Source organism: Mesorhizobium sp. WSM4810, assembly GCF_055811235.1.
Map to the genome: position 1 here is coordinate 314,943 of NZ_JBVVQV010000001.1, position 56,192 is coordinate 371,134.

Annotated in this window: 54 protein-coding genes (2 of these 54 cut by a window edge); 26 read left to right on the forward strand and 28 right to left on the reverse strand. The window is 62.7% G+C overall.

Annotated features, from left to right (window positions below):
• Positions 1–107: the 3' portion of a DUF6494 family protein gene (locus AC0L3O_RS01485; protein WP_031254328.1), read on the forward strand. The gene continues 100 nt to the left of window position 1, outside the view; the window shows 107 of its 207 coding nt (coding positions 101–207); its start codon lies off the left edge, out of view; it ends in the stop codon at positions 105–107.
• A gap of 42 nt (positions 108–149) precedes the next feature.
• Here AC0L3O_RS01485 and AC0L3O_RS01490 read toward each other — a convergent pair whose 3' ends face one another.
• Positions 150–1,025: a substrate-binding domain-containing protein gene (locus AC0L3O_RS01490; RefSeq protein WP_473614577.1), complete on the reverse strand. Its 876-nt coding sequence runs from the start codon at positions 1,023–1,025 to the stop codon at positions 150–152.
• 100 nt (positions 1,026–1,125) lie between these two features.
• Between AC0L3O_RS01490 and AC0L3O_RS01495 the strand changes: the two genes are divergently transcribed.
• From AC0L3O_RS01495 to AC0L3O_RS01515, 5 genes are read left to right on the forward strand one after another with little or no spacing between them, the layout of a single operon-like run.
• Entirely contained in the window at positions 1,126–1,818 is a 693-nt protein-coding gene (locus AC0L3O_RS01495) for an ABC transporter permease (protein WP_128173391.1), read from the forward strand.
• Positions 1,819–1,820: 2 nt separating this feature from the next.
• Positions 1,821–2,543 (forward strand): ATP-binding cassette domain-containing protein, encoded by a 723-nt coding sequence (locus AC0L3O_RS01500; RefSeq protein WP_128166679.1) that lies wholly within the window; start codon positions 1,821–1,823, stop codon positions 2,541–2,543.
• An 8-nt stretch (positions 2,544–2,551) separates the two neighbouring features.
• Complete coding sequence (locus AC0L3O_RS01505) at positions 2,552–3,403, forward strand: ABC transporter substrate-binding protein (RefSeq protein ID WP_473614728.1); 852 nt, start codon at positions 2,552–2,554, stop codon at positions 3,401–3,403.
• 41 nt (positions 3,404–3,444) lie between these two features.
• Positions 3,445–4,575 (forward strand): molybdopterin-binding protein, encoded by a 1,131-nt coding sequence (locus AC0L3O_RS01510; protein ID WP_473614579.1) that lies wholly within the window; start codon positions 3,445–3,447, stop codon positions 4,573–4,575.
• 7 nt (positions 4,576–4,582) lie between these two features.
• Positions 4,583–6,544, forward strand: coding sequence for a molybdopterin biosynthesis protein (locus AC0L3O_RS01515; protein WP_473614580.1), 1,962 nt, complete (start codon positions 4,583–4,585; stop codon positions 6,542–6,544).
• 10 nt (positions 6,545–6,554) lie between these two features.
• Here the strand turns inward: AC0L3O_RS01515 and mobA are convergent, their stop codons facing one another.
• Together mobA and fdhD are read right to left on the reverse strand one after the other, a co-directional pair.
• Positions 6,555–7,187, reverse strand: coding sequence for a molybdenum cofactor guanylyltransferase MobA (mobA, locus tag AC0L3O_RS01520; RefSeq protein ID WP_473614581.1), 633 nt, complete (start codon positions 7,185–7,187; stop codon positions 6,555–6,557).
• On the reverse strand, positions 7,177–8,067 hold the full coding sequence (gene fdhD, locus AC0L3O_RS01525; protein ID WP_473614583.1) for a formate dehydrogenase accessory sulfurtransferase FdhD: 891 nt from the start codon (positions 8,065–8,067) through the stop codon (positions 7,177–7,179). Before fdhD ends, mobA begins: the two co-directional genes overlap by 11 nt.
• Before the next feature lie 181 nt (positions 8,068–8,248).
• On the opposite strand from fdhD, the gene AC0L3O_RS01530 reads away from it, so the two are divergent.
• The 4 genes from AC0L3O_RS01530 to fdhF all read left to right on the forward strand — a co-directional run bounded on the left by AC0L3O_RS01530 (position 8,249) and on the right by fdhF (position 14,546).
• Positions 8,249–9,505 (forward strand): molybdopterin molybdotransferase MoeA, encoded by a 1,257-nt coding sequence (locus tag AC0L3O_RS01530; protein WP_023797618.1) that lies wholly within the window; start codon positions 8,249–8,251, stop codon positions 9,503–9,505.
• Positions 9,506–9,634: 129 nt separating this feature from the next.
• Positions 9,635–9,874 carry a sulfurtransferase TusA family protein gene (locus AC0L3O_RS01535; protein ID WP_031254334.1) on the forward strand — a complete coding sequence of 80 codons (240 nt, stop codon included), beginning with the start codon at positions 9,635–9,637 and terminating at the stop codon, positions 9,872–9,874.
• A gap of 207 nt (positions 9,875–10,081) precedes the next feature.
• On the forward strand, positions 10,082–11,755 hold the full coding sequence (locus AC0L3O_RS01540; RefSeq protein WP_473614584.1) for an NADH-ubiquinone oxidoreductase-F iron-sulfur binding region domain-containing protein: 1,674 nt from the start codon (positions 10,082–10,084) through the stop codon (positions 11,753–11,755).
• A gap of 1 nt (position 11,756) precedes the next feature.
• On the forward strand, positions 11,757–14,546 hold the full coding sequence (gene fdhF, locus AC0L3O_RS01545; RefSeq protein WP_473614586.1) for a formate dehydrogenase subunit alpha: 2,790 nt from the start codon (positions 11,757–11,759) through the stop codon (positions 14,544–14,546).
• Positions 14,547–14,610: 64 nt separating this feature from the next.
• On the opposite strand, the gene AC0L3O_RS01550 is transcribed toward fdhF, so the two are convergent.
• The 6 genes from AC0L3O_RS01550 to AC0L3O_RS01575 all read right to left on the reverse strand — a co-directional run bounded on the left by AC0L3O_RS01550 (position 14,611) and on the right by AC0L3O_RS01575 (position 21,110).
• Positions 14,611–15,360, reverse strand: a complete 750-nt coding sequence (locus AC0L3O_RS01550) for a ribonuclease activity regulator RraA (protein ID WP_023797622.1) — start codon at positions 15,358–15,360, stop codon at positions 14,611–14,613.
• A gap of 23 nt (positions 15,361–15,383) precedes the next feature.
• Positions 15,384–16,547: a mandelate racemase/muconate lactonizing enzyme family protein gene (locus tag AC0L3O_RS01555; protein ID WP_473614587.1), complete on the reverse strand. Its 1,164-nt coding sequence runs from the start codon at positions 16,545–16,547 to the stop codon at positions 15,384–15,386.
• Positions 16,548–16,613: 66 nt separating this feature from the next.
• Positions 16,614–17,711 carry an ABC transporter ATP-binding protein gene (locus AC0L3O_RS01560; RefSeq protein ID WP_473614589.1) on the reverse strand — a complete coding sequence of 366 codons (1,098 nt, stop codon included), beginning with the start codon at positions 17,709–17,711 and terminating at the stop codon, positions 16,614–16,616.
• 10 nt (positions 17,712–17,721) lie between these two features.
• Positions 17,722–18,612 (reverse strand): carbohydrate ABC transporter permease, encoded by an 891-nt coding sequence (locus tag AC0L3O_RS01565; RefSeq protein WP_023797625.1) that lies wholly within the window; start codon positions 18,610–18,612, stop codon positions 17,722–17,724.
• Positions 18,609–19,568 (reverse strand): carbohydrate ABC transporter permease, encoded by a 960-nt coding sequence (locus AC0L3O_RS01570; RefSeq protein WP_473614590.1) that lies wholly within the window; start codon positions 19,566–19,568, stop codon positions 18,609–18,611. Before AC0L3O_RS01570 ends, AC0L3O_RS01565 begins: the two co-directional genes overlap by 4 nt.
• Positions 19,569–19,634: 66 nt before the next feature.
• Positions 19,635–21,110 carry an ABC transporter substrate-binding protein gene (locus AC0L3O_RS01575; RefSeq protein ID WP_473614591.1) on the reverse strand — a complete coding sequence of 492 codons (1,476 nt, stop codon included), beginning with the start codon at positions 21,108–21,110 and terminating at the stop codon, positions 19,635–19,637.
• A 211-nt stretch (positions 21,111–21,321) separates the two neighbouring features.
• On the opposite strand from AC0L3O_RS01575, the gene AC0L3O_RS01580 reads away from it, so the two are divergent.
• The 5 genes from AC0L3O_RS01580 to AC0L3O_RS01600 all read left to right on the forward strand — a co-directional run bounded on the left by AC0L3O_RS01580 (position 21,322) and on the right by AC0L3O_RS01600 (position 26,780).
• Complete coding sequence (locus AC0L3O_RS01580) at positions 21,322–22,029, forward strand: GntR family transcriptional regulator (protein WP_027151244.1); 708 nt, start codon at positions 21,322–21,324, stop codon at positions 22,027–22,029.
• Between the two features lie 59 nt (positions 22,030–22,088).
• Positions 22,089–23,255 (forward strand): mandelate racemase/muconate lactonizing enzyme family protein, encoded by a 1,167-nt coding sequence (locus AC0L3O_RS01585; protein WP_473614593.1) that lies wholly within the window; start codon positions 22,089–22,091, stop codon positions 23,253–23,255.
• 63 nt (positions 23,256–23,318) lie between these two features.
• On the forward strand, positions 23,319–24,668 hold the full coding sequence (locus AC0L3O_RS01590) for a mandelate racemase/muconate lactonizing enzyme family protein (RefSeq protein WP_473614594.1): 1,350 nt from the start codon (positions 23,319–23,321) through the stop codon (positions 24,666–24,668).
• 17 nt (positions 24,669–24,685) lie between these two features.
• A complete protein-coding gene (locus AC0L3O_RS01595; RefSeq protein WP_473614595.1) occupies positions 24,686–25,885 on the forward strand; it encodes a mandelate racemase/muconate lactonizing enzyme family protein in 1,200 nt (399 codons plus the stop codon).
• Entirely contained in the window at positions 25,866–26,780 is a 915-nt protein-coding gene (locus AC0L3O_RS01600) for a 5'-3' exonuclease (RefSeq protein WP_473614597.1), read from the forward strand. Before AC0L3O_RS01595 ends, AC0L3O_RS01600 begins: the two co-directional genes overlap by 20 nt.
• Positions 26,781–26,913: 133 nt before the next feature.
• Here AC0L3O_RS01600 and AC0L3O_RS01605 read toward each other — a convergent pair whose 3' ends face one another.
• Positions 26,914–27,123: a hypothetical protein gene (locus AC0L3O_RS01605; RefSeq protein ID WP_473614598.1), complete on the reverse strand. Its 210-nt coding sequence runs from the start codon at positions 27,121–27,123 to the stop codon at positions 26,914–26,916.
• 133 nt (positions 27,124–27,256) lie between these two features.
• Between AC0L3O_RS01605 and AC0L3O_RS01610 the strand changes: the two genes are divergently transcribed.
• Complete coding sequence (locus AC0L3O_RS01610; RefSeq protein WP_473614599.1) at positions 27,257–28,762, forward strand: Ig-like domain-containing protein; 1,506 nt, start codon at positions 27,257–27,259, stop codon at positions 28,760–28,762.
• Between the two features lie 247 nt (positions 28,763–29,009).
• Here AC0L3O_RS01610 and AC0L3O_RS01615 read toward each other — a convergent pair whose 3' ends face one another.
• Together AC0L3O_RS01615 and AC0L3O_RS01620 are read right to left on the reverse strand one after the other, a co-directional pair.
• On the reverse strand, positions 29,010–29,261 hold the full coding sequence (locus tag AC0L3O_RS01615) for a DUF6074 family protein (RefSeq protein ID WP_287053027.1): 252 nt from the start codon (positions 29,259–29,261) through the stop codon (positions 29,010–29,012).
• A 260-nt stretch (positions 29,262–29,521) separates the two neighbouring features.
• Positions 29,522–30,505, reverse strand: a complete 984-nt coding sequence (locus AC0L3O_RS01620; RefSeq protein ID WP_473614601.1) for a LysR family transcriptional regulator — start codon at positions 30,503–30,505, stop codon at positions 29,522–29,524.
• 121 nt (positions 30,506–30,626) lie between these two features.
• On the opposite strand from AC0L3O_RS01620, the gene AC0L3O_RS01625 reads away from it, so the two are divergent.
• Positions 30,627–30,782: a YjiS-like domain-containing protein gene (locus AC0L3O_RS01625; RefSeq protein ID WP_084833633.1), complete on the forward strand. Its 156-nt coding sequence runs from the start codon at positions 30,627–30,629 to the stop codon at positions 30,780–30,782.
• Between the two features lie 49 nt (positions 30,783–30,831).
• Here AC0L3O_RS01625 and AC0L3O_RS01630 read toward each other — a convergent pair whose 3' ends face one another.
• From AC0L3O_RS01630 to bglB, 7 genes are all read right to left on the reverse strand, one after another.
• Entirely contained in the window at positions 30,832–31,914 is a 1,083-nt protein-coding gene (locus AC0L3O_RS01630) for an ABC transporter ATP-binding protein (RefSeq protein WP_473614602.1), read from the reverse strand.
• Positions 31,915–31,922: 8 nt separating this feature from the next.
• Positions 31,923–32,975 carry a carbohydrate ABC transporter permease gene (locus AC0L3O_RS01635; protein WP_473614604.1) on the reverse strand — a complete coding sequence of 351 codons (1,053 nt, stop codon included), beginning with the start codon at positions 32,973–32,975 and terminating at the stop codon, positions 31,923–31,925.
• Positions 32,972–33,997, reverse strand: coding sequence for a carbohydrate ABC transporter permease (locus tag AC0L3O_RS01640; RefSeq protein ID WP_473614605.1), 1,026 nt, complete (start codon positions 33,995–33,997; stop codon positions 32,972–32,974). The genes AC0L3O_RS01635 and AC0L3O_RS01640 overlap by 4 nt, the downstream gene beginning before the upstream one ends.
• Positions 33,998–34,012: 15 nt before the next feature.
• Entirely contained in the window at positions 34,013–35,275 is a 1,263-nt protein-coding gene (locus AC0L3O_RS01645; RefSeq protein WP_473614606.1) for an ABC transporter substrate-binding protein, read from the reverse strand.
• Between the two features lie 82 nt (positions 35,276–35,357).
• Positions 35,358–37,883 (reverse strand): hypothetical protein, encoded by a 2,526-nt coding sequence (locus AC0L3O_RS01650; RefSeq protein WP_473614608.1) that lies wholly within the window; start codon positions 37,881–37,883, stop codon positions 35,358–35,360.
• Positions 37,880–38,716 (reverse strand): 5-dehydro-4-deoxy-D-glucuronate isomerase, encoded by an 837-nt coding sequence (kduI, locus tag AC0L3O_RS01655; protein ID WP_027151263.1) that lies wholly within the window; start codon positions 38,714–38,716, stop codon positions 37,880–37,882. The genes AC0L3O_RS01650 and kduI overlap by 4 nt, the downstream gene beginning before the upstream one ends.
• Positions 38,713–39,801: a beta-galactosidase BglB gene (bglB, locus tag AC0L3O_RS01660; protein ID WP_473614610.1), complete on the reverse strand. Its 1,089-nt coding sequence runs from the start codon at positions 39,799–39,801 to the stop codon at positions 38,713–38,715. The genes kduI and bglB overlap by 4 nt, the downstream gene beginning before the upstream one ends.
• Before the next feature lie 119 nt (positions 39,802–39,920).
• Between bglB and AC0L3O_RS01665 the strand changes: the two genes are divergently transcribed.
• Positions 39,921–40,964, forward strand: coding sequence for a LacI family DNA-binding transcriptional regulator (locus AC0L3O_RS01665; protein WP_473614611.1), 1,044 nt, complete (start codon positions 39,921–39,923; stop codon positions 40,962–40,964).
• 38 nt (positions 40,965–41,002) lie between these two features.
• Here the strand turns inward: AC0L3O_RS01665 and AC0L3O_RS01670 are convergent, their stop codons facing one another.
• Positions 41,003–41,548: a flavin reductase family protein gene (locus tag AC0L3O_RS01670; protein WP_023797645.1), complete on the reverse strand. Its 546-nt coding sequence runs from the start codon at positions 41,546–41,548 to the stop codon at positions 41,003–41,005.
• Positions 41,549–41,615: 67 nt separating this feature from the next.
• Positions 41,616–42,773, reverse strand: coding sequence for an LLM class flavin-dependent oxidoreductase (locus tag AC0L3O_RS01675; protein ID WP_473614613.1), 1,158 nt, complete (start codon positions 42,771–42,773; stop codon positions 41,616–41,618).
• Between the two features lie 130 nt (positions 42,774–42,903).
• Here AC0L3O_RS01675 and AC0L3O_RS01680 point away from each other — a divergent pair, with 130 nt between their 5' ends.
• On the forward strand, positions 42,904–43,581 hold the full coding sequence (locus AC0L3O_RS01680) for a GntR family transcriptional regulator (protein ID WP_473614730.1): 678 nt from the start codon (positions 42,904–42,906) through the stop codon (positions 43,579–43,581).
• A 9-nt stretch (positions 43,582–43,590) separates the two neighbouring features.
• Positions 43,591–44,721, forward strand: a complete 1,131-nt coding sequence (locus AC0L3O_RS01685; protein ID WP_473614614.1) for a Gfo/Idh/MocA family protein — start codon at positions 43,591–43,593, stop codon at positions 44,719–44,721.
• Positions 44,722–44,910: 189 nt separating this feature from the next.
• Here the strand turns inward: AC0L3O_RS01685 and AC0L3O_RS01690 are convergent, their stop codons facing one another.
• The 7 genes from AC0L3O_RS01690 to AC0L3O_RS01720 all read right to left on the reverse strand — a co-directional run bounded on the left by AC0L3O_RS01690 (position 44,911) and on the right by AC0L3O_RS01720 (position 51,205).
• A complete protein-coding gene (locus AC0L3O_RS01690) occupies positions 44,911–45,969 on the reverse strand; it encodes a 3-carboxy-cis,cis-muconate cycloisomerase (protein ID WP_473614616.1) in 1,059 nt (352 codons plus the stop codon).
• On the reverse strand, positions 45,966–46,580 hold the full coding sequence (gene pcaG, locus AC0L3O_RS01695; RefSeq protein WP_128166355.1) for a protocatechuate 3,4-dioxygenase subunit alpha: 615 nt from the start codon (positions 46,578–46,580) through the stop codon (positions 45,966–45,968). Before pcaG ends, AC0L3O_RS01690 begins: the two co-directional genes overlap by 4 nt.
• Positions 46,580–47,338 (reverse strand): protocatechuate 3,4-dioxygenase subunit beta, encoded by a 759-nt coding sequence (gene pcaH / locus AC0L3O_RS01700; protein ID WP_473614617.1) that lies wholly within the window; start codon positions 47,336–47,338, stop codon positions 46,580–46,582. The genes pcaG and pcaH overlap by 1 nt, the downstream gene beginning before the upstream one ends.
• Before the next feature lie 2 nt (positions 47,339–47,340).
• Positions 47,341–47,739, reverse strand: coding sequence for a 4-carboxymuconolactone decarboxylase (gene pcaC / locus AC0L3O_RS01705; RefSeq protein WP_473614618.1), 399 nt, complete (start codon positions 47,737–47,739; stop codon positions 47,341–47,343).
• Positions 47,736–48,536 (reverse strand): 3-oxoadipate enol-lactonase, encoded by an 801-nt coding sequence (gene pcaD / locus AC0L3O_RS01710; protein ID WP_473614731.1) that lies wholly within the window; start codon positions 48,534–48,536, stop codon positions 47,736–47,738. The genes pcaC and pcaD overlap by 4 nt, the downstream gene beginning before the upstream one ends.
• A 5-nt stretch (positions 48,537–48,541) precedes the next feature.
• Entirely contained in the window at positions 48,542–50,434 is a 1,893-nt protein-coding gene (locus AC0L3O_RS01715) for a bifunctional sugar phosphate isomerase/epimerase/4-hydroxyphenylpyruvate dioxygenase family protein (RefSeq protein ID WP_473614620.1), read from the reverse strand.
• Positions 50,435–50,518: 84 nt separating this feature from the next.
• Positions 50,519–51,205 (reverse strand): TetR/AcrR family transcriptional regulator, encoded by a 687-nt coding sequence (locus tag AC0L3O_RS01720; protein WP_473614621.1) that lies wholly within the window; start codon positions 51,203–51,205, stop codon positions 50,519–50,521.
• Between the two features lie 176 nt (positions 51,206–51,381).
• On the opposite strand from AC0L3O_RS01720, the gene AC0L3O_RS01725 reads away from it, so the two are divergent.
• From AC0L3O_RS01725 to AC0L3O_RS01750, 6 genes are all read left to right on the forward strand, one after another.
• Positions 51,382–52,290: a shikimate dehydrogenase gene (locus AC0L3O_RS01725; RefSeq protein WP_473614622.1), complete on the forward strand. Its 909-nt coding sequence runs from the start codon at positions 51,382–51,384 to the stop codon at positions 52,288–52,290.
• A 48-nt stretch (positions 52,291–52,338) separates the two neighbouring features.
• Complete coding sequence (gene dctP, locus AC0L3O_RS01730) at positions 52,339–53,325, forward strand: TRAP transporter substrate-binding protein DctP (protein ID WP_287259083.1); 987 nt, start codon at positions 52,339–52,341, stop codon at positions 53,323–53,325.
• Positions 53,326–53,398: 73 nt separating this feature from the next.
• Complete coding sequence (locus AC0L3O_RS01735; RefSeq protein WP_091595709.1) at positions 53,399–53,917, forward strand: TRAP transporter small permease; 519 nt, start codon at positions 53,399–53,401, stop codon at positions 53,915–53,917.
• On the forward strand, positions 53,914–55,215 hold the full coding sequence (locus AC0L3O_RS01740; RefSeq protein WP_128166371.1) for a TRAP transporter large permease: 1,302 nt from the start codon (positions 53,914–53,916) through the stop codon (positions 55,213–55,215). The genes AC0L3O_RS01735 and AC0L3O_RS01740 overlap by 4 nt, the downstream gene beginning before the upstream one ends.
• Positions 55,216–55,219: 4 nt before the next feature.
• Positions 55,220–55,654: a type II 3-dehydroquinate dehydratase gene (locus AC0L3O_RS01745; RefSeq protein WP_128246274.1), complete on the forward strand. Its 435-nt coding sequence runs from the start codon at positions 55,220–55,222 to the stop codon at positions 55,652–55,654.
• Positions 55,655–55,663: 9 nt separating this feature from the next.
• Positions 55,664–56,192 carry the 5' portion of a 3-oxoadipate:acetyl-CoA acetyltransferase gene (locus tag AC0L3O_RS01750; protein ID WP_473614624.1) on the forward strand. The gene runs 308 nt beyond the window's last position, so 529 of the gene's 837 nt are visible here — the first part of the coding sequence; it begins with the start codon at positions 55,664–55,666; the stop codon falls past the right edge of the window.

A 56,192-nucleotide genomic window follows, 5' to 3' on the forward strand; every position in this document is an offset into this window, starting at 1 on the left:
CGGATGCGGGACTGAAAGGGCAGGGGCGCCTGACCGTGAGGGCCGTGATCACGGCCGAACGCGCCGGTCTGCACCACGTCGTCGAAGGCGACATCGACCTTGGCTGAACAGGTTCGGCGGTGCGCCCGGCGCCCCATCGACACCCCACATCAATGGAAGAACCGGACCTGCCCGGCCGGGCTCGTGTCATAGCCCGTGAGTTCTGCGGCGCGCTGAGCGAAGCTGTCCTGCGCCATGAAGCGGATCAGCGCCTGGATCGAAGGCTGGAAATAGGTGCGCTGCCGCATCAGCAGATCGAAATTCTCCCACGCCAATGACACGAATTCGAGGCCGGCGGCGCGCGCGGCGGCGCGTGTGGCGATGCCGCAATCGGCCCTGCCGGTCCGGATCGCGGCAGCGAGTTCCGGCCCTGTCAGGCATGGCGGCTCGAGCCGGTTCAACCGCCTCTGGCTGGCGCCGGCGCGGGCGACCAGGACATCCAGCAGCATTTGGGCTCCGGCCCCGACCTGGCGCATCGCGATCTTGGCGCCGCTTTCTAGGACATCGGTCAGGCTGTTGAGCGATCGGGGGTTGCCCGGCGGCAGCAGCAGCCCTTGTTCGCGCCGCGTGAAACCGATCAGCACCGCATCGTGCAGCCGCGGCATGGCGCGCGCGGCCTCCACATTGGGGTCGGCGGCATCACCGTGGAAATGGATCGCCGCAGCGGCAATCTCGCCACGCAAAAGACGCGCAACGCCGCCTGCCGTCCCCTCGGTCAGCGAGGCGAGGCCAGAGCCCGCCTGACGAAGGCTCCATTCAAGCAGGTCGTCCTGGCTGCCGCCGACTATGGGCGGCGGCTCGGGCGCAATCATTCCGTCGGGACGCGCCAATCCCGACATAACCCACCGGTCGAGCTCGTTACGCGGAAACAGCCATTTGCCCGTCACTTTGCTGCACGGGATGCTGTTTTTGGCGACCAGCTCGTAAAGCTTGCGTTCGCCAAGGCGCAAATAGTCTGCGGCTTCTGCAGTCGTCAGCAAATCCATCCTGCAATCTTATGCATATTCCTGCGCCAGTTCAATTGTTTGACGAATGCGGAGTAAATGCAGCAGAAATAGCAGGACGACCCAGCGCAGGTGAAAGGGTATGTCAGAAGGCCTAAATGCATGGCAGCTTATCGCGAGTGGCGACGCGACGCTGATCTCGATAGTGCGGCTTTCGCTGACCATTACCCTGGCCGCCGTTGCAGTTGCGGCCGTCGTGGGACTGCCGCTCGGGGCGTTGCTGGCACTGACCCGTTTTCCGGGACGTTCCGCGCTCGTCGTGCTTGTCAACGGCTTCATGGGCCTGCCGCCCGTAGTCGTCGGCCTGACCGTTTACCTGCTGTTGTCGCGATCAGGGCCGCTCGGCGCGTTCGGCCTGCTGTTCACACCGGCCGCCATGGTCATCGCGCAGGCGCTTCTCGTCCTGCCGATTATCGCGGCTCTGACGCGCCAGACCATCGAGGATTTGTGGCGCGAATATCGCGACGAACTGACGGCGATGGGCGTCGGCCCGACAGGCCGGGTGGCGACGCTCTTGTGGGACAGCCGTTTCAGCCTGATCACCGCAATGCTCGCCGGCTTCGGCCGGGCGGCCGCCGAAGTCGGCACGGTCATGATCGTCGGCGGCAATATCGAGGGCTTTACCCGAACCATGACCACCACGATCGCGCTCGAAACATCAAAGGGAGACCTGCCGCTCGCGATCGGGCTCGGCGTCATCCTGATCGGCCTTATTCTTGCCATCAATGCCGCTGCCTGGGGCCTGCGATTGTGGTCGGAGCAACGGGTGGCTTGATGATGCGGGCCGCGCTGACCGACCTTCCTCTCGTTCTGGACCGGGTCTCGCTCAGCGCCGGCGCCACGACCATGCTCGACCGCCTGAACCTGGCGATTGCTCCCGGTGCGCCGACACTGGTGCTCGGTCCCAATGGCGCGGGCAAGACGTCACTGCTTCGGGTTTGCATGGGACTTGCCGCGCCTTCCGCAGGAACTGTGAGCTGGGGTGGGCGCACCGATCGCGGCCTCGGCCGCCGGGCAATGCTGCTCCAGAAACCGGTGATGCTGCGCCGCTCCGTCGCCGCCAACGTGGCTTACGGACTGGCGCAAGCTGGCTGTCCGCGCCATCGTCGCGCGACACGCACCGAGGAACTTCTCGATCGTGTGGGCCTTCTGGGCCTGGCGGCGCGACCTGCGCGGCGCTTGTCCGGCGGCGAGCAACAGCGCGTGGCACTTGCCCGCGCACTGGCGCGCGAACCCGAGGTCCTGCTGCTCGATGAGCCCACCGCCAGCCTTGATCCCGCTGCAACCCGCCATGTCGAGGAGATCATCCTCATGGCCTCCCAATCGGGCACCAAGATCGTCATGGCTTCGCACGATCTCGGTCAGGTGCGACGGCTCGCGGGAGATGTCGTCTTCCTCGTTCGCGGCCGACTGTGCGAGCACGCCAGCGCCGGTGATTTTTTCGATCGCCCCGCATCCGCAGAAGCTGCAGCCTTTATCCATGGGGAACTCGTTCTTTGACTGCGGAAATGGAGCTTCCAGTGCTGAACCGTCGGCAGTTTACCGCAATTGCGGTCATTTTGACCTTCCTCGCCTCCAGCGGCGCATCGGCCAGCGCACAGGAACAGTCGATCGTGGTGGCCTCGACGACGTCGACGCGGGATGCCGGCCTTTTCGACCACATACTGCCGTTGTTCACCACAAGGACCGGTATCGAGGTGAGGGTGGTCGCGCAGGGAACCGGCCAGGCGCTCGACGCCGGCCGCCGGGGAGACGCAGACGTGGTCTTCGTCCATGCCAGGGCGCAGGAGGAGAAATTCGTCCAGCAAGGTTTTGGCGTGAGACGCTTCGATGTGATGTACAATGATTTCGTCCTGATTGGGCCCAGAAGCGACCCGGCCGGCATCAAGGGTTCGCCGGATATCGCAGTCGCCTTGACATCGATCCAGAGCAAAAAAGCTGTTTTTGTTTCCCGCGGCGACAAATCCGGAACCCACTTTGCTGAACTCGGACTCTGGAAGGCGGCAGGTGTCGATATCGCGGCGGTGGGGGACCCCTGGTACAACGAGATAGGGCAGGGCATGGGCGCTGCGCTCAACACAGCCAGCGCCATGGATGCCTATGTGCTTTCCGATCGCGCCACATGGCTGGCGTTCAAGAACCGCGGCGAACTGGAGATCGTGGCCGAAGGCGACAAAAGGCTGTTCAACCAGTACGGCGTCATCCTGGTGAACCCCGCGAGGCATCCGAACGTCAAGGCCGAACCCGGCCAACGCTTCATAGATTGGCTGATCTCGCCGGAAGGACAGCAGGCGATCGGCGAGTACACCATTGACGGCCAGCAACTCTTCTTCCCGAACGCTGAGCAGCAGCGCTCCTGAAGTCGGTTGCAAAGCGGTTCGCATCTGCCCCATCATCGGACATGATGAGAATGCAGCCTTCCATCGGCGCGCTTACCGGTCTCGAAGCGGCTCTCGCCGCACTCCTCGACGGAGTGGAGCCGGTCGCGCCCACTCTTTTGCCGCTTGACCAGACGCCTGGGAAGATCGGCGCCGCCATGCCGCCCCTGGCACGCACGCAGCCGGTCCGCGACACGGCAAAGACGGATGGCTGGGCGTGCCGCGCGCTTGATCTTGCCGGTGCGTCGGCCTATTCGCCGCTGCCGCTGATGGCATTTCCGGTCTGGATAGAAGCAGGCGGCGCCATGCCGGAGGGATGCGATTGCGTTCTCGAGGCAGATCTCATCGATTGCAGCGGCCCGATGCCCCAGGCGCTCGATGAAGCAGTTCCGGGCCAGGGCGTGCGACGCGCTGGCGAGGACATGGCGGCGGGCCGACCGCTGATCATTGCTGGGCACAGGCTGTCGGCCGCGGACCTCCTGACCGTGCGAAGTGCAGGGATTGGTGAAATTGCGGTGCGGATGCCGCAGGTGCGCCTGATCGATGTCGCCGCCCCAACGAGCGATACTTTCACGGGCCATCTTGTCGCCGACCTCGCAAGAGCTTCTGGCGCGACGGTGTTCGATATCGAAACGGTTTCGCGCGACGCCAAATCCGTCGCCCAGGCGCTTGGCAATGCAGCCGGCGATCTGATCATCCTGATTGGAGGCACTGGTGCGGGGCGCGCCGACGCTACAGCCGACGCGCTTGCCGCGCGTGGGGCGCTCATCGCCCACAACATAGCGCTACAGCCCGGCCGAACCGCGGCGATCGGACGGCTCGATGCGGTCCCGATCATTGCTCTGCCCGGCGCGCCCGATCAGGCTCTTGCCGCCTTTCTGGCGCTGGTTCAGCCGGCTATTGATCGCCTGACGGACAGGAGCGCCCGGCGACAGACGGTCCTGGCGCTGGAGCGGAAAATCTCGTCCACGGTCGGACTGGCCGAGATCGTCCTGCTGAACCAGCAACAAGACAGATGGCGGCCGCTTGCGATAGGAGATTTTTCGCTGGAGGCGATCCGCCTGGCGGATGCATGGCTTGCCATTCCAGGGGGCAGTGAGGGTTGGGCCGCGGGAACAGCTGTCGGCGCCTTTGTGTTCGACGATCCCAGATGAGTCGGTGATGACCAGATCCACCCGCCCAGATACCGGCCAGGAGCATACCGGCCAGGAGCAGTTCCTGACGGTCCTGTCGCGCGACGAGGCGCTCGCCCGTTTCGAGGCGGTGCTATTTCCCAGGACGACCCCGACCGAAGAACTGATGCTGGCGGATGCGCTTGGGCTGCCGCTTGCCGATGATGTCAGGGCTCCGATCGACGTGCCGCCCTTCGACCGTTCGAACGTCGATGGTTTTGCCGTGCGCGCCGCCGACATCGCCACCGCGTCGGAGGCGCTTCCTGCCAGGCTCCTGCTCAACCGCGAAACCATCGCCTGCGGTGTCGCCCCGCAAATCCCTGTGCTGGCAGGCACCGCCACCTCGATCGCGACGGGCGGGCCGGTGCCGCGCGGCGCCGATGCCATCGTCATGGTGGAGCATACACACCCAGCCGAAGGCGATGCCATCGAGGTCAGGCGCGGAGCCTCGCCCGGCCAGTTCATCTCGCATGCCGGATCCGACATTGCCCGCGGTGAGGTTCTGCTGCGCGCCGGAACGGTGATCGGCTCGCGTGAAATCGGCATGCTTGCCGCCTGTGGAATTGCGCTGGTGACGGTGGCGCGCAAGCTGCGGGTGGCGGTTTTGTCGACCGGCGACGAACTTGTCCAACCAGGCGACACCCTGCGACCCGCCGGCATTTACGACGCCAATGGCGCAATCGTCAGCGCCGCGATAACCGAAAATGGCGGCCAGGCGAGCTTTCTCGGCGCCTATCCGGATGACGAAGCCACACTCGAAGCCGCCATGCGCGAGGCGCTGGCGGCGCATGACGTGCTGATAGTGTCGGGTGGGACGTCCAAGGGCGCGGGTGATGTCAGCCACCGCATCGTGAACCGTCTCGGCGCGCCCGGCATCGTTGCCCATGGCGTGGCGCTGAAGCCGGGAAAGCCGCTTTGCCTCGCCGTCTGCGACGGCAAGCCGGTCGTCGTGCTGCCGGGCTTCCCGACTTCGGCCATGTTCACCTTCCACGACATGATCGTACCCGTGCTGCGCCGCATGGCGGGCCTGCCGCCCAGGACCGAAGCGAAGGTCGCGGCAAAGGTTCCACTGCGCATTCAGTCCGAACTCGGCCGCACGGAGTTCGTGATGGTGTCGCTGGTCGAGGGTGAGCAGGGGCTGGTCGCCTACCCCACCGGCAAGGGCTCGGGGGCGATAACGTCCTTTGCCCAGGCCGACGGCTTCATCAGCATCGAAGCTCTAGCCGACAATATGCCTGCCGGAAGCGAGGCATCGGTGACGCTGTTCACGCCGCACGTGCGTGTTCCCGATCTCGTGGTGATCGGCAGCAACTGCACCGGGCTGGATCTTGTCGTGGGCATTCTGTTTCGCGCCGGCCTGACGGTGCGGTCCATCGCGGTCGGCAGCCTGGGCGGCCTTGCCGCGGCCAGGCGGGGCGAGTGCGATATCGCGCCCATCCATCTCTTCGACACCAGGACGCAAAGCTACAATGCGCCGTTCCTGAGCGAAGGCCTCGAACTCGTGCCGGGATGGCGACGCATGCAGGGCATCGTCTACCGACCGGGCGACCTGCGCTTCCACGGGACCGACCCGGAGGAGGCGGTGCGAGCCGCACTCGCCGATCCCAATTGCATGATGGTCAACCGCAACCAGGGCTCGGGTACGCGCATCCTGATCGACCAACTGCTTGGTGCGGCGCGTCCCGACGGATATTGGAATCAGCCCCGCTCGCACAATGCCGTCGCGGCGGCCGTCGCACATAACCGAGCCGACTGGGGCGTCACCATTGCGCCGGTGGCGCACTCAGCCGGGCTCGATTTCATTGCTTTGAAGGAAGAGCATTATGATTTCGCGCTGGTCTCTGCCCGCAAACAGCGACCCGCGGTGCAGGCCTTCCTAACCGCGCTCGCTTCGCCTGAATTCAACGAGGCGGTCGAGCGCATGGGTTTTACCCGACCTGGCCAAGTGTGAGATATCCGGGTTAAGGGTCGGCAAGGTGCCCAACCAGCCGTTCGGCCTCGGCAAAATCTTCGACCGTGTTGACATTGAAGAAGGGATCCACCGGCTTGTCCGGCCAGGACTGGGTTGCAGCCTTGTAGCGAGCCGTCCACAGGTCGATCTTGCGAACGCCCTCTTCGACCAGTGCATGGCGTAGCGCATCTCGCATCGCCACTTGCCACAGCCCGATGACAGGATGCGTCCGACCCGCTGACATCGCCACCGCCAGATCCGCAGCTTTCGCCATGCGCGCCCGATGCAGCCGTTCGACGAGGTCGCGCGGCAAGAAAGGACAGTCCGCTGCGACGCTGACGATCCATTCGACATCGGGCCTGTTCGCCGCGGTCCAGTCGAGGCCCGCAAGCACGCCGGCAAGCGGGCCCGGATAATTCTCGACCGGGTCGGCGACGACTGGTAGGCGAAAGCGGTCGAAGCGGGCAGGGTCGCCATTGGCGTTCAGCAACAGCCCGTCGCATTGCGGGCTGAGGCGCTCGAGGACACGCTCGAGGATGGTGAGTCCGTCGATCCGACGCATCGATTTGTCGCCACCGCCCATGCGCCGGGCGAGCCCGCCGGCGAGAACGACGCCCAGGGTCGGCACCTTCTCATTCGCCATCGTCGGCTCCCTTGCGTCTGTGACGCGGTGCTTCCTCGTCGACGGAAGCGAGGTCCTGGTCGAAGACGATGCGGTCCGCGCCCGATAGCACGGCGAACCGCTTGCCGCGCGCCCGACCGACCAGCGTCAGGCCGGCCTGACGGGCCAGATCTACTCCCCAGGCGGTGAAACCCGAGCGCGAGACGAGGATCGGAATGCCCATTCGAACCGTCTTGATCGTCATCTCCGACGTCAGCCTGCCCGTCGTGTAAAGGATCTTGTCAGCGGCATCGATGCCGTGGCGATACATCCAGCCGGCGATCTTGTCGACGGCGTTGTGGCGCCCGACGTCCTCCATGTAGCAGATCGGCGTGCCTTCCTTGCAAAGCACGCAGCCATGAATCGCGCCCGCTTCAAGATAGAGCGACGGCGTCGTGTTGATCGTGCGGGTCATTTGGTAAAGCCAGGAGGTGTGCAGCGCGGCTGGCGGCAGAGTGACATCGAGCGCCTCGAGAAGATCGCCGAAAGCGGTCCCCTGCGCGCAGCCTGAAGTCTGCGTCCGTTTTCTAAGCTTCTGCTCGTAATTTGTGTTGCGCTCGGTACGGACGACCACGACCTGCACGTCGTCGTCATATTCGACCTCGGTTACGACGTCGTCAGATTTGAGCATGTTCTGATTGAGCAGGTAGCCCAGCGCCAGATATTCGGGATAGTCGCCGATCGTCATCATCGTGACGATCTCCTGGGCATTCAGATAGAGCGTCAGCGGGCGTTCAACGGGGACGCGGATTTGAATAGCGGCGCCCGTATGATCGATGCCGCTGACCTGTTCGGTCAATCGGATGTCATCCGGGCTCGGCATGATGATGGCGGGGTCTGGTCGGGTTTTCATCTGTTGCATGGCGCTCTCTTGAAATTACAATCCCGCTCGCCGGAGTGGACGCGTTACCTCCGGCTTGACCTGCACTATATAGCCTGTTCAAACCGATGCCGGTCCACAAAAGCGCGCACAGGCGCAGACTGGGCTTGCCGGATGGCGCCGAGCTGCCGGCTCGGCCAGATCCATAGAGGCTGAAGGCTCGATGGCGCAACTTTCAGATGACTGCTTCGCTTTCGGCGGCCCGATGCGATCGCTCGATGATACAGCCGCACTGATTGCTTCACGGCTGACCGTTGTCGACGAGACCGAAACCGTCCAGCTGGCGATTGCCGATGGCCGCGTCCTGGCGAGTGATCTGGTGGCGCCGCTGCCCCTGCCGCCTTTCACCAACTCAGCAGTCGACGGCTATGCACTGCGCGGCGACGACCTGCCGGGAACCGTTGAAAAAGCCTTGCCGGTGAGCGGCAGGATCCAGGCTGGGATGGCGCCGGATCGGCACGCCGCGCCCGGACAAGCCATACGCATCTTCACCGGCGCTCCGCTGCCGGAGGGGGCAGACACGGTCTACATGCAGGAAGATGTTCGTGTCGACGATACCGGCAGGGTCATTCTTCCGCCCGGCCTGAAAAGAGGAGCCAACGTGCGGCCGGCGGGCGAGGACGTCGCAGCAGGCAAGGTGGTCCTGCAGGCCGGCCAGCGCATGCGCCCGCAGGATGTTGCGCTCGCCGCGGCGCTCGGCATGACGCAGATCGATGTGCGGCGCAAAGTTCGCGTCGCGATCTTCTCGACCGGCAACGAGATCGTCGCGCCGGGAAAGGTCCGGGGACCGGCCCAGCTTTTCGATTCGAACCGCTTCATGCTGATGGCCATGCTGGCAAGATTGGGCTGCGAGACCACCGATTTGGGCATTCTGATCGACGACAGCAGGCTGATCGCGGATGTGCTGAGCAAGGCTGCGCCAGGACAGGACCTGATCCTGGCGTCCGGCGGGGTCTCGACCGGGGAGGCCGACTGCGTCAAGGCCGCCGTCGAGAGTGTGGGCACCCTGGTCTTCTGGCGGGTGGCCATAAAACCCGGCCGCCCAGTCGCCATGGGGGTGATCCGGGGAACAGCCTTCATTGGGCTGCCCGGCAATCCGGTGGCGAGCTTCGTCACATTCGCCCATATTGCGCGCGCCGCGATCTTTGCACTGGCCGGCGCACGGCAGCAGCCACCAATTTCGCGGCCGGTGCGGGCCGCCTTCTCCTACCGCAAAAAGCCGGGGCGACGCGAATATGTGCGGGTAAGCCTGCGTGGGACGCAGGATGGCACATATGAAGCCGTCAAATTCCCGCGCGAGGGCGCTGGCATGCTGTCTTCTTTGGTTCAAACGCACGGCCTTGTCGAACTCGGCGAGGAAATAGCCGAGGTCGAGCCGGGCCAGACCGTTCAGTTCCTTGCCTATTCGGACCTGTATTGACGAACGCCGTCGAGCCGGTGGGCATGCAGTATGCCAAATGCGGTGCGACGCCTGGCCGCTCTCAACTGCAGTATACCCTGGGTCGGCGACCGTTGACGACCGGTAAGCGGTCCGCCATGGTGCGCCACCATGACGACGAGACAGCTCGATCTGACGGGATTGAAATGTCCCTTGCCGGCGCTGAAAACCCGCAAGGCGCTCAGCGGCATAAGCCCAGGCGAGCGCCTTGAGGTCCGTTGCACCGATCCGCTGGCAGCCATAGACATTCCCAATCTGATCAACGAAATGGGCGACCGCCTGGAGGCGATGCAACGGCAGGGAGACCACATCGTTTTCTTGATCGAGAAGGCGCAAGCTGCCCCGGTATAGGCCGTGCGACAAATCAGGGCGCAGATCAGTTCTGTCGCGGCGCCCCGGCCATGCTAAAATTGTCAAACCGGCATTTGGTTCAACTTGTCTGCCAAGTCGATTTGTGTGCCAAGTCCTTGATCCAAGGTGCGCCGGGCTGAGGGAGCTCACAACCACATTGGTGGCGGGAGCCGCCTTCCTCAGACGAAGGGTCCGGGAGGAGAGAGGATGACAATGCAGCAACGGCGATCTCCCGATCGCGGACCCAAAGGGCGGGCGCTGGATGATGTTGCCCTGGCCGAGGTCCGGGAACTTCTTGGCCATCGCGAACGGCGCCGGGATCTGTTGATCGAATTCCTGCATCTGATCCAGGACCGCTACGGTTGTCTGTCGGCCGCGCATCTGCGAGCGCTTGCCGAAGACATGCGCCTGTCCCAGGTGGAGGTTTACGAGGTCGCGACCTTCTACGACCATTTCGATATCGTCAGGGAAGGCGAGGCGAGACCCGCGCCGCTGACAATCCGGGTGTGCGAATCGATAAGCTGCATGCTGGCGGGCGCCGAACACCTGATTGGCGAACTGGCCGCCAAGGCCGACCCGAAGACGGTCCGCGTCATGCGTGCGCCCTGCATGGGCCGCTGCGCCACAGCGCCCGCGGCGCGCATTGGCGACCGTGAGGTCGACCAAGCCAGCAGCCATATCCTCATCGATCTGGCTCGCTCGGGCGATACGAAGGTTGTCGTGCCCGATTATGTTGGCCTTGATGCCTATCGGGCCGCTGGCGGCTATCAGCTTTTCCGGAAGGTGAAGGCGGGCGAGATCGGCATTGACGCTATCATCGACACCATGGAGCACGCCGGTCTGCGCGGTCTCGGCGGCGCCGGCTTTCCGGCCGGCAAGAAATGGAGCTTCGTGCGTGGCTATCCAGGGCCGCGGCTGATGTCGATCAATGGCGACGAAGGCGAACCTGGCACTTTCAAGGACCGCATCTATCTTGAAAAGGATCCGCACCGCACTTTCGAAGGCGCGCTGATCGCCGCCCACGCGGTCGAGGCCGAGCGCATCTATTTCTACATGCGCGACGAATATCCGGCCGTGCTCGCCATTTTGCGCGCCGAGATCGCGGCGCTCGAGGCAGCCGGCATCGTCAAGCCCGGTTTCATCGACCTGCGGCGCGGCGCCGGCGCCTATATTTGCGGCGAGGAAAGCGCGATGCTGGAAAGCATCGAGGGCAAGCGCGGCATGCCCCGTCACCGGCCTCCCTATATTGCCGAAGTCGGACTTTTCGGACGCCCGACACTCAACCACAATGTCGAGACGCTGTGGTGGATTCGCGACATCGTCGAGAAGGGACCCGATTGGTTCGCCGCGCAGGGCAAGCCCGGCCATCAGGGAATTCGCTCCTGGTCGGTTTCCGGACATGTGAAGGAGCCGGGCGTCAAGCTGGCCCCGGCCGGCGTCACCGTGCGCGAACTGATCGAGGATTATTGCGGCGGCATGGCAGACGGGCATGAATTCAAGGCCTATCTGCCAGGTGGAGCCTCGGGCGGCATCCTTCCGGCGTCGATGGGCGACATTGAACTCGATTTCGGCGGCGAACTCGCCAAACAGGGCGCCTTTGTCGGCTCACATGCGGTGGTCGTGCTTTCGCAAGCCGACAACATCAGGGATGTGACCCTCAATCTCATGAATTTCTTCAAACATGAGAGTTGCGGGAAATGCACGCCGTGCCGGGAAGGAACCGAAAAGCTGGTAACGCTCTTGAAAGAGAAGGGCGTGCCGAATGAGACGGCGATGCGCGACCTTGAAACAGTGATGCGCGATTCCTCCATCTGCGGTCTCGGCCAGGCGGCGCCAAATCCGGTCAATCACCTTTTGACGCATTTTAGGGATGATCTTTGAAATGGCAGATGGCGTCATATTCACCCTCGACGGCAAAACGGTCACAGCCGCTGACGACGAGACGATCTGGGACGTTGCAAAGCGCGAAGGCACCAGGATCCCGCATCTGTGCCATGTCGACATGCCCGGCTATCGGCCAGACGGCAATTGCCGCGCCTGCATGGTCGATGTCGAGGGCGAACGGGTGCTTGCCGCCTCCTGCATCCGCAAGCCTTCCGCCGGAATGGTGGTGAAGACGAATACCGAACGGGCTACGAAATCGCGCCAGATGGTGTTCGAGCTGCTCGCCAGCAACATGCGGCCGGCGGCCGACGGTCCGGATCAGCAGTCGATGTTCTGGCAGTGGGCTGGTTCGATGGGCATTTCCGGCGCTCGCTACAGCTCTAAATTCGCCACCGATGATGTCCGGCCAGAATTCGACATCACCAATCCCGCCATTGCCGTCAATCTCGACGCCTGCATCACTTGCGGTGCCTGTGTCCGGGCCTGCCGCGAAGTCCAGGTCAACGATGTGCTTGGCATGGCCGAGCGCGGCAATCACTCGCTTCCCGTCTTCGACATGCACGATCCGATGGGCCTGTCGACCTGTGTCACCTGCGGTGAATGCGTGCAGGCCTGCCCGACCGGCGCGCTCTACGAAAAGTCGCTGATGGATAACGCAGGCAAGACCCGGGTCATCCAGGAATTCGACAAGGTCGTCGACACGCTGTGCCCGTTCTGCGGCGTCGGTTGCCAGACCAGCGTTGCGGTCAAGGACAACAGAATAGTCCAGGTCGATGGCCGCAATGGCTATGCCAACGAGAACCGGCTCTGCGTCAAGGGTCGTTTCGGCTTCGATTATGCGATGTCGCCTGAACGGCTGACCAAGCCGCTGATCCGCCGCGACGATGCGCCGAAGTCGGGCGATGCCGATATGCGCGGCGTCGATCCGCTGACCGTGTTTCGCGAGGCTAGCTGGGAAGAGGCGCTCGCGCGCGCCGCCGGCGGGCTGAAGACGATCCTCAGGGATCATGGCGGGCAGGCGCTGGCCGGTTTCGGCTCGGCGAAAGGCTCGAACGAAGAGGCCTATCTGTTCCAAAAACTGGTGCGCCAGGGTTTTGGCACCAACAATGTCGACCATTGCACGCGGCTTTGCCACGCATCCTCGGTGGCGGCGCTGATGGAAGGCGTCGGTTCGGGTGCGGTTTCGGCGCCCTTCAACGACGCGCTGAAGGCCGAATGCATCATCGTCATCGGCGCACGGCCGACCACCAACCATCCGGTCGCCGCGACCTATTTCAAGCAGGCGGCCAAGCGCGGCGCCAAGCTGATCGTCATGGACCCACGCGGCCAGGACCTGATGCGCCATGCCTCGCATTCGCTGCGGTTCAAGGCTGGCAGCGACGTCGCCATGCTGAACGCGCTGATCCACGTCATCGTCGAGGAAAAGCTCTATGACGAGCAGTATATCCAGGCCAACGCTTCCGGATTCGAGGCCCTGAAGGCCAAGGTGAAGGATTTTTCGCCCGAGGCGATGGCCGAGGTCTGCGGCGTCGAGGCCAGCGTGCTGCGCGACGTCGCCCGCACCTACGCGACCGCCGAGCGGTCGATCATCTTTTGGGGCATGGGCATTTCCCAGCACACACACGGAACCGATAATGCGCGCTGCCTTATCGCTCTGGCGCTGATCACCGGACATGTCGGCCGGCCAGGCACAGGCCTGCACCCGCTGCGCGGCCAGAACAACGTGCAGGGCGCATCCGATGCCGGGCTCATCCCGATGTATTTTCCGGACTACAGATCAGTCGAGAATGTCGACATTCGCGGCCAGTACGAGAATTTCTGGGGCCAGACGCTCGACCCGAAACGCGGCCTGACGGTCGTCGAAATCATCGACGCCATCCATGACGGCGAAATCAAGGGCATGTACATACTGGGCGAGAACCCGGCCATGTCCGATCCGGACCAAACCCATGCCCGGCAAGCACTGGCCATGCTCGACCATCTCGTGGTGCAGGACATCTTCCTGACCGAGACAGCCTGGCACGCAGATGTGGTGCTGCCAGCCTCGGCGCATGCCGAAAAGCTCGGCACATACACCAACACCAACCGGCAGGTGCAGATCGGCCGGCCGGCGCTCGACATGCCGGGCGAAGCGCGCCAGGATTGGGAACTGATTGTCGAACTGGCGAGGCGCATCGGTCTGGACTGGAATTACGGCCATGTCTCCGAGGTCTATGCGGAAATGGCTGATGTGATGCCGTCCTTGAAACATATCTCCTGGGACCGCATCGAGCGCGAAGGTTCGGTGATCTATCCGGCCGACGGACCCGACAAGCCCGGCAATGAGATCATCTTCTCGTCCGGATTCCCGACCGCGGACGGACGCGGCCGCATCGTGCCGGCCGATTTGCTGCCGCCTGACGAAGTGCCCGATGAAGAGTTTCCACTGGTGCTCACCACCGGCCGCCTGCTCGAGCATTGGCACACCGGCTCGATGACCCGCCGGGCGGGCGTGCTGGACGCGATCGAACCACAAGGCATCGCTGCGATGAACCCTTATGAGATCAAGCGGCACGGCCTGCGCCGAGGAGAGATGATTGCGGTCGAGACCCGGCGCGGGACGGTAGACGCCATCCTCCGCGCCGACCGGGAGGTCGCCGACGGCATGGTGTTCATGCCGTTCTGCTTCAACGAAAGTCCGGCCAACATGCTCACCAATCCGATGCTGGACCCCTACGGCAAGATCCCGGAGTTCAAATACTGCGCCGCGCGAATTGCGCCGGCGGCGAAGGCCCAAGCTGCCGAATAAACCAGTACCGCGCGCCATCTGTGAACGGTTGCCAGCTGCCGCCCGCCACGGGGTAATCCATGCGCTAACCGGGGTTCTCCAAGCGGTTTGTTTTGCGCCACTCCTCGTACTCCCCGCGGGCATCGTCATGCAGCGGATAGTAGCGTTGCAACGGCCCGCCCTCCATCAGCTTCACTCGCGAGAACTCCTCCCAATCGTGATGCTTCTGTGATTCTTCGATTACCGCCGGGGCCATTGCGACGGGAAGCACCACCACCCCGTCGTCGTCGGCGACGATGATGTCACCGGGGATCACCGTGACACCGCCGCAGGCAATCGGAACGTTGACGGCATTGGGATAAATGCTGGTCTGCACATGATAGTTCGGCGTCCAGCCGCGCAGCCATAGAGGCAGATCGAGCTTTTCAACATTGGGCCGGTCACGCATGCATCCATCGATGACGATGCCGGCGCCGCCCCTGCCTTTGAAATACGTCGACATCATATCGCCGAAGACGCCCGAGCTCATGTCGCCGCGCGCGTCGACCACGACCACATCGCCCGCCTGTGCGTGATAAAGCACGTGCCGATGCAGCTGCGTCTCCGGATCGGCATATTCTCCCTCGGTGAACAGGTCCGGCCGCTGTGGCATGAACTGCAGCGTCAGCGCCGGCCCGACGATCGACTTGCCGTGGTTCTGCGCCACCGGTCCGACCATGTGCGGATTGCGAAAACCCATGTGGCCAAGCGTGCCGGCAACCGTCGCGGCGCCGATCCCCCTCAGCGCGTCGATCAGGTCTTTTGGCGGCCGCGTGATGTCGGGAGCATGTGTCATGGTGGACTCCGGTTGAAAGGCAACTACCAGTTCGTAACAGAACCGTCGCGGCGCTTAAGGTGAGGCGCTTCCCAAAAACGAAAGCTCGCCGCCTGGATCGCCTCCTCGTTGACCTCGACGCCGAGCCCCGGCAGATCGCCGACCGGATAGTCGGTCCCGTCAAGCCGTGGTTGCACGGGGAAGAAGTCGGAATTGTCGAAGCCCAGCTTTGTTTCGGGTTCCCTGGTCTCGAGCCACGCGAAGTTGGGTACCGCGGCAGCGAGATGCACGGTCGCGGCCGTGCATACCGGACCAAGGGGATTGTGCGGCATCAGGTCCACATAGTGCGCCTCGCTCCAGCCAGCGACTTTCATCGCCTCGGTAAGCCCGCCGACATTGCAAACATCGAGCCGGTTGAACTGATGAATGCCGCGCTCGATGTAGGGCAGGAACTGCCACTTGCTGGAAAACTCCTCGCCGATGGCAAAGGGGATGTCGGTCATCGTACGCAGCGATTCGTAGGCACCCGGTGTCTCGTCCCGTATCGGCTCCTCGAGGAAATCAAGCACGCCGCGGCCGAGCTTGTTGCAGAAGCTCGCCGCCTCGGCCACCGACAGCCGATGATGATAGTCGATGCCGAGGACGACGTCATCGCCCAGCGCCTCGCGCGCCCTGTTGAGGATACTGGCGGTAGCGCCGATCGACTCGCGCGGCTCGAAGATGTCCCTGCTGTTTTGCCCGGCGGGGAAGAAGCGGATCGCCTGCCACCCCTGTGCGCGCAGCTCGCGGGCTCGTTCGATGGCAGCGTCACCTTCGGCCTCGTCTCCGGTCGAGGCGAAGGTGGGGATGCGGTGGCGCTGCTTGCCGCCTAGCAGCTCGTAGACCGGCACTCCCAGCGCCTTGCCCTTGATGTCGTGAAGGGCGATGTCGATGGCGGAAATCGCCGCCTGCAGAACACGTCCGCCTTCGAAGTACTGGCTGCGATAAAGCTCCTGCCAGATCCGGCCGATCTGCATTGGGTCGCGGCCGATGAGAAACTCGCGATAGTGCTCGACCGCGCCGGCCACCGCCTTCTCGCGACCACTCAAGCCGCTCTCGCCCCAGCCGGAGATGCCCTGGTCGGTCTCGACCTTGACGAGCATCTGGTTGCGCGTTCCTACCCACACTGGATAGGGCTTGATCGCGGTGATCTTAAGCTTCTCAGTCATCCACGCCCACGTTCCAAACGCATCCCCCTGTTTCAGTTGGCGCCCTGTTTCAGTTGGCGCCCTGTCTCAGTCGGCCTTGAGGGCCATTTCGGTTTCGCCGTCGAACAGATGCATCCGCTCCTGGTCGAACTCGAGCCAGATCTGTTCATCGGGGGCGACGGCAATGTTCGGCGGCACGCTGACGTTGACGATGGCGCCGGACAGGAACGCCTGCACGAAGGTGACGTCCCCGGTCGGCTCCACCGTGTAAGCCTTGGCCGGAATGGCACCGGGGACCGCGCTGTTGCGCAGCTTGATCGTCGAGTGACGTGCGCCGAGCACGACTTTCCTGGTCGTTGCCCTTGCGACCTTCCGGGCGTTGCGCGGCGAGAGCTCGAAGCTCCAGCCCTCCGCGCTGGTCAACACAGAGTTGCCGTTTGCCGTCGATGCCTGCAGCGGAATAAGGCTCATCGCCGGACTGCCTATGAAGCTGGCGACGAACATGTTGACCGGATGGGCAAAGACCTGCGCCGGTGAATCATATTGCTGCAGGTAGCCGCCGTTCATCACCGCCATCTTGTCGGCCATGGTCACGGCTTCGAGCTGGTCGTGCGTCACATAGATGATCGTCGCCTTGAGGTCCTGGTGGAAGCGCTTGATCTCAGACCGCATCTGCACGCGCAGTTTGGCGTCGAGGTTAGAGAGCGGCTCGTCCATCAGGAACACGGCAGGGTCGCGGACAAGCGCACGGCCCAGGGCCACCCGCTGCTGCTGCCCGCCCGAAAGTTCGCGCGGCTTGCGCTCGAGCAGGTGCGTCATGTCGAGCACTCGCGCCGCTTCCTTGACCTTCTTGTCGATCTCGTCCCTGGGCAGTTTGCGCATCTGCAGCGGGAACGCCAGGTTCTTGTAAACCGATTTCTGCGGATAGAGCGCGTAGTTCTGGAACACCATGGCGATGTCCCGGTCCTTGGGGTCGAGGTCGTTGACCACCCGGTCGCCGATGACGATGTCGCCCGATGTCATCGGGATCAGCCCCGCGACGAGATTGAGCGTGGTTGTCTTGCCGCAGCCTGAAGGGCCGACGAGCGCAACGAACTCGCCGTCATTGACCGTCAGCGACACGTCGTTGACAGCCTTGAAGCTGCCATAGGACTTGACGAGATCTTTGAGGACCACGTGGGCCATCGGCAACTCCCTAGTGCTTGACCGCGCCTTCTGTAAGGGCGCGTACGAAGTATCGTTGCAGGACGAGGAACAGCACGACGACGGGCACGCTCATCATGAAACTGGCCGCCATCAGGCCCGGAAAGTCCGTCGTATTTTCCGAGAAGAAGCGCTGGATGCCGACGGGCAGTGTCAACTGGTCGTTCTTGGTGAGGAAGGTGTAGGCGTAGATGTACTCGTTCCACGCGCCGATGAACGAATAGATCGCGGTGGCGATGATCCCCGGCGTCGAGAGCGGCATCACAATCAAGATGAAGGCCTGGAACCGCGTTGCTCCATCGATGCGCGCCGCCTGCTCGAGCTGCACCGGAATGTTGTCGTAAAAGCCCTTGAGCAACCAGATCGCCAGCGGCAGGCCGAAGGTGAGATAGGTGAGAATCAGCGAGCCATGCGTATTCATCAACCCGAGCAGGCGCATCAGGATGAACAGCGGCACGAGAAAGATCACCGCCGGGAACATGTTGCGCAGCAGCACGGCAAAGAACAGGAAGTTCCGGCCGGGGAAACTGAAGCGCGAAAACGCGTAGGCCGCAGGGACGGCGACGATCACCGAGAGGATTGTCGTGACGGTCGACACGAAAAGGCTGTTCCAGAAGAAGCGGAGGAAGTCCTGGCCGACGCTGTTCTGGGGATCGAGCAGCTTCTCGTAGCTGGCGAGGGTAGGTTCGTCCGGCCACCATTGCGGCGGGAATTGCAACGCCGCGAACCCGGACTTGATCGAGGTGATCAGCATCCAGATCATCGGCACCGCGGTGTAAAGCAGCATGAACGCGAGGAAGATGCGCCCGGTCCACCGCCATCCGTCGACGCGCATCCGGCGACGGCTCAGGGCTCGCGGGGCGGTCTCGGCAGTCGTGCTCATGCGTTCCCCTCTTGCCGCTCGTTGCCGCTTAGCGCACGGACGTAGAAGTAGCCGAGCGTCATCAGGGTGAGGAACAGGAGCACCGAATAGGCAGATGCCACGCCCCAGCGCTGCCGGCCGAAGGCGAGCTCATAAATGTGGGTGATCCAGATATGCGATGCGTTGGACGGCCCGCCGCCGGTCATGATCCAGGGGATGATGAAGGAATTGAAGTTGGCCACCGCGAGCAGCAGGATCGTCACCGTCGAGACGTTGCGCAAGTGCGGGAAGGTAACGTGCCAGAAGCGCTGCCAGGCGCTGGCACCGTCGACCTGCGCGGCGCGCAGCAACTGCTCGGGCACGGTCTGCAGGCCGGCCATCATCATGATCATGGCAAACGGAAACTCGCGCCAGATATTGACGACGATCAGGGAAGGCAGAACCGTGTTGACGCTGTCGATGAAATTCGGCGGTCGCTCGGCCAATCCGAGGCCGACCAGCACCGCACCGATGATCCCGAAGTCCGAATGATAGATCCACTTCCAGATATAGGAGGCGGCGACCGCGCTGATGACCCAGGGAATGATCAGGATTGCGCGCAGAACACCGCGACCGACAAACTCGCGATGGAGCGCCAGCGCGGTGGCAAACCCCAGGACAAAGGCAATCAAAGTCGAGCCCAGCGTCCAGATCAGAGTGTTCCAGGTGACTCTCCAGAACACCTCGCTGGTGAGGATGGTCGTGTAGTTGTCGACGCCGATGAAGGTCTTGTCGCGAAGCTGCAGGCCAGGCGGCGTCTTGAAGAACGACAGCTCGATTGTGTAGTAGATCGGATAGGCGATGACGATCAGCATCACGACGATCGCAGGCAGCACGTACGCGTAGTCGGCGCGATGCTCCCAGATCTGGCGTAACGCGCCGGACCTGCCGGATTGCAATCTTCGGCGAGCCTCGGCCTTGCCGGTCACGATCGTCACTTTGGCGCGCCCTTATTTCTTCTGAACGAACCGGCTGCACTATCGGTGCAGCCGGTCAGGCCTGGACTAGAGCCCGCCCATCAGGTCTCTTACCCTCTTGGCCGCGTCGTCGGCTGCCTCGTCGACGGTCATCGCTCCGGTCAGGGCATTCTGCAGCATGTCCGGGACGATGATGTTCATGATCTCCGGGGCCTGCGGCAGCGCTGGGAACGGGATGCCGTATGGCAGCATCGAGGTCGTCACATCGAGGAACTTGATGTTGTCCAGACGTTCCTTCATCCATTTGGTCTTGAAGCCGTTAAGGTTGCCCGGGTTCGAGCCGGCATAGGCCATCTTCAGCGACCATTCAGGGCTCGTCCACATGCAGATGATAGCCTTTGCGGCCGGCTCGTCGACCTTGCCGCCCTCGACATATTCGGGCTTCAGGATGTGAATGTTCGAGCCGCCGAACACGACTGCGCGCTTGCCGTCGGGGCCAGTGGGAATCAGGCCGTAGCGCATGTTGTCGATGACGGTCTGCGCCTTGTCCTTGTCGGCGCCCGTCGCCTTCTTCTGCAGGTCGAGCATGACGTCGTAGTCGGACGGATGCGAGATCATCATGCCGAGCTGGCCGGCGAGGAACAGGGGCTGGTTATCGGCCTGCTGGTTGGTGAGTGCGGAGACCGGAACCGACTTGTCGCGAACATACATGTCATACGAGGCTTGCAGGGCGGCCTTGCTCTGCGGGCTATCGAGCTGGACATCCTCATAGGTCGGGTTCGCGGTGGCTTCGTCGAAGACGCCGCCGCCATGAGCCCACAGCTGCGGCATGAAGCGATACGGCGTATTGCCGGCATTCTTGCGAGCCACGAGGCCGTAACCGGCAATGCCGAGCTTGTCGTGGATCTGCTTGGAATATTTGACGACGTCGTCCCAGGTTGCCGGAGCCTTGTCCGGATCGAGGCCCGCACGCTTGAAGATGTCGGCGTTCCAGATGAACGCCATCGTCTCGTTGTTGGTTGGAATGCCGTAGGTCACTCCCTCCCAGGTCACAGCCTTCATGGCGCCGGGCCAGAAGTCCTCGGTGGAATACCCGACATCCTCGGGTTTGAGCGGCTCCAGATAGCCTTTTGAGGCGAACTCGGTACCACCCAGGATTTGCAGGCGGACCGCCATCGGCGCGGCGTTGCCGAGGAGCGCCGTGCGGAACTTGTCCAGAAGGTCGTTATAGGTGAGGGCTTGTTCCTCGAGCTGGATGTTCGGATAGGTCTTGCGGAAGGTCTCGAAGAAATCCTTGTAGTACTGGCGCAAAAGGTCGGGGTCGCCCTCGAACACGCCCTGATACCAGAAAGTCAGTCGCCCCTTGTAGTCGAGCGGGGTGACCTTGGCGCAATCGGCCGCGGTGTCAAAATCCTCTGTGCCCGCAATGGAGCGCACATATTCCGGCGACCACTTGCTGAGGTCGACGGGCGCTCCGAGCGCCGATGTCGACATCAGCGATGCCATCAAAGCAGTGGCGACAGTGCCGCGCAGGACCGCACTGCCGAGCGTAATCCTCGTCATAGGTATCCTCCCTGGTTCTCCATGCCGCCGTGCGCCGAGGCAAAGCGGTCTAGCTCGTTCGACCGCGGGACGCTTTCTGTTCTGTGTATCCCTTCGATCATTTTGTACGTTTTCAGATCGTGGATTGCCTGTCAACGCGCTGGATCGTACATTGTTTGTGAAAACCGTGTGTGATATCGGGCAGGGTATGTGTTGATCAGGGGAGCCGGTCTTGGCCGAAATAGATGACTTTAAAGCCATGCCGCCGGTGGAGACTGACCCCATGGCCTCCAGCGAGGGCGCCTCGCTTTATGAACTGATCAGGGAAGACATCATCGAGGGACGGCTCGCCGCCAACGAACGGCTTGTGGTCACCGATCTCGCCCGGCGTCACGGCACCTCGACCAACCCGGTGCGCGAGGCCCTGCAGCTCTTGCGCGGGGAGGGCTTTGTCACCTTTCTCCCCAACCGCGGGGCGCGCGTGCGACCCATAGATCAGGATTTTGTCCGGGATATCTATGAAATCGGTGTTCTGATCGAGCCGGCCCTGACGCGATGGTTTGTGAACATGGCGACCGGCGAGGACATCGCCGAACTCGAACGTCTCCAGGGGCTGATTGAAGAGAACAACTTTGCCGACACATTCAGGCACAGCGAACTGGATACCGCTTTCCACACCGTGATGTACCAGCGGCACTACAACCGCCATGCCGCTGAACTTTGGTGGAAGCATCGCGAAGTGCTGCGAGCCGTGAGCCGGCGTTTCAATTTCACGCTGGCGCGTCGTGCCGCGATCATTCGCGAGCACCGCGAACTCATCGCGCACGTGAAAGCGGGAGAAGCCGACAAGGCGGCCGAACTCGTTTCCCGCCATGTCGAGGGTTCCGGCCGGCATATCCTCGAACAGATGCGTGCGCGCAACGCCGCTCGGGCCGGATAGGAACGAAGGTCCAGTCTCGAACACCGTTAGCCCTAAGCATTTCAGATAAAGGGATTGAGATGAAAATCACGAGCATTCGGCCGTGGCTGATCAAGTCCGATGCTTCTTATTGGGGAGAGTTCCTGTTCGTCGAAGTGACGACCGACGAGGGGGTGAGTGGCTGGGGAGAGATCACCACCACGACAAGGCTCGCCAACCGCGCTCTCTGCACGATCCTGCGGCAGATCGGAGTCGCCGTGACAGGCGAGGATCCAGCGCGTATCGAGCATCTCTGGCACAAGATTTTTCGCAGCTTCACCTATATGGGCAGCCGCGGCGCCGCCGTCGAATGCGTGAGCGCCATCGATATAGCCCTCTGGGACATCCGCGGCAAAGTCCTCGGCAAGCCGGTTTACGAGCTGCTGGGCGGACCGGTACGCGATGAAATCGCGCTCTACACCCATCCCAACCAGGCCAAATTCACCAGCAAGGAGGCGGTGGTCCGCGAAATTCTGGACATCGTCGAGTCCGGACACACTGCGCTCAAGTTCGATCCTTTCCCCCACCAGGGCCACAGCGCCGATGGCCTGCCCCGCGAACAGCGGGACGGCTACCTCGATGGCAGCATGACCCGCAAGGACGAGCGCGAAGCCGCCGAACTCACGGCTCTGATCCGCGAAACGGCGGGGCCTGACGTCGACGTTCTCATCGATGCGCATGGCCGCTTCGACGTTCCCACCGCCATTCGCCTCTGTCGGAGCCTTGAGGATGCCGGCCAGATCGACTGGTTCGAGGAGCCTTGCCCGCCCGAGAGCCTGAACGCCCTCAAGCAGGTGCGTGAGAAGGTCAGTGCTGCCATCTCGTGGGGCGAGCGCGGCCACACGAAGTGGGATTTCGTGCCGGTACTCGAGAACAGGCTCGCTGACTACATCATGCCTGATATCACCTGGACTGGCGGCATTACCGAGCTCAAGAAGATTTCTGCCCTATGCGAAGCCTACTACATCCCGGTCTCGCCACATGACGCCGCGGGACCGATCAACGTGGTTGCGGGAGCACAGGTGATGATGACCGTTCCTAACTTCTACAGGCTCGAAACGTCGGAGTGGAACCTGGGCAAATACGATCATCTCATCGACAGACCGCTCGACGTCTCGAACGGCAGCCTCAAGCTGACGTCGAAGCCTGGTCTCGGTATCGAGATGGACCGTGACTATCTGCAGGCCCACGAGATCGAGCTGGGCTAGCAACGCTCCAAGCCGGCCCGGCGTGCGGGCGGCAAGCCCCATCCACCAGAACGAGGACAAGTCATGGCAAAGACGGCCGCCGAGGCGCTCAATCGGGTGAACGCAAACTCCAAGCCGTCCGAGCTTCGCATCACCGACATGCGGGTAGCTGAAATCGTCGGCGCGCCGTTCACCTCGACCCTGCTCAAGATTTACACCAACCAGGGCATCGTCGGACTTGGCGAGGTGCGCGACGGCGCCAGCGCCACCTACGCGCTGATGCTGAAGAGCCGGCTGCTTGGCGAGAACCCTTGCAACATCGACCGCCTGTTTCGCCGGATCAAACAGTTCGGCGGACACGGCCGGCAAGGCGGCGGCGTCTCGGCGGTCGAAATCGCGTTGTGGGATCTCGCCGGCAAGGCCTATGGCGTGCCCATCTACCAGATGCTCGGCGGCCGGTTTCGCGAGAAGGTGCGCCTCTATTGCGATACCGACGCCACTGTGCCGGCCGAGACCGGCAAGCGCCTCAAGCAGCGCATGGCGCTCGGCTTCACGTTCCTCAAGATGGATCTGGGGCTGATGCAGATCGCCGATGTCCCCGGTGCGGTCGTGTCTCCTGCCGGCTCACTTGATGGGTATCGCGTCCAGCCCGGCCGCGGCCAGGTCAAGTCCCTTGAAGAGCGGCGCGCCCGCAACGCCGCCTACGATTTGCACAACGTCCCCCACCCATTTACCGGCCTCCACTTTTCCGACAAGGGCCTCGACTTGCTTGAGCAGTACATTGCCGAGGTTCGCGAAATTATCGGCATGGATATTCCGCTCGCCATCGACCACGTCGGCCACATCTCGCTGCAGAACGGTATTCGCCTCGCCAGGCGGATTGAAAAATATGTGCCGGCCTGGCTCGAGGATGTGATCCCATGGCAGTACACCGAGCACTACCGACAACTGCAGGACGCCACCACGGTGCCGATCTGCACCGGCGAGGACATCTACCTCAAGGAGGGCTTCGAGCCTCTGCTCAAGAGCGGCGGCCTCTCCATTATCCACCCGGACCTGCTCACCAGCGGGGGCGTCCTCGAGACCAAGAAGATTGGCGACATGGCGCAGGACCACGGCGTCGCAATGGCCATCCATATGGCGGAAAGTCCAATCGCAGCAATGGCCGCGGCACATGTCGCGACCGCGACCGAAAACTTCATGGCACTCGAATACCACTCTGCCGATGTCGACTGGTGGGACGATATCGTCACCGGCGTTGCCAGACCGCTCGTGAAGGACGGCTTTATCACTGTTCCCGACAAGCCGGGCCTGGGGATTGACGACGTCGTCGACGAGGTGATCTCGCAGCATCTGCAGCCGGGTGTCACCGGCATCTGGCAGCCCACGGATCACTGGGACGACGAATATTCCTGGGATCGCACCTGGAGCTGAGGCGGAAAGAACCCGAGATGAAGATCACCGACCTCCGCTGTGCCGTTATCGGCAAGCACCCCATCGTTCGCGTCGTTACCGACGAGGGCCTCCATGGCCTGGGTGAGGTCGAGTACACCAAGCCCTACCTCAAGCCCTGGGTCCTGCATTTTCGCGAGGCGCTGATCGGCGAGGACCCGACCGACGTCGAGCGGGTGATGCTGAAGATCCGCCAACGCGGCTCTTTCAAGCCCTATGGCGCAGCGGTAAGCGCTATCGAGCATGCGCTGTGGGACATTGCCGGCAAGGCCGCAGGCGTGCCGGCCTACAAACTGCTCGGCGGCAAGGTGCGCGACCAGGTGCGCGTCTACAACGGCTCGATCCGCAGGAAACGCACGGGCGACCGGCCGGAGGATTACGCCGCTGACGTCAAATGGATGATGGAGCAGCCGCAGAACTTCTTCATGATCAAGCAGGGAATCTCGTTCCACTCCAACATGAAGGACACCATCGACGGCTTCCATTACGGCGTGACGCAGAAGCAGGCCGGCTATCACGGTGCCATGGATCAGGGTGTGATCAGCGAGCGTGGTTTCAATCACATGCTCGACTGCGTGATCGCGATGAAGGAAGTGCTGGGCGACAAGGTAAGCCTGGCGCTCGACTGCGGCCCGGGCTGGATGCTGCCCGATGCGATCAAGTTCGCTCGCGCGGTCGAAAAATACAATTTGATGTGGCTGGAGGACATGCTTACTGGCGACTATGTGCCGTGGGTCAATCCGCAGGCCTATCGGGAGCTGACCACCTCCACCTCGACGCCAATCCATACCGGCGAGCAGATTTACCTCAGGCACAATTTCAAGGAGCTGATCGAGACGCAGGCGGTGCGCGTCATCGGCCCCGATCCTGCCGATATTGGCGGCATTGCCGAGCTCAAATGGGTCGCCGAGCACGCCCATATGCATTCGATCCTGATGGCGCCGCACGGCACGGCGAACGGCCTGCTTGGCCTCGGCGCGTTGATCAATGTCTGCGCCACCTTGCCCGCCAACTACATCGCCTTCGAATATCCGAGCGCCTCCGACCCCTGGTGGGAGGATCTCGTAATCGGCCTGCCGTCGCAGATCGTGACGGACAGCATGGTGGATCTGCTGGAAGCGCCGGGGCTGGGCCTCGATATCGACGCCGAAGCAGCCAAGAAGTATCTCAGGCAAGAGGATGCGGGCTTCTTCGACTGAACCATCCCTGGATGCCAGCATCGGTCAGGCTTTGCAGACCCGGCCGGATGCTGTTTCCCTAAGGATTGCGATGATCGTTCATTTGATAGACGGCACATACGAACTGTTTCGCCACTTCTATGGCCAACGCCGGTTCAACAATGGCCAGGACAAGCCGTTTGGCGCCGTCGTCGGCGTGCTGAATACAGTGCTGGAGATGATCGAGAACGGCGCCACACATGTTGGGGTGGCCACCGATCATGTAATCGAATCGTTCAGAAATCAGCTCTGGCCCGGCTACAAGACCGGGGATGGCATCGAGCCGGCATTGCTCGCCCAGTTCCACCCCCTCGAGGACGCCCTGGCGGCGATGGGAGTGGCGGTCTGGCCGATGATCGAGCTGGAAGCCGACGACGCGCTGGCATCCGCGGCACACAGCGCGGCCGCCGATGAGGGCGTGCAGAAGGTGTGCATCTGGACGCCGGACAAGGATCTCGCGCAGTGTGTGCGCGGCGAGCATGTCGTCCAGGTAGACCGCAGGACCCAGAAAATTCGCGATGCCGCCGGCGTACGCGAGAAGTTCGGAGTTGAGCCGGCCCTGATTCCAGATTTCCTCGCGCTCGTGGGTGATGCCGCCGATGGCTATCCGGGTCTCGAAGGCATCGGCCTGGTCTCGGCCGCCCGGCTGCTTGGCCGCTACGGCCCGCTTGAAAGCTTTCCGCCTGAAGCCCTCGGCAAGCGGAGAGAGCTCGCGCTTTTGTTCAAAAATCTCGCGACGCTGCGCACCGACGCTCGGCTGTTCGATAATATCGAGGAACTTCGCTGGCACGGCCCGACCAAAGCGTTCGAGAGGTGCGTGATCCAGCTGAATGACGCCCGGCTCCTCACCCGTGCGCTCAAGGCTTGGCGTTGCTGACCGCGGGAGGCGAGGTCTGGAAGCGGCCTTTGAAGGCCAGCCTCGAGTCCCCAATCGAACAGGGGCACTGTGCTCGCGGCAAGAGTCCGGATGAAGAACTAAGCGTTGTTCAGCGCGAAACCAACGCTTTGCCCTACAAGAACGGGCGCATGAGATGCCGCCGCCAGGACCGGTCGCCGCGTCCGACGAGCGGATCGAGATAGGCCGTCCGGTTCGCAAGCGGAAGATCGGGCCGAACGGGCGAGACGAGTTGCGCCAGGCGCGCGATGCGCTCGGCTGTGCTCGGATGGGTCGGGAACCAGAGCGTCGGCCCATTGCCGAATCCAATCAGACAGTTCGGCATGATCACCGAATTAACCACATTCGAAGAAGGCGAGGGTCGGTTGGGTTCGTCACCGATCCGTCTCGCGTAACATGTTACCGTTGGAATTGGGGCATCCGCAGCACGTCCAGCGCAAAGGCAAGGAAGAGACAGGATGCCGACCTTAAGCAATGGCAGTGAACTCATCGTATGGAACGAACCAGAGAATCCCAATCCGAGTCCTGACTCGGTCCTTTTCAGCATTACGGAAACAGACGGCGACGTAATCGGACCGATAGGCGCAAAGCCGGATTTTCCTTTCGGTGGGGTCGAACTGGCTTCGGTCGATGTCTTCGATGGCTTCTTCACCATCACCAGCTTCACCCACGAGGGCAGGACCGAAACCTGGACGACGGTGGAAACGCAGGTCTTCGACAACGAAGGCAATTTTCTCCGCACCGTGTCCGACCAGGCGGCCTTCCAGTCGGTCCGGATCGTCTCGATCAGCGCCGACAGCCCCGACGACCTCACGGTGACATGGATCGGGGCGAACGAATATTTCGGCGGCGAAAACACCCAATACGGTCAGCACCAGATCATCTTGAAAGGGGGCGTGCTTCAGTCCGACACCTTCGTTAATCATTCGCCCACCGTTGCCGACCTGGACTTGTCGATTTCGCAGGCGCAATCTCTCGACGACGTCAAGTTCAGCGCGACAGATGCCGACTACGATCTCTTGAACTTTATCGTCTTGGACGGGCCGGACAGCGGCACCCTGGAGCAGGAGACGCGTTTCGACGGTAACTACTACCCGTTTCACCAGGGTCATTATGGCACTAGCCTGCACTATCATGCGGATTTTCTGAGCGGAAACCTGTTCGACTACACTCCGCAGGCCGGCTTCATCGGCACCGACAGCTTTACGGTTTACGCTACGGACGGCCAAGGCAACAGCAATGTGGCGACGGTTACGATCACCGTCACTCCGCCGGCCGAATCCATTACCCTGACCGACGCCAAAAACATCGCGAGCTACGCAAGCCATGATCATGCCGTGCTCGTCGCCGCGCTGGGCGGGGACGACCGCATCAGCGGCACCGCGTTCAACGATACGCTCGACGGCGGTGCCGGCCATGACCAGCTGTTCGGCGGCGCGGGCGCGGACGACATCGTTGGAGGCGCGGGCACCGATTGGCTGAAGGGCGGCGCTGGCGATGACGAGATCAGCGGTGGTGAGGGCGCAGACGGCGTCCGCGGTGACACCGGCGACGACGTCCTCGACGGCGGCGCCGGCTCCGACGACATGCGCGGTGGTGCTGGCGACGACATCCTCAATGGCGGCGCCGGCCGCGACCGGCTGGCCGGCGAGGGGGGCAGGGATGTCTTCGTGTTCGACGCACTTGGGCCGGCGAACTACGACAGGATAGAAGACTTCAATGCGCTCGACGATGTGTTCTGCCTGGACAGCTCCGCATTCGTCGGGCTGTCGGCCGGCTCGCTTTCCGCTGCGGTTTTCGTCGTCGGAAAGCACGCCATCGATGACAACGACCACATCATTTACGACAAGGAGACCGGCGATCTGCTGTTCGATGTGGACGGAGCAGGAGGCGCGGCGACTGTCAAGTTTGCCGCCGTGGACCCGAGCACATTCCTCACAGTGGACGACTTCTTCGTGTTATAGGCGCGCATGGTGGGCGCAGCCACATAGACCGGGCGTGATCGCGCCCATATGCAGGATTTCCTCCCCGATTGCGCAGTAAGGGGCGTCAGGGCTCATCCGAGCCCTTGATGACCCGACTGGCTGGTGTCTGCAACGGTGAGGCATGATTTCGACGAACGCGGCTATCTTTTCATCCGCATTGAAAAACCTTGCATTTGACGGATGCAGTGGTGCCACGCGGCAATCCATCGTCGTGAGCCAGCCGATGCTATTGTGCTAGTTTCGCCGCACTGCGGGTGGCTATATCATCCAGGACAGCATGAAGAAGCGTTCCGACTTCCTGTTCGGCCAGCCCGGGTGCAATTCCTGATTCGGCTAATTGAACGAGAATTGCCTTGGCGGTGTTGCGCCAGAAGGCGTTCGCGTCCTCCCCGTTCTTGGACTCCAGGACCAGGGCGATCCCTTCGACCAATTTCCGCCGCCGATGCAGCGGAAATGCGCTTATGTTTGAATCGCACATCGATCACCTCACCTCTTCAGTCGCGCGAATAAGCATTGGCGGGTTAGAAAATTTGGTTAACAGCGCTCTTTTTGACGGTGGTCAGCCATGGAACAAAGCGTCCGCTGGGCTCGATGGTCGGTGCCGCGAATAGCGGCTGGACGCAGCGGCATGGCGAGTTGGAGTCCCTGTTGAAGTATTACGGCCTAGGCCTGACGGCGCAGGAGTCCGGCATGAGTGCCAGCATGCGGCTCAGCTGGCGGCCGATCGACGCCTGAGGCTTAGCGGATCGGCGTCTCGCCGCGAAACAGCGGCTGGTGCGCCCGCATCAAGGCGGTAATCCGGTCGGCGACTTTTCGGACCGGCGGCGCGTGACGTTCCTCGTGATGGGTGACAATCCATTGGTCGGTTTCGAGTTCGGGGATAGGCTGAGCGACGCGAACCAGCCGCGGATCGCTGTCACCGACGAAGCACGGGAAGATCGAAAGGCCGGCGCCGGCAGCCACCAGTTCGCGCACCGAATGGGTGTTGTTGCCGCGCACGGCGATGCGGTCGCCGTGATGGGCTTGCAGCCAGCGCGCCGAGGCAATGTTTGCCGCTTCGCCGGTGACGCCGACGAACAACCCGGCGGCGATGCCGTTGATCATGCGGCGTCCGGAATAAATGGCGTAGGCGACCTTGCCGCTCTGACGGCCGGCCAGCCACTGCTCGGTCGGTCGCTCGCCGCGGATGCCGATGTCGGCGGCACGGCGGCCGATGTCGACACAGTCGGTGGTGGTGACGAGCTCCACCCTTATGCCGTCATCGACCGTCCAGATATCGCCGATATGGGCGGAAACGAAGGCTGAGGTCCATGGCCCGGCCGAGACGCGGACAATGCGGTCGGGCAGGTTTCCCTCGCGCCAGCGGGTCAGCGACTGCATTGCTGCCTCGACGTCTTCGGCGCGCCGCAGCAGTTCTTCACCGACCGGGGTCAGCCGGTAGCCTGTCTGCTGGCGCACGAACAGCGGTTCGCCGATCTGCTTTTCGAGCGCGGTGACGCGTCGTCCAAGGGTGGCTGCGCTGAGGCGCGTGGGTCCCGTCGCTGCGCTCAAGCCACCCAGCCGCGCAACGTCGAGAAACAACCTCAGATCGTCCCAGTCGATATCCATTTTGCAGAAATGAAAAACTCCTTGCGAGCGTGGCTGTAGCGCGAAGCGGGCATCACGCGCAAGTATGCAGGCATTGAAGGCGTTGGACAATCCTGCCTGGAGCGACAGTGACAAGCGCCTCGGCTGGCCAAGAAGTCAGCGAATCCTTGCGAAACGCGCATGCGCTTCGCGTAGATGCTTTGCGTTTTCGACCAACCCAGGCGCGCGGGCTTTCTGCGCGCCAAAGGAGACGATCATGTTCGACAAACTTCGACACCGTTTCGCCCGCTGGCTTGCCTATCGCCAGACGCTTGCGAGCTTGAGGCAGGCCCCAGACAGCACACTGGCGGATGCTGGCATTTCTCGCGAAGAGATCCGCGAGCATGCCCGCCACGCCAGCCTGCGTCGTTGAGGAGGCGGGGCATGCAGATGATGACGCCCCAGACGGGGTAAGCCGACTTCTAACTCACAGCGATGCGCACGCCGGTGTCATCGAAAAGATGCAGATGGCTGGTATCGAACTTCAGATCCACCGTGTCGCCAGAAGCCACCGGATATTGTCCGGCGACAACCGCCAGCATGGTCTGGCCGCCGCTTGTCCTGGTGTGGACGATTGTCTCGGAGCCGAGGGCTTCCACCAGCGCGACGCGGGCCGCAACGTCTCCCTTGCCGGCACCGGCGAGGCTGATGTGATGTGGCCGCAGCCCGAGCGTCACGTCGCCATTGGCCGCGCTGACGTTCCCGTCGATCTCGAATCCGGCTGAACCGTCCAACGTGAGACTTGATCGGCCAGCGCCCCCGGGTGCCACCTTTACCGGCAGGAAGTTCATACGCGGTGCACCGATGAAACCGGCGACGAACAGATTGGCCGGATGGTTGTAGAGCTCGAGCGGCGTGCCAATCTGCTCGATGCGGCCGGCGCGCAGCACGACGATGCGGTCGGCAAGCGTCATCGCCTCGATCTGGTCGTGCGTGACATAGACCATCGTCGCCGACAGCCGCTCGTGCAGCGCGGCCAGTTCGGCGCGTGTCGAGATGCGCAGCTCGGCGTCGAGATTGGACAGCGGCTCGTCAAGCAGGAAAGCGGTTGGATTGCGCACGATGGCGCGGCCGATCGCGACGCGCTGGCGCTGGCCGCCGGAGAGCTGGCCGGGGCGCCGGTCGAGATACGGCGCGATTTCCAGCATCCGCGCGGCTTCGGCGATGCGCGCATCGATTTCGGCACGCGCCATACGGGCGTTCTCCAGCCCGAAGGCCAGGTTCTGGCGCACGCTCATGTGCGGGTACAGCGCGTAGGATTGAAACACCATCGCCAATCCCCTGTCGGCGGCCGGAACCGTGGTCACGTCCTTGCCGTCGATCGCGATGACGCCGCCTGTCGGCCGGTCAAGCCCGGCGATGAGCCGCAGCAGCGTGGACTTGCCGCAGCCGGAGGGGCCGACGAAGACGATCAGCTCGCCGTCAAGGATGTCGAGATTTATGTCGTGCAGCACGCCGACCTTGCCGAAAGCCTTCGATACGCCGGTGAGTGTGATCTGGCTCATGGTAGCCTCTATTTCAGACCGGAGCCGGCAATGCCGGTGGTGATGAAGCGCTGAAGGAAAATGAACACCAGCACGACCGGGATCATGGTGACGACGGTCATGGCCAGGATGTAATGCCATTGCACGTTGAGTTGGCCGGCATAGGTGTTGAGACCGACCTGCAGCGTATAGACCTCCTTGCGCGACAGGACGATCAGTGGCCAGAGGAAGTCGTTCCAGCGCCAGACGACGGAAAAGATCGCCAGCACCGCCAGCGCTGGGGCGGTCAGCGGCAGGATGATGCGCCAGTAGATCTGCCATTCCGACGCCTTGTCCATGCGCGCTGCATCGATCAGCTCGTCGGGGATCGTCAGCATGTACTGGCGCAGCATGAAGACGCCTGTGGGCGTCGCCACTGTGGGCAGGATCACGCCCCATAGCGAATTGAACAGTCCCATTGCCGAGATGACCGAATAGAGCGGCACCAGAATGACAGAGAGCGGCACCATCAGCGTCGCGACGATGAGCATCATCACAGCGGAGCGTCCCCGAAAATTGTACTTCGACAGTGCGAATGCAGCCATCGAATTGGTCAGGAGCGTAATCAGGGTGGCGACCACGGTGACGAAGACCGAGTTGCGCAGGTAGAGGAAGAAGTCGAAGGCGAGGAAAGGCTGGACATAATTGTCGAGCGCGAAGGCGATGCTGCGCTTTGGCGTACGGTTGCGGATGTTGACGCGTATGATCTCGCCCGGGTTGGCGGGATCGACCATCTGCGCGACGGTGCCGAGGCGGCGCACTTCGGCGAGCACGCGCACGCTGCCGTCGTCATTGCGCACTTCGAAGAGCTGCAGCGGCTCCTCATACCCTTCCACGATCGCTTCGGCGGTGACATAGGGCAAAACAGTCGGCGGGAACTCGGCCAGCGCAGCAGGCGTCTTGAACGACGAGTTGACCAGCCAGAGCGCCGGGCCGAACATGACAATCAGCCCGCCGATCAGCCAGAACCAGGTGAAAACGTCGGTCCAGTGCCAGCCGGCGCCGCCGTGCCGGCGGAACAGAAATTCCGCAACCCTGCTCATCGCATTTTGCCCCGCTGCTCGTTGCGCCTTGCGATGCCCAGCTGGATCAAGGTCAGCACGACCAGCACCGCTCCCATGAGGATCGAGGCCGCGGAGGCGAGCCCCGGATTGCGCAGCATCGAGGCGAAGCCGACCTCGTAGATGTACTGCGTGAGGAACAGCGTGCTGGTCCCGGGACCGCCTCCGGTCAGCACATAGATCTCATCGAATATCTGCACGGCGCGGATGAGTGTCAGCACCAGCACGACCAGGAGGTTGGGCGCCAGCAAGGGCAGCGTTATGCGCCAGAAGACGCGCATGGGCCGCGTGCCGTCCATCTCGGCGGCCTCATAGAGGTCTTTCGGAATGGCCTGAAGGCCGGCGAGAAGGATCAGCGCATAGAAGCCGACATGGGCCCAGACCGACACCATGATCGTCGCCGCGAAGGCCCAGTTGCGCTCCACCAGCCAGTTGACCGGGGTTCCGCCCCCCTCGAACACCATCAGGTTGAGCAGTCCCTGCCGCTGCAGGATCCAGCGCCAGATGAGACCGACCACGACCGGCGACAAAAGCACAGGAAAGAAGAACACGGCGCGCCAGAAACTGCGCGCACGCAACTCACGGTTGAGCACGAGTGCGGTGACAAGCGCCACGGCGACCATCATCGCCACTTGCAGCACGACGAAGGCCAGGGTGTTCCAAACCGCGATCCAGAACAGGTCCTCGGTGCAGCTCTTCGGGTCGAGATAGCTGCCGCAACTGAACAGCCGCCCATACTGATCGGCGCCGACGAAGGTGCGGTCGCCGAGGAACAGCGCCCCGCCACCGGTCATCGAATAGAGGATGTTGATGACCAGCGGAAACAGCACGAAAATGCCGAACACCAGCATGTTCGGCGCCAGGAAGAACACGGCCATGCCATTGCTGCCCGTGCGCCGTTGCAACATGCGCAGTGGCGCATCGAAAACATTCGCAAGCCAGCCGACCGGCGCCAGGATCATGGCGCCGGCGCGCGTTGCTATGCCGTTTCGGACGTCTGCCATGACACTGCCGCGACGCTACTTCGATGCCTCGGCCACCTGTGCCTTGATGTCCTCGTCGATACGGACGAAAGCCTCGTCGAGCTTCAGCTCGCCGGCCATGACCTGACTGATGCGGGTCACCAGCGCGCCATAAACCGGAGTTCCCCATTTCCATGCCGGCAGGGCGGCGGCATTCGGCGCGATCTTGCCCGATGCCTTCAGGAAGGCTTCGAGCGACGCCTTGACGTTCTCGTCATCGGTCTTGTAATCGATCTTGCCGGCGAGAACGCCCTTGTGTGCGGGCAGGAACAGGGTGCGCTCGGTGAATTCGCGCATGATGTCCTCGCGGCCCAGGAAGTCCATCACCTTGCCGACTTCAGCGGGGTTCTTGGTGTATTTGACGGCGACCAGCGCGGCGCCGCCCGGCATGCCGGTGCAGGCGGCGGTGCCGCACGGCGAGCCCGTCGCCACCCAGTCGAAGTTCTTGCCGATCTTGCTGGCCAGGTTGGCAACCTGCCAACTGCCCGAATAATAGTAGGCAATCTGCCCATTGATGAAGTCGTCGGCCCCGGCGCGATAGGTGGTGCCCGACGCCGACACCCAGATTTCCTTGTTCATGCGGCCGTCGGCAACCCAATTGACCAGCTTTTCGGCGAAAGCTTTCGTGCCGGCGTCAATCGGCGCCGGCAGTCGATCACCGCCGATGTAGTTGGCGCCATAAGAGATGTTCGCCGCCGAGATACGATGGCCGCTGCGGTCGATGGCAAAGGCTGCGTTGAGTTGCTGGCTCTGCTGCACCTTGCCGGCGGCATCGACCCATTCGACCCAGGTTGCGGTGTCGGCCGGGATCGGCACGCCGGCCTGTTCGAAAAGCGTCTTGTTGACGAAGCCGCCGGTCAGCGTGATCTGGGTCATGAAGCCTGGAATGACCTTGGAACCGTCAGGGCGCATCCAGTCGAACTGGTCGCCGAAATTCGTCTGCCAGTATGCTGGATCGGCAACCACAGGCGTCAGGTCGAGCCAATGATCGGCGAGTTCCTTGATGTTGGTGACGCGGGCGATATCAGGGCCCCGTCCTGCCTCGAGTTCGACCGGAAGCTGCTCCTGAACAACCTTGTAGGCGACATTGTCGAGAATGACGTTGATGTCCGGATTGTCTTTCATGAAGCGGTTGAGCAGGTCCTGTATAACCTCGCCCTCGACGCCGTCCGAGTACCACATCACGCGAACGTCGCCTGCGAACGCGGTCGACGACAGAAGGCCCGCCGAAAGGCCCAGGATTATCGAATTCATTCTCATGGTTCACTCCTCCGCTTTTGCGGTTTCCACCGCTTGATTGTCGCTGTCCGAACTGCTTGTCGGGCTCCTTTTGATCCGATCCTCACCTGGTTGCGATGGCGTCGGCTGCGAAGAACGTGGCTTCGCCGCTGACCTGCCAGTCGGCCGGATCGACGACACGGCCCTCAGCCTCCATGCGGCCATCCGGATGGAACAGCACGTCGCCATATTCCGGGTCACTGACATGCAGAAGGTCGCTTTTTCCCTGGCCGAGCGCGAGCTGAGAAAACTGCGCCTCGAATTCCTCCAGCGACCCGTATTGCCGGCGCCGGCCCAGACGGATGATCCATGCGGCTTGGTGGCCCGACACGCGCAATTCGTTTCCAGCGGTCGGTCCGCGGCCGACCAGCTCGAAGGCGCTGTCGGCCTTCAGCATCGCGAACCCATCGCCGCCGCGCGCCGAAGCGATATGTTCCTTGATCCTCGCTTCGTCGAACGCGCTCTGTGGGAACCAGGCATGGGTAAAGTCGGGTTGCTCGGCAGCGCAGCTGAACAGCACAACTGCCAGGTCGCGGTATTGATGCACGCGCGGCAGAGATCCGCAGCCGCCCCAGTAGGATGGCCGGCCATAGCCCGAATGAATCGTCTCGCCCGGATGGTTGATCCATATCTGCGCGTCGGGATTGCCGCCGAGGCGCAGGTGCAGCACCGTTTCCTGATAACCCCATTCGTTCCAGCGATAGGCTGCCGCGCTTCCCATGGCGAAATCGCGGGTCTTGTAGTGGTAGAGCTTGGCGATCCGGTTCTGGCCCTGCGCGAAGCACCATTCCTGCGCGTCGTCGCCCGCCATGCAGGCGATGCCGGTCAGTTCTTGCGGGACGTCGAGCCCATGGTCGCGCAGGCAGAGCGCAAGCTGCGGCAGGGCGTGGAAGCGCATGCCGTACAAACCTTTGCCCCACAGCATGCGTGCAATGCCGGAAAGTTCCAGCGAACGGGCGGCGCGCAGCGTGTGTTCGTAGGAGCGGCCCTGCGCGCCGGTAAGCATGCCCTGCTGAGCCGAGCGGGCGACGATCTCGAGCAGGCGGTTGATCGCAGCCCCGGCGCGCCGGCGCACATCGGCGTCTGGCCCAAGCGCGTACAGGATCGTCAACCCTTTGAGATCGATCGGGAAATAAGGGGCGGAGTTGAATTCCGCCATCTCCCATGCCTCGAAATGATCAAGCCAGGCGCGCACGCGCGCAAGGCCCACGGTCGACTGCTCCGCGCCGGTGCGCCCCGAGCGGACAAAGCGGGCATCGGGCAGGAGATGGCCGCCGAGATAAGCCGCGGTGTGAAACAGAAGCGCGTGGTTTTCGGAAAAGTACCACTGCACGTCGTTGCCCGGCTCATCCATCCAATAGCGATAATTGAGGATCGCCTCGTCAATGCGGTGACGGAGATCGACCGCGATCCTGTCGCCATAGGCACGACGGCACCAGAGCAGTGGAACCAGGATGAAATCGGCGCAGTCGTGGCAATCCTCGATCGCCGGCAGTGCAGCAGCAATGATGGCGTCGGTTTCGGCGCCGCCACGGCCGGTCGCCAGCCGCGCCAGCGCCCGCACGGTATCGGCCTCTGCGAAGTTGGAGACCTGTTCCAGGGCTTCGCCGATCCTGTCGGCAAGGACGGCGGGAGCGCGGCCCTGACGCGCCGCATGACAGATCTCGACGCCGAAGACCCGCTGGGCAACAAAGCCTGAAGATGAGAGCGATACGGCAAAATGCCGGAAGTCGGCGGGAAGGTCTTCCGTGGCGGCAATCGTGATGCGTCTTGCCCCCGCTTCGATGCGGCGGCGGAAGATCACGGGCGCCTCGATCGACATGAAGTCGCCCTCGATCACAACAGCTACATCCACCGCAACCGGCAGCGCGACATCCGTCACCAGCGCCACTTCGCCGCCGGAATAAAATGGACGCTCGAAATGCATCGCGTCGAGAGCGGCTTCCATGGCCGCCGCGACGTCGCCTTTGACGGTCGTGGGCAAGACCTGTTCGGCAGCTGGACCCCGGAGATAGTCGAGTTGGAAGAAGTAGCGTGCGTCACGCTCGGCGAGATCGTCGAACCAGATGCTGATCTCGTTGGCGCCGGCGACGAGATCGACCTCGAAATCCTGAGAAGCCTCGAGATTGCGCCCGTAGGGCGCCATCCAGCCGGCCTCTATCCCGTTGACGAACAAAACGCCGCCGCCGCAGGTGCGCAGCCGCAGCCGCGCCTGGCCGTCCGAGCCTGCATCGAGCACGGTACTTGCCCAGGTGGCGACCACGGTCGGGCGGAACCAGAAGCCCGACAGGTCGACACGGGGCGAGCCGAACGGAAGCCAAACACGGTCCGGCTCGAACACGCCCTGCGGCTCGGGCCGTTTCCCGCGGCGTTCGGCGGCAAACTCGGTTCGGCAGGGATATTCGTGCGGGATGAAATTCTTGTGCTTGGTCAGGAAGAAGAAGGGATCCATCTCCCCTTGCATCGGCTGATCCGCAACATCGTAGCGCTGCTCGGACGTCGTGCCGACGAGCCAGTAAACGACGGGGCCGCCGAGCGCGAGCGGCCGGCGCAGCGTAAGATCGTGCGTGATCGGTTCCACGGTGTTCATCGCAGCGTCTCAACTGGCACGGGCGACACGTCGTTATAGGCCTGGTTCTCGCCGGTCATACCCCAGACGAAGGCGTAGGGGCCGGTTCCGCTGCCCATATGGATCGACCAGGCCGGCGAGATGACACAGTCGCCATTGGCCACGATCAAATGGCGGGTATTGTCCGGCCGTCCCATCAGATGGATTACCCGATCTTCCGCCGCGAGATCGAAATAGAGATAGGCTTCCATGCGCCGCTCATGCAGGTGAGGGGGCATGGTGTTCCAGACGCTGCCCGCAGCGAGATCCGTGATGCCCATCAGCAACAGACAGGAAGGCGCGACTTCCGGATGAATGTACATGCGCAATGTGCGCTTGTTGGCGCGTCGCTCCTCGCCGAGTTCGAGCGGCTTCGCCTCGGATTTCGTGATCAGCCGATGCTTGATGTCTGCGCCGGCCGGAACCGAGTTCATATAGAACCAGGCGGGGTGCGCGGCGCTGTCGCTTTCGAGCGTCACTTGCTTAGCGCCGCGCCCGACATAGAGCACATCGCGGTTGGCGAGCGCGAAGCGCTGCTGGTCGACGCTCACCGTTCCTGCGCCGCCGAGATTGGCGATGCCCATCTCGCGCGCGGTGAACAGATGAGGCGTGCCGACGTCCGCGCCATCGCCGAAACTCAGCGGCTCTCCGGTTGGGCACGCGCCGCCGACGATCATGCGGTCGACATGGGTGTAAGCGAAGGCGATACGGCCGGGCTCGAACAGCCGCTCCACCAGAAACTCGGCGCGCAGCCGCTCCGTTCCGTAGCCATCGATGTCGCCCGGACCGGCGCCGAAGAGAACGCGCATCGTCATGCCGCTGCCTCGTCAGCTTCGGCATGGATCATCCCCTCGGTGAGGCAGAGGATCGCCAGGGCCTGGCCGTAGCCGGTAGGCTGGATCGGGATGTCGCGGTAGAACTGGAGATCATAGCCCATGCGGGTGCCATAGGAAACGTTTCCGAGCACGCCGTTCTCGTCGATGCTGGCCAGGACCGCGTCGAGTGCGCGCCGGCCCGCTGGACCGCACGCCTTGGGCCCGAAGCCAAGGCGCGCAGCTTTCATGAGACCATAGCCGATGCCTGCAGTGGCCGACATCTCCTCATAGGAGGTCGGGTCATCGAGCAAAGTGTGCCATGCTCCCGATGGCGCCTGCAGGCGCAGCAGCGATTCGATCTGCGCTTCCAGCACGCCGAGCAGATAGGCTTCGACTGGCTTGCCGACACCACCATTTTCGATCAGGTCGAGGATGCCGACCGTGATCCAGGCGTTGCCGCGGGCCCAGAGAGCGCCGGCAAAATTATGTCGGCCGGCAAATGTCCAGCCATGGAACCACAAGCCGGTTTTCGGGTCGGCGAGATAGCGCGCATGGACGAGGAACTGGCGAACAGCCTCGTCGATGCAAGCTTGCCGGCCGGCCGCGCGGCCGTGGAAAGCGAGGAACAGGCCGGCCATGAACAACGTGTCGTCCCACAATTCGTCGTCGTTGATCTTGTCTGAGACATTGTGCTGGAACCCGCCCTCGGGCGTGCGAGGCATGTCGCGAAGCAGCCTTTCGGCCCATTGGCAGAGAGGCGTTTCCCAGCGCTGGTCGCGTGTCTCGCCCCAGAGCAATGCCAGCGCCATCATCGGAGCGGTGGTGTTGATGTTCATCGGCGGCAGGCCCGCCCTTAAATGGCGCTCGTACCAATCTTCGATTGTCTTCAACAGTTTCGGGTCGCGATTGTGCCGCCAGAGGCAAACGAGGCCGTAGAGGCCTACACCCTGCGGCCATTCCCAGGAATCGAAGCTGATGTAGTCGCCGGCCGTGCCGTCGAGGTTGGGCTCGTCGAAACGGCCGTCATGGCGCAGGCCGGTCATGCCGCGCACGAGCAGGTCGAGCTTTGAGCGCATATCTCTCATGGACGACGCCACCACTCCTCCCAAGTTTGCGCGATGTCGGGCAAATGGGTGCCACAGGAATTTTTATTGCGCAATCTGAAATTTTTTTGCAGCATGAAGGCCTGGTGAGGAAACAGCCTATGGTCGTCAAGGTCGAAAGCGGGAAGCGCGGCACGCCCAGCCGGCGCGTGCGGCTCGAAGACGTCGCCGCGCGCTGTGGCGTATCCGTCAGCACGGCGTCGCGGGCGCTTGCTGGCGGCAAGGGCGTGCGCGGCGACCTTCGGTCGACGATCATCGAAACCGCCAGGAAGTTGAACTACACGATCCCCACGTCGATCGCCGGCCGCAAGGTGATCCTCGCCGCAAGCAACGCTGCGAGGATCGACTATGGCCGCAACCAGTTCACCTTCTATGTGCTCGACGGACTGAACGAGCGCGCAAAAACTCTCGGTGTCGAGCTGGTGTCGCGCTCGATCGCCGACGCCGGTGAGCAGATCGCGCTGCTCAATGAGGCCAGGCAAGACAAGAGCGTCGTCGGTTGCCTGTTTCTGACGCTTGACGACGAGGCGGTGCTGACGCTGACCGGCGGTTTCGGCAAGCCGATCGTGCTCATAAACGGCGACGACCCGGCGATGCACCATTCGAGCCTGACGCCATGCAACCGCTCGGCGGCGCATCTCGCGACGCAGCACCTGCTCGACCTCGGCCACCGGCGCATCCTGTTCCTGATGCGACGCGGGCGGCGCACGATCGAGCGTCGCTTCGAGGGCTGGCAGGATGCACTGCGACAGTGCGGCCTGGCGGCCGGCGACCTGGCCGTGGAGGTGGCGGATTGGCTGCCGGACCTTGCGGCGGAAGCGATTGCGCGGCGCATCGAGGCGCGTGGCCTCGATTTCACAGCCGTGCTCGCCGCGGGCGACAGTCTCGCTATCGGCGCGATGATGGCGATCCGGAAGTCGGGTTACGAGGTGCCTGCCGACGTGTCGGTCATGGGCATGGATGACCTTCCGCAGGCAGCTTTCCAAAACCCGCCCCTCACGACGATGCATATCCCGATGCGCGAGATCGGCGCGGCGTCGCTCGACCTCCTGCTCGCCGATCTCGGCGGGGACCTGCCGCCGCGCCGTATCGAATTCGCCTGCCATATCGTGCAACGCCAGTCGACCGGCCCGGTTCGCGCCTGAGACGTATGGTTCACACCGCTGTCCGGGCCAGGCCATCGCTACATCGGTGTGGCCACGTTCGAACCGTCTTCGAAGCGTCCGTAACCTCCGCCGAAGAAAAGCAGAGGTTCGCCGTCTCGCAAGGTCGCGGCGGTTACGCGGGCAACGACGATCAAATGGTCGCCGCCCTCATGCCCGGAGATCCGCACGCATTCGAACCGCGACAGGCAGTCACCCAGCAGCGGCACGCCGGCATCGTTCAGGTCGTGCGGGAGGCCGTCGAAGGCTTGACCGGCGCGAGCGAAGCGCTGGCTCAGCTCGATCTGCTCCGCGCCCAAGACATGAACCGCGAAATGCTCGCAACCAGCGAAGGCGGCAAAGCGCCTCGAATGCCGGCCGATCGACCAGAGCACGATCGGCGGGTCGAGGGACACCGATGCAAAGCTGTTCGCGGTGATGCCGACGGGACCATCAGGCGTCATCGTGGTGACGACGGTGATACCGGTCGCAAACCGGCCGAGCGCGTCGCGGAACTCGCGCTTGCGGTCGGGGCCGGGCACGAAGCTTTTCATCGGTTGCTGCTCGGGGTTGAGGAAGTGGTACATCAGGCGCCCTCCTGGCCAAGGGCTGCGGTGGAAGCTTCAATCTCGTTGACGCGCCTTCGCAGCATCATCATCGCCGCTCCCCGGTTCCGAGCGGAGTCGCCGGGGTGATTTCCGGCACCCGGCCATAGACATGCGGCAGCGAGCAGGTGTTGATGTTCGGCAGCACGCGCTTGCCGAAGGACAGGGCCTCGTCGAGATGCGGATAGCCGGAGAAGATGAAGGCGCGGATGCCCATTTTCCGGTATTCCTCGATCTCGCACATGACTTGATCGGTCGAGCCGACGATCGCGGCGCCGCAACCGGAGCGTGCGCGGCCAACGCCGGTCCACAGATGCCGCTCGACATAGCCTTGTGCGTCGGCGCCGGCGCGGTTCTTTGCCTGGTGCGCGACGCCCAGGGATGTCGCGTCCAGTGCGCGGCCGCGGATAACGCTGCCCTGCTCGTCATCGAGTTTCGAAATCAGTTCCTCGGCATATTCGCGGGCTTCGGCTTCGGTGTCGCGCACAATCACGTGGACGCGCAGGCCATAATCCAATGTGCGGCCATGGGCGGCTGCACGCTCGTGAACATCACGCATGCGGTGCGCCAACACGTCCTTCGCCTCCGGCCACATCAGATACACGTCACACTGTGCGCCGCAGAGTTCGAGCGCGTCGGGCGAATAGCCGCCGAAATAGAGTAGCGGCCCGCCATTCTGTTGGTAGGGCTTTGCGGGATCGGCGGTTACTTTCCCGAATTGGTAGACTTCGCCCTGATGGTTGATTTCATCGCGCGTCCAGGCCTGACGCAGGATCTCGATGACCTCGCGCGAACGCTGATAGCGGAAGCGGCTGTCGGCGAGTTCGCCGGGAAAGTCGGAAGAGATGACATTTACAGTCAATCTGCCCTTCAGCATGTGGTCGAGCGTTGCGAGCGTGCGCGCCAGCATGATCGGTTGCATTTCGCCGCAACGCACCGCCGCGAGAAGGTTGATCGTCGAGGTTATCGGAGCGCAGCCCGCCACGAAGGACAGAGTATCCTGGCCGACCTGATAGGACGAGGGGCACAGGATATTGCGAAAGCCCAGTCCTTCGGCTGTCTTGACGATATCGGAGCAGTGCTCCCAACTCGACCGCAGCGCGCCATCCGGTACGCTGAGATAGCGGAAATCATCGGAGCACAAAGCGGAAAACCACGACACTTCAGCAGTATCGAGATCTGCGGACGTCACCGGAACGACCGTCAATGTCGGCACTCCTCGTTGTCAGAGACTGGATTTCCCTGTTGCATATCATTCGTGTTTGTGTAGATCAATAGTGTATCAATTTTGCGTTGGAGACAATGTGACCACGTCCAGAAACGCCTATGCGCTTCCGATGCATCAGCAGGTCAGCGAATTGCTGATTCGCGAGATCGCGGCCGGGCGGATGATTGAGGGCGAAAAGCTTCCGCCGGAGCGCGACATGGCTGCGGGGCTCGGAATAGCGGTCGGTACTTTGCGCAAGGCGCTCGGCGATCTCGAGCGCAAGGGCTTGCTCAGTCGCATCCAGGGTTCCGGCAACTACGTACGTTCGCAACCTGACGTGGCCAGTGTCTATTCCATGTTCCGGCTGGAACTCCTGGAGGGAGGCGGGCTGCCGACGGCGCGCGTTCTGTCAGTCGATCGGCTGGCGAAACCGATGGACCTGCCGGTGTTCGGGTCGAGCAGCGAGGCCCATAGAATAAGGCGGCTGCGGAGCCTCAGCGGCAAGCCGGCGGCGCTGGAGGAGATCTGGCTCGACGGTGCCCGTGTGGAGACGGTTGCTATCGAAGAACTGTCGGATTCGCTCTATCTCTACTACCGCAAGGCGCTCGGCTTCTGGATCTTGCGTGCAGAGGACCGCGTCGGGGTCGGCCAGGTGCCGGGATGGGCGCTGCCAGAATTCGGCCTCGCGCCGGGCGCTGCCGCCGGCTTCATCGAGCGTACCGGCTGGATGCAGGACGGCGCCAGCGCGGAGTTTTCCAGGACCTGGTTTGATCATGGCGTCGCGCGCTATGTCGCGCGGCTGCGATAGGGAACGGATATGGCGAAGCACATTTCCTACGGCATCATCGGCTGCGGCATGATGGGGCAGGAGCATCTTCGCAATATCGCGCTGCTGCCCGATGTCGGGGTCGCGGCGATCATCGAGCCCGACGCGATGATGCGCGCACGCGCGGCAGTCCTCGCCCCGAAAGCGTCGATCGCCGGCTCGGTCGCGGAGGTGGCGGCCGATCCGCGCGTCGACTGCTTGCTCATCGCCAGTCCGAACTATGTGCATTTCGCGCAGCTCAAGGAAATCGCTGCTATCCGTGCGCTGCCCATCCTGGTCGAGAAGCCGCTTTTCACCGATCCGGTCGACGCAGCCGCGGTGAAGGCGTTCGCCGCGACCTATACCGCACCAGTCTGGGTCGCGATGGAATACCGCTATATGCCGCCGGTCGCTCGATTCATCGAGCAGGCGCAGAACGCCACCGGCGGCATCCGGATGCTGACAATCCGCGAACATCGCTACCCGTTCCTGGACAAGGTGGCCCACTGGAACCGCTTCAACCGTCGATCGGGAGGCACGTTCGTCGAAAAATGCTGCCATTTCTTCGATCTCATGCGGCTAATCCTGAAATCGGAACCGGTAAGAATCATGGCGTCGGCCGGACAGGAAGTGAACCATCTCGACGAAAATTATGATGGCGAAACACCCGATATCTGGGATTGCGGCTACGTGCTGGTCGATTTCGCCAGCGGCGCGCGCGCCATGCTGGAACTGTGCATGTATGCAGAGGGCAGCCGCTATCAGGAGGAGATCAGCGCCGTCGGTGCGCGAGGTAAAGTCGAATGCCTGGTGCCGGGTCCCGGCCGCTTCTGGCCAGCCCATCTCGGCGCGGCGCCGACGCCGCAGTTGATCGTCAGCCCACGCTTTGCGCAGGGACCGTACACCGTCGAGATCCCGGTCGACCCGCAATTGTTGACGGCCGGCGATCACAACGGCTCGACGTTCTATCAGCATCAGAGGTTCTGCGCCGCCCTGCGAGGCGAAGGGCCGGTCGAGGTGACGCTGGATGATGGCTGGAAAGCTGTCGCCATGGGTATGGCCGCACAATTGTCGGCAAACCAGGGCACGGCCATTTCCAACCCACTCGATGCCTGCGAGAGCGCTCAGTGTGGCTGGTGGTAACTCACGTGATCGCTTGATCTTCTGACCAAGTGGTAAGCGCAGACGGCCAAATCGCAAGATCCACGGCGTGAGCCGCCTAAAGCGCGTCGCGTTTGACCGGCCTCATGCGACGCGCTTTAGGTTGTTGTTTTTATGCATGTCGTTGTCGCAAAACCGCTGCACTCTTTTGCGCGACATGCATTAGTGGGATCAGTCGACCTTGCCTCCGATTGCCGCTATGGTTCTGACCAGCCTGTCCGCGACACAGGTCGATGCTCCAGCCGCCATGAGCATCTGCGGCAGGATCAACCATTCCAGCGTCCAGGCTGCACCGGAGCGCTCTTGCTCATGGATCAGCGCATGATGCATTCCCGACAATTGGACCGCGTTGTAGCGGGCAAGCGTCACCAGCATCTCGGCGTCGACGGGATTGCGCTTGTGCGCCATGGCGGACGACGAACCGCCGCCCGCCCTTTGCAGCTCGTCGCCTGCCTGCGCCATCAGCGCAATGTCCTGCCCGAACTTGCCGAGGCCGCCCGTCACAAGCGACAGCCAGTTGGCCAGCTCAGCGATGCGGTCGCGCTGGCTGTGCCATTGCGGCGCGTCGCCGAGGCTTAGCTGCCGGGCCAGCGCGGCACGGACGGCGGCGCCCTTGTCTGCAAACTTCTCGAGTGTCCCGGCGGTGCCGCCGAACTGGACGACGAGAACCGATCCCCGCACCGATTGAAGCCGCTCATGGTGGCGCACGAGCGGTTCGCGCCAGCTTGCGACGCGGTCGGCTACGGAAATCGGAATTGCTGCCTGCATGCGGGTTCGGGCCATCAGCGTGCGATCGCCAAACCGATGGCCGAGATCGGCGAAGGCGACCACCAGAGCCGAAAGCCGTTCTTCCAACAGCTCGATACAGGCGCGAATTCTCAGGATCATCACCGTGTCGATCACGTCCTGGCTGGTCGCACCGAAATGCACATGCTGCGAATGCGGCTCTCCGACAGCATGCCTGATCTGCCGCACGAGCTCCGGCACCATGACGCCGTCGCGCGTCGTTGCGTCTCTCAGGGCCTGGATTTCCGGCCGGAAGTTGTCGAGGACGCGCCCGATGACGCTTGCTGCAGCCGCCGGGATGATGCCGAGCGCAGCTTCTGCGTCGGCGAGCGCCTTCTCGAATTGCAGCATCGTCGCAAGTTCGGCCTCGACGCCGAGCAGCGTCGCCATCTTCTCATCGCCGAGAAGCCCGGACAGGAGGGGATTGTCGAATGCTGCGATCATATGTCGAAGAAGACCGTCTCGTTGATGCCCTGGAGATGAATGTCGAACTTGTAGATGTCGCCATCGCGCGGCGCGACCAGCGTTGACACGCGCTCTTTCTGCTCAATGCGCATCAGGACGGGATCCTCGGCGTTGGCGGTTTCCTCATCGCCGAAATACATGCGGGTGTGAAGGCCAATGTTGATTCCACGCGCGACGATCCAGACCGTCAAATGCGGCGCCATCTTGCGGCCGTCAAAAAACGGCACGCGACCGGGTTTGATGGTTTCGAACAGGCATTCGCCCGTCGTCATGTCGGTGGGCAGCCGGCCCCAGCCGGTAAAGTTCGGGTCGGCGGAGCCGCGCAGATCCGAGGGCGAATTGTAGATGCCGGCGGCGTCCGCCTGCCAGATCTCCACAAGTGCGTCGTTCAGCGGCGAGCCGGCGCCGTCGATCACCCGGATATTGACCCTGATGCGTTCGCCCCTGGTCTTGTCGTTGACCATCGCGGTGCCTAGGTCGCGTTCATAGACGCCCGAGATACCGGCAAAGTTGGGCGTCAGCCCGATATGGACATAGGGTCCCGCGGTCTGCGAGGCGCTTTCCTTCAGCCGGCCGAGAGCCTGGACCATCAGTTGCCCTCGATGCGGTTTTCGAACAGCGTCGAGCGGCGGCCGCGCAGTACAATGTCGAATTTGTATGCCCGCGCATCCATCGGTATCGTTGCCTCCATGTCGAGTGCGGCGGTGAGGCCTTCAATAGCGCGGCGGTCGTTGATGGTCCGCACGATCGGGCACCTCCAGATCATCGGGTCGCCCTCGAAATACATCTGGGTGATCAGGCGCTGCGCGAAGCCGTGCCCGAAGATCGAGAAATGGATGTGCGCTGGACGCCAGTCGTTGGGTCCGTTGGGCCAGGGATATGGCCCCGGCTGGATCGTGCGGAAACAATAGGAGCCATCCTCGCCGGTGATCGTGCGGCCGCAGCCGCCGAAGTTCGGATCGAGTGGCGCGAGATAAGTCTCCTTCTTGTGTCGATAGCGTCCGCCGGCGTTGGCCTGCCATACCTCCAGCAACGCACCGGCGACGCCGATGCCGCGCTCGTCGAGCAGGCGGCCATAGACGAGGATGCGCGACCCGATCGCGCTTTCGCCCGGCCCGGCAAAATTGTGTATGAGGTCATTGTCCAGTTCACCGAGAATACTTTGGTTGAAGACCGGCCCGGTAAGCTCCGACAGCGTGTTGTCGAGGGAAAGAAGCGGCCGTTGCGGCGAGCGCAGCACGGACGTCTTGTAGGCCGGCGTGAAGGCCGGTGGATGCCAGTTGCGGTCGCGCGGAAAGAAGGCGCCGATCTCCGGCGTGCGGTTGGCGGGAAAGCGCGACTTGGTCATGATTAGCCGGCTTGAGCGTCGATTTCGTCGAACGTCTTCCTGGCGATCTTCATCGCATGATTTGCCGCCGGCACCCCGGCATAGATTGCCACATGCAGCAGCGCCTCGCGTATGTCGTCGCGCGTCACCCCGGTATTGACGCTGGCGCGGATATGCATCGCAACCTCTTCGTCCTGCTTCAGCGCGGCGAGCAGCGCGATGGTGATCATGGAACGCTCGCGCCTGGTGATGTTAGGCCGCGACCAGACGTGGCTCCACGCAGCCTCCGTGATCAGTTCCTGGAAAGGAATGTCGAATTCGGTCTTGGCCGCCTCTGCGCGGTCGACATGGGCGTCACCCAGCACCGAACGGCGCGTCGCCATCCCTTCGACGTATCGGTCGCCGTGTCGTGGCTTGCTCATTTGCGCTCTCTTGGCATGTCGTTCAGGAAGCCACGGATCAGCCCGGCGAGCCTTTCCGGCTGCTCGACGCATGGGATGTGGCCCGCACCGGAGATGACCTCGAACCGTGCGGCAGGGATTGAGCGGGCCAGCGATTCCACCAGTTCAGGCGGCGTCGATCCGTCCTGATCGCCGACAATGCAGAGTGTCGGCACTTTGATCGCTGCGGTCGTCGCGGTGAAATCGGCGTCGCGGATAGCCGCGCAGGCAGCGGCGTAGCCGGCCGGATCCTGGCGCGTCAGCATCGTTTTATAACCCGCCAGTTCCTCGCCGCGATTCTTATGGAAATCCGGCGTGAACCATTTTCGCATCACGTCGTCGGCAAAGCTGGCGATGCCCTCCGACAGGGTCGCGTTGATGCGCCCGTTCCACATCTCGGCCGTACCGATTTTCGCTGCCGTATCGCAAAGGATCAATCCCTCGATCAAATCCGGCCGCGTCTTGTAAAGGCATTGCGCAATGACGCCGCCGATCGAAAGCCCGCAGATCACCGCGCGCTTTACGCCAAGATGGTCGAGCAGCCCTGCAAGGTCCGTCGCATGGGTCTCGATTGTTTGCGGCGCGCCACCCAGTTCGCTCAGGCCGTGTCCGCGCTTGTCGAACGCAACGGATGTACAGTCGTCGGCCAGCCTTCGCTCGACCTCGTTCCAGATGCGCATATCCGTGCCGAGCGAGTTGGCGAAGACGACCGTCGGCCTGCCAGTTTCGGGACGATGCCGGTAGTGGATCGTCGCGCCATTGATGCGAGCAAAGTTCATACTTGTCATAGCTTTGGCATTCCTTTGGGCCGCATCAGCCGTTTTTGCGCGGCGATGCGGAATGGTGCGTTCGGCGCACCATAGCCTGCATACGCGCCGCGCCGTTCAACGAACTCGATAATGAATCCCTCTCCGAATGTCGGCGCATAGAGCTGAAAAAATTCGCCGTTGTCGTCGCGGTCATAAAGGATGTTGGCCGAGCGTAACCGATCGGCGACCTCCGGATCCAGACCGAAGCGCGCTTCTACGTCGTCGTAGTAGTTCATCGATATCTGAAGCGGTTCGAAGCCGTTGGCCTGCAACTTCGCCGCCGTCGCAAAGATGTCATCCGTCGCGAGTGCCAGATGCTGGACGCCGGAACCAAAGGTTTCGGCGATGAAATGGCCGGCCAGGGTGCGGTGACTCTCGGCGCCGTTCAGCGTGAGGCGGAAGCGCTTGTCCAGACCTTCGATGACCTGGCTGCGCACGAGGCCGGCCGGATCGACGATGTCGACCATCGGGGTCTTGGTCGTCCTGAAGATCGAGACATAGAACAGCAGCCAGCTCGGCATCTCCTCCTGTGCCATGGTCTGCCCGACATGATCGATACGGGTGAGGCCGACGCCATTGCCGGAACTTGCCGACGTGACCGGCGTGAACTCTATGTCCCAGACCTTCGCCAGGTCGGTCTTGGCATGGAGGAAGTAGATCAGTCCGCCGCCGACGCCGCGGATCGCAGGGATCGACAACTCGCCGGGCCCGACCCGCTGGTGAAAGATCTCCGCGCCCAGCGCCTCGGCGCGCGCCACCGTGGCGGCGGCGTCCTCGACCTTCAGGCCCATCGCGTATGCCGACGTGCCATGGACAACAAAGGAAGAATGGGCAAAGCCCTGCCGCTCGGTATTGATGACAATATTGATCTCGCCCTGGCGGTAGAGCGTGACCTCCTTGGAGACGTGTCGACCGGCCTCGACAAAGCCGAGCATGCGCAACAGCGATCCAAGCTGTCCGGCGTCCTGGCGATCGGCCGCGAACTCGATGAACTCGACCCCTGCAACCCCGATGCGGTCGGGCATTGGCGGGATGGCCATCTCAAGTGCCGGTTCTTCACGCCGCACCTGATCCATCAACCATACGAGCGAACGCCGTCCGTCCACGGAGATCGCCTTTGCCGACCCGCCACGGAATTGGTCGTTGAAAATCTCGAGCGACAGATAGCCGTCATAACCGGTTGCCGCGACCGCTTGCATGAACTGTCGCACCGGCAGATCACCTTCGCCTGGCATGTTGCGGAAGTGCCGGCTCCAATACAGCAAGTCCATTTCGATCAGCGGCGCGTCGGCGAGTTGGACAATGAAGATCTTGTCCGCGGGTATCGAACGGATGGAGCCGAGTTCAATCCTGCGGGCCAGCGTGTGGAAGGAATCGAGAACCAGCCCGACGTTGGGATGGTCAGTCCTGCGCACGATTTCCCACGCATCGCGATGATCGTTGACGTGACGCCCCCAGGCCAATGCCTCGTAGCCGACGCGCAGACCGCGCCTGGCGGCGCGCTCGCCAAGCTCGCGAAAGTCCATGGCCGCCCGGTCGATCCCGCCAAGCGAGACCGGCGACACCGACGAGCATACCAGCATCAGATCGGTGCCGAGTTCCTGCATGACGTCGAACTTGCGCTCGGCACGATCGAAGGCGCGGTTGCGCTGCGGCTCCGGCAACCCCTCAAAATCCCTAAACGGCTGGAAGAGCGTTATGGTCAGACCTGTGTCACCAGCCATTCGGCCGACGTCGCGCGGCGAGCCGTCAAAGGCGAGGAAATCGTTCTCGAAGATTTCGACACCGTCGAAGCCCGCGGCGGAAATTGCCGCGAATTTCTCCGCCAGGTCACCGGCGATCGACACCGTCGCGATCGACGTCTTCAAACGCGCCTCCTCCCTGGTTTGTCGTGAACGAACCAGTTCGTACATAACTAAGGCAACGCTGGCAGCACCGCAAGTTTCGGCCGCTCAGCGTTCTGCGGGAGCTTCGTCCTTCGCGACAAAACGCAACAGCATCTCCACGCTGTTGCGTTTGAGCCGCTCGAGTTGTGCCGGCGCGCCGAAGTCGCGTCCGAAGATCATCGAAAAGGTGGTGCGATTGGAAACGTTGAAGAAGCACAGCGCGCTTACTTGCCAATGGAGTTCGATCGCGTCGAGTCCCGGCCGGAAGACCCCCTCTTCGACACCGCGTGAATAGATGCGAGAGATGTGGTCGATCGCCGTCACGTTCAGTTCGCGGATCGCATCCGATTGTTGGAGGTATTGGCCGTGATGGATGTTCTCGATCATCACCATGCGGATGAATTCCTCATGTCGGTGATGGTGGTCGAACGTGAACTCCACCAGGCGCGTCAGTGCCGCCACGGGGGGCAGACCTTTGATATCAAGTTGAGCCTCGCCCTCGCGCACCTGACGATACGCGTTCTCGAGCGCGCGCAGGTAGAGGCCTTCTTTATCGCCAAAATAGTAGTAGATCATGCGCTTGCTGAAGCGTGTGCGCGCCGCAATCTCGTCTATGCGCGCGCCCGACAAACCGTTCAGGGCAAACTCCTTGGAGGCGATCTCCAGGATGTTGCGGCGCGTGCCCTCAGGGTCCTGGATACGCGTCGTGCTCGCGTCCGGCTTCGGCTTTCGTTCTTTCTTGATAACGGCCATGCAGTTTGAGTTCCCGCCCCGGCGCAGCCGGCATTTGACTAAACTAACCAGTTAGTACATCATTCGCAAATCGCGACCGGCTCATTTACCGGCGCGTTTGGCGTGAACACAAGGGCGATCCAGGAATTGCCGCATTTGGGCAGGGAGGCGGCCCGCACAGGGAGGAATTTCGGGAGATGGGCGACAGCCTTGTCGACCTGCTTTGCCGTCTTGCCGACGAGCACAAGGGCGCCGCCAGCGGCCACAGCGAAAAGGTCGTGATCGGCCTTGTCGGACGCGGTATTCAGTCCTCGCGCACGCCCGGCATGCACGAGCGGGAAGCCCGGCGCCTCGGCATCGGCTATTCGTACCTTTTGCTCGATTTCGATCGGCTAGGATTTCCGGACGCGGCGATCGGCGACTTGATCGCGGCGGCGGAAATTGCCGGCTTTCACGGCCTCAACGTCACGCATCCGTTTAAACAGGCTGTCATTCCCGTCCTGGATGCGCTGTCGCCGGAAGCGCGCGCGATAGGCGCGGTGAATACGGTCGTCTTCGCTGGCGGACGCAAGGAAGGCCACAACACCGACAGCTGGGGTTTCGCTGAGAGTTTTCGCGAAGCGATGACAGGCGCATCGATGGGCAGTGTCGCGATGTTCGGCGCCGGCGGAGCGGGCGCCGCAGTCGCAAACGCGCTGATGCAAATGGGCGTTGGCCGGCTGTTCGTCCTCGACAGCCAACCCGGTCGCGCCTCGGATCTTGCGTCGCGCATGGGCGCCTTGTTCGGCGGTCGCGTCGAGACCTGGCCGGACCCGGCCGCAGCCGTGCGCATGGCAAACGGCATCGTCAACACGACGCCGGTGGGCATGGCGAAATACCCCGGAACACCGTTCGACACGGCTCTTCTGACAGCCGAAAAATGGGTCGCCGACATAATCTACTTTCCGACCGAAACAGAGTTGCTGGTGGCCGCCCGAACGATCGGCTGCAGAACGCTGCCGGGCATCGGCATGGCGATCTATCAGGCCGTCCGCGCGTTCGAACTCTTCACCGGGCGCAAGGCCGACCGCCGCGCCATGGCAGATCACTTCGAGGCCGCCGCATGAAGGCAATGACGTCTATAACCATATGAAGACCATAGGGAGGAAATCGACATGAAAGCTGAAATCAACCGACGCCTGTTCATGGTCGCCGCCGGCGCACTCGCCGCCGCGACCGCCGTTCCCGCCTTCGCGCAGGACAAGCCGAAGCTGCGTTTCTCGGCCGTGTTCTCGGAACAGGACATCCGGGCCGAGATGATGAAAATGTTCGCCGACGCCATCAAGGACGACTTTGCCTTCGAGGGTTATTACGGCGGCAACCTGTTCAAGCAGGGCACCGAACTTGTCGCCATCCAGCGCGGCAACCTCGAGATGGGCAACGTCGCCCCGCAGGACATCTCCAAGCAGATTCCGGCGTGGTCTATCGTCACCGCCGGCTACCTGTTCCGTGACGCCGCGCACGTGAAGGCGTTCTTTGCCAGCGATGCCGGTGCGGAGCTGAAGAGGATGACCGAGGACCAGCTCGGCGTGAGGGTGCTCGGCCCAACCTATTTCGGTCTGCGCCAGGTCGGTCTGAAGCCGGACAAGGAAATCAAGACTCCCGCCGACATGGCAGGCATCAAGCTGCGTATGCCGGGTGGCGACGCCTGGCAGTTCCTCGGCCAGGCGCTTGGTGCGAACCCTACGCCAATGGCCTATGCCGAGGTCTATACCGGCCTGCAGACAGGCGCAATCGACGGGCAGGACAATCCGTTGCCCAACGTCGAGAACATGAAGTTCTACGAGGTCATGTCGCAGATCGTGCTTACCTCGCACCTTGTCGGATTCGACCTTCTCAGCATCTCGAAAAAGGTGTGGGACGAGATGGGGGCCGAGAAGCAGGCAAAGGTCCAGGCCGCGGCGGACAAGGCGATCGACTTCTCGACAGAGAAACACCTGACGCGCGAGAAGGAACTCGTTGAAACATTCAAGGGCAAGGGCCTGAAGATCTACGAACCCGATGTCGCAGCATTCCGCAAGCATGTGCAGGAGCAATATCTTGCCTCCGACCTGGCCAAGGAATGGCCTGCCGGGATGGTCGACAAGATCAACGCGCTTTGACGCGACGAACGCGCCGGCCGGTCCGCTTGCGACCGGCTGGCCGGTTTGGCCAGACGCCCGTCAGGGAGGCATCATGAACCCGGGATTGAGAAAGGTCGGCGGCTGGCTCTACCGGCGCGCCGAGAACGCCATCGCCATCGCAATCGGCGCCATGTTCGCCGCGTTTCTGCTGCAGGTTGCTTTTCGCTACCTTCTCAACTGGCCGACCGGCTGGAGCAACGAGCTCACCGTCGTACTCTGGATCTGGGTTGTGCTGTTCGGCGCAGCGTTCGTCGTTCGTGAAGAAGAGGAAATCCGTTTTGATCTCCTCTACGCCACAGTCGGTCCGGACATCAGGCGGGTAATGACGCTTGCCTTCGCAATCGCTCTCGTCGCGCTCTATGGCTGGTCCTTTCCGGCCGTCTTCAGCTACGTGACCTTCATGAAGGTCGAGAGCACCGCCTACCTCAAGATACGCTTCGACTGGCTGTTCTCGATCTATCTCGTCTTCGTGGTCGCCGTGATCGCCCGTTACCTGTGGCTGGCGTGGCGTGCTCTGCGCGGCGAAGCGCCGGCGGAATTCGACCCCACGAAAGCGAGCTCCGGCGTATGAATCTCGCGAGCCCCTTTTCGCTGTCAGTCGTTGCGATCACAGCGCTGGCCCTGCTTGGCCTGCCGATCGGTCACTCGATGATCGCCGGGTCGATCCTCTATCTCTGGCTTGCAGGGCTCGACATGGGCACCTCGGCCGAGCAGCTCCTCAACGGGCTCTACACAAGCTATATACTGCTTGCCGTACCGATGTTCATTCTCGCCGCGGAGTTGATGAACGCCGGGACCATGACCGACCGGCTGCTGCAATTCTGCAACGCCGTTGTCGGCCGTTTCCGCGGCGGCCTCGCGCAAGTCAACGTGCTGCAGTCGATCATCTTCGCCGGCATGTCCGGCTCGGCCATCGCCGACGCCGCGGGCACCGGCAAGATGATGCAGCAACTCATGACCAGGGATGGCAAGTACCCGGCGAGCTATGCCGCTGCGCTGACAGCCGTCACCTCCGTCATCGGCCCGATCATTCCTCCGTCGATTCCGCTGGTCATCTACGCGCTGATCTCGGATGCATCGATCGGCTACCTCTTCATCGCCGGTATCGTGCCGGGCCTTCTTCTCGCCCTGTCGCAGATGATCATCGTCGCCATCGACGCGCGCCGGAAGAACTTTCCGGTCGAGAAGCCGGTGCCGCTCAGGGAATTACCGGGGATCACCTTGCGCGCATTTCCGGCGCTGATGCTGCCGGTCGTTCTGCTGGTCGGCATAAGGGGCGGCGTGATGACCCCGACCGAGGCCGCGGCGGTCGCCGCCGGCTACGCGCTGCTCATCTCGGTCGCGATCTATCGCAGCGTGACGCCGGGCCAGCTCTACCATGCGCTTCTCAACAGCGCCCGCACCACCGCCTCGATCGGCATGCTCATCGCCGGCGCCCTGGTGTTCAACTACGTTGTCACGGTTGAGAACATTCCGCAGTCCCTGTCGGTGATCCTGAAGTCCTGGGATCTTTCGCCGATGGGTTTCCTGATCCTGGTCAACATCCTACTGCTGCTCCTGGGCTGCGTGCTGGAGGGCACGACTATCCTGCTGGTAATCGTGCCGGTGCTGATTCCGACGGCGCAGGCGCTCGGTGTCGACATGGTGCATTTCGGCGTAATGGTCGTCGTCAACATCATGCTCGGGCTCGTCACCCCGCCCTACGGGTTGCTGCTGTTCATCATGACCCGCATCGCAGAGGTGCCGCTGCGCGACCTGGTGCACGACGTAATGCCGTTTCTCTACGCCATGATTGCCGCCCTGATGCTGATCACCTTCTTCCCATCGCTGGTGCTGTGGCTGCCGCGCCTGCTGGGCTATCAAGGATAGGACCATGACCAAGCCAATCTTCGTTCTCAACGGCCCCAATCTCAACCGGCTCGGCATGCGCGAGCCGGAGATCTATGGGCGGACGACACTCGCAGAAATCGAGCGGATGTGCCGTGACGCCGCCGGCGACCATCCGGTCCGTTTTCACCAGTCGAACATTGAGGGTGAAATCGTCAATTGGGTGCATGAGGCGATCGACGACGGCGCGGGCATTCTGATCAATCCCGCGGGTTTGAGTTTTGTTTCGATCCCGGTGCTCGATGCGCTCAAAATGTTTCCGGGCCCGATCGTCGAACTGCATATCTCGAACATCCATCGCCGCGAGGAGATCTATCATCGGTCGCTGGTATCGAAGGTCGCCACCGGCGTGATCGCGGGGCTCGGCGCCGCGGGCTATCCGCTCGCGATCCGCTGGCTCATGGACCAGATAGACGGATAGTTTATCGCCATGCCTGAACCCTGTATCATCGCCGTTGCGATCACCGGCTCGCTGCCGCGCAAGGAAGACAATCCTGCGGTGCCGATCAGCGTGGCCGAACAGATCGAGTCGACCCAGGAAGCCTTTGAAGCAGGTGCGTCGCTGGTGCACATCCACGTGCGCAATGACGATCAGAGTTCATCGTCCGAACCAACGCGCTTCGCTGCCGTTCAGGCGGGGGTGCGCAGGCACTGCCCCGGCATGATCGTCCAGTTTTCGACCGGCGGGCGCGGTCGTGATCCTGCCGCGCGTGGCTCGGCACTTTATCTGAAGCCGGACATGGCCTCGCTTTCGACCGGTTCGGTCAACTTCCCATCCATCGTCTACGAGAACCATCCCGCCCTGATCGGTGATCTCGCAACCGCGATGAAGGCAAATGGCGTGCTGCCCGAGATCGAGATCTTCGACCTCTCGCACCTTCACGCTGCCAGGCGGCTGGCCGACGCGGGACTTTTGGGTGAGCGACCGCACATCCAGTTTGTCATGGGCGTGCAAAACG

Excerpts from the sequence above, each read along its gene's own strand:
- AC0L3O_RS01490 (WP_473614577.1), bottom strand. The coding sequence starts at position 1,025 with ATGGATTTGCTGACGACTGCAGAAGCCGCAGACTATTTGCGCCTTGGC.
- AC0L3O_RS01495 (WP_128173391.1), top strand. The coding sequence starts at position 1,126 with ATGTCAGAAGGCCTAAATGCATGGCAGCTTATCGCGAGTGGCGACGCG.
- AC0L3O_RS01500 (WP_128166679.1), top strand. The coding sequence starts at position 1,821 with ATGCGGGCCGCGCTGACCGACCTTCCTCTCGTTCTGGACCGGGTCTCG.
- AC0L3O_RS01505 (WP_473614728.1), top strand. The coding sequence starts at position 2,552 with ATGGAGCTTCCAGTGCTGAACCGTCGGCAGTTTACCGCAATTGCGGTC.
- AC0L3O_RS01510 (WP_473614579.1), top strand. The coding sequence starts at position 3,445 with ATGATGAGAATGCAGCCTTCCATCGGCGCGCTTACCGGTCTCGAAGCG.
- AC0L3O_RS01515 (WP_473614580.1), top strand. The coding sequence starts at position 4,583 with ATGACCAGATCCACCCGCCCAGATACCGGCCAGGAGCATACCGGCCAG.
- mobA (WP_473614581.1), bottom strand. The coding sequence starts at position 7,187 with ATGGCGAATGAGAAGGTGCCGACCCTGGGCGTCGTTCTCGCCGGCGGG.
- fdhD (WP_473614583.1), bottom strand. The coding sequence starts at position 8,067 with ATGCAACAGATGAAAACCCGACCAGACCCCGCCATCATCATGCCGAGC.
- AC0L3O_RS01530 (WP_023797618.1), top strand. The coding sequence starts at position 8,249 with ATGGCGCAACTTTCAGATGACTGCTTCGCTTTCGGCGGCCCGATGCGA.
- AC0L3O_RS01535 (WP_031254334.1), top strand. The coding sequence starts at position 9,635 with ATGACGACGAGACAGCTCGATCTGACGGGATTGAAATGTCCCTTGCCG.
- AC0L3O_RS01540 (WP_473614584.1), top strand. The coding sequence starts at position 10,082 with ATGACAATGCAGCAACGGCGATCTCCCGATCGCGGACCCAAAGGGCGG.
- fdhF (WP_473614586.1), top strand. The coding sequence starts at position 11,757 with ATGGCAGATGGCGTCATATTCACCCTCGACGGCAAAACGGTCACAGCC.
- AC0L3O_RS01550 (WP_023797622.1), bottom strand. The coding sequence starts at position 15,360 with ATGACACATGCTCCCGACATCACGCGGCCGCCAAAAGACCTGATCGAC.
- AC0L3O_RS01555 (WP_473614587.1), bottom strand. The coding sequence starts at position 16,547 with ATGACTGAGAAGCTTAAGATCACCGCGATCAAGCCCTATCCAGTGTGG.
- AC0L3O_RS01560 (WP_473614589.1), bottom strand. The coding sequence starts at position 17,711 with ATGGCCCACGTGGTCCTCAAAGATCTCGTCAAGTCCTATGGCAGCTTC.
- AC0L3O_RS01565 (WP_023797625.1), bottom strand. The coding sequence starts at position 18,612 with ATGAGCACGACTGCCGAGACCGCCCCGCGAGCCCTGAGCCGTCGCCGG.
- AC0L3O_RS01575 (WP_473614591.1), bottom strand. The coding sequence starts at position 21,110 with ATGACGAGGATTACGCTCGGCAGTGCGGTCCTGCGCGGCACTGTCGCC.
- AC0L3O_RS01585 (WP_473614593.1), top strand. The coding sequence starts at position 22,089 with ATGAAAATCACGAGCATTCGGCCGTGGCTGATCAAGTCCGATGCTTCT.
- AC0L3O_RS01590 (WP_473614594.1), top strand. The coding sequence starts at position 23,319 with ATGGCAAAGACGGCCGCCGAGGCGCTCAATCGGGTGAACGCAAACTCC.
- AC0L3O_RS01595 (WP_473614595.1), top strand. The coding sequence starts at position 24,686 with ATGAAGATCACCGACCTCCGCTGTGCCGTTATCGGCAAGCACCCCATC.
- AC0L3O_RS01600 (WP_473614597.1), top strand. The coding sequence starts at position 25,866 with ATGCGGGCTTCTTCGACTGAACCATCCCTGGATGCCAGCATCGGTCAG.
- AC0L3O_RS01605 (WP_473614598.1), bottom strand. The coding sequence starts at position 27,123 with ATGCCGAACTGTCTGATTGGATTCGGCAATGGGCCGACGCTCTGGTTC.
- AC0L3O_RS01610 (WP_473614599.1), top strand. The coding sequence starts at position 27,257 with ATGCCGACCTTAAGCAATGGCAGTGAACTCATCGTATGGAACGAACCA.
- AC0L3O_RS01615 (WP_287053027.1), bottom strand. The coding sequence starts at position 29,261 with ATGTGCGATTCAAACATAAGCGCATTTCCGCTGCATCGGCGGCGGAAA.
- AC0L3O_RS01625 (WP_084833633.1), top strand. The coding sequence starts at position 30,627 with ATGTTCGACAAACTTCGACACCGTTTCGCCCGCTGGCTTGCCTATCGC.
- AC0L3O_RS01630 (WP_473614602.1), bottom strand. The coding sequence starts at position 31,914 with ATGAGCCAGATCACACTCACCGGCGTATCGAAGGCTTTCGGCAAGGTC.
- AC0L3O_RS01635 (WP_473614604.1), bottom strand. The coding sequence starts at position 32,975 with ATGAGCAGGGTTGCGGAATTTCTGTTCCGCCGGCACGGCGGCGCCGGC.
- AC0L3O_RS01640 (WP_473614605.1), bottom strand. The coding sequence starts at position 33,997 with ATGGCAGACGTCCGAAACGGCATAGCAACGCGCGCCGGCGCCATGATC.
- AC0L3O_RS01645 (WP_473614606.1), bottom strand. The coding sequence starts at position 35,275 with ATGAGAATGAATTCGATAATCCTGGGCCTTTCGGCGGGCCTTCTGTCG.
- AC0L3O_RS01650 (WP_473614608.1), bottom strand. The coding sequence starts at position 37,883 with ATGAACACCGTGGAACCGATCACGCACGATCTTACGCTGCGCCGGCCG.
- kduI (WP_027151263.1), bottom strand. The coding sequence starts at position 38,716 with ATGACGATGCGCGTTCTCTTCGGCGCCGGTCCGGGCGACATCGATGGC.
- bglB (WP_473614610.1), bottom strand. The coding sequence starts at position 39,801 with ATGAGAGATATGCGCTCAAAGCTCGACCTGCTCGTGCGCGGCATGACC.
- AC0L3O_RS01665 (WP_473614611.1), top strand. The coding sequence starts at position 39,921 with ATGGTCGTCAAGGTCGAAAGCGGGAAGCGCGGCACGCCCAGCCGGCGC.
- AC0L3O_RS01670 (WP_023797645.1), bottom strand. The coding sequence starts at position 41,548 with ATGTACCACTTCCTCAACCCCGAGCAGCAACCGATGAAAAGCTTCGTG.
- AC0L3O_RS01680 (WP_473614730.1), top strand. The coding sequence starts at position 42,904 with ATGCATCAGCAGGTCAGCGAATTGCTGATTCGCGAGATCGCGGCCGGG.
- AC0L3O_RS01685 (WP_473614614.1), top strand. The coding sequence starts at position 43,591 with ATGGCGAAGCACATTTCCTACGGCATCATCGGCTGCGGCATGATGGGG.
- AC0L3O_RS01690 (WP_473614616.1), bottom strand. The coding sequence starts at position 45,969 with ATGATCGCAGCATTCGACAATCCCCTCCTGTCCGGGCTTCTCGGCGAT.
- pcaG (WP_128166355.1), bottom strand. The coding sequence starts at position 46,580 with ATGGTCCAGGCTCTCGGCCGGCTGAAGGAAAGCGCCTCGCAGACCGCG.
- pcaH (WP_473614617.1), bottom strand. The coding sequence starts at position 47,338 with ATGACCAAGTCGCGCTTTCCCGCCAACCGCACGCCGGAGATCGGCGCC.
- pcaC (WP_473614618.1), bottom strand. The coding sequence starts at position 47,739 with ATGAGCAAGCCACGACACGGCGACCGATACGTCGAAGGGATGGCGACG.
- pcaD (WP_473614731.1), bottom strand. The coding sequence starts at position 48,536 with ATGAACTTTGCTCGCATCAATGGCGCGACGATCCACTACCGGCATCGT.
- AC0L3O_RS01720 (WP_473614621.1), bottom strand. The coding sequence starts at position 51,205 with ATGGCCGTTATCAAGAAAGAACGAAAGCCGAAGCCGGACGCGAGCACG.
- AC0L3O_RS01725 (WP_473614622.1), top strand. The coding sequence starts at position 51,382 with ATGGGCGACAGCCTTGTCGACCTGCTTTGCCGTCTTGCCGACGAGCAC.
- dctP (WP_287259083.1), top strand. The coding sequence starts at position 52,339 with ATGAAAGCTGAAATCAACCGACGCCTGTTCATGGTCGCCGCCGGCGCA.
- AC0L3O_RS01735 (WP_091595709.1), top strand. The coding sequence starts at position 53,399 with ATGAACCCGGGATTGAGAAAGGTCGGCGGCTGGCTCTACCGGCGCGCC.
- AC0L3O_RS01740 (WP_128166371.1), top strand. The coding sequence starts at position 53,914 with ATGAATCTCGCGAGCCCCTTTTCGCTGTCAGTCGTTGCGATCACAGCG.
- AC0L3O_RS01745 (WP_128246274.1), top strand. The coding sequence starts at position 55,220 with ATGACCAAGCCAATCTTCGTTCTCAACGGCCCCAATCTCAACCGGCTC.